Source organism: Rhodanobacter geophilus (assembly GCF_040812275.1).
GTDB lineage: Bacteria > Pseudomonadota > Gammaproteobacteria > Xanthomonadales > Rhodanobacteraceae > Rhodanobacter_A > Rhodanobacter_A geophilus.
Map to the genome: position 1 here is coordinate 57,672 of NZ_JBFOHL010000013.1, position 57,166 is coordinate 114,837.

Genomic DNA, 57,166 nt, shown 5'->3' on the forward strand with positions numbered 1-57,166 from the left:
CGCGACGCCGATGGCGAGACCGGCATCCGGTTCAAGGCGGCTGCACCGATCTTGCGCATCTACTCGCGCGACAAGGCTCGCGAGTTTTACCTGGACTATCTCGGTTTCCACCTGGATTGGGCCGATGCACCGCTCACGGCTGATGCCGGCCCCGCGACGCTGTATACGCAGATCTCGCGCGACAGGCTGGTGATCCACCTGTCCGAGCATCACGGTGATGGCAGTCCCGGCACTGCCTGCTGGATCACCATGAAGGGCATCGACGCGTTCCATGCCGAACTTGCCGCGAAGGAGTACCCCAACATGCGTCCCGGGATCGAACCGATGCCGCCGCGGTTGCGCGTGATGGAGGTGATCGATCCGTTCGGCAACCGGCTGCGTTTTGGCGAATTCACCAGCCGGCCGATCAGGGAGGACGGCAGCCCGGTCTGAGGCATCGCGCGAGCGCCGCAGGTGCGGCAGTCGTGCCGTTCAACGCACCGCCAGCGCCAGCACGATGCCGATCCACATTGCCAGCCCCCACCAGTTGTTGTGGCGGAACGCGGCGAAGCAGGCGCCGCGTTCGCGCTTGCGGATCATCCACAGCTGGTACGCGAACAGGCCGGTGGCCGCGAGCAGCGCCAGCCAGTACGGCCAGCCGAGATGGGCGCGCTGGCCCACGAAGACCATCGCCAGCAGCAGGGTGGCCATCAGGATGCCGAGGATGGGCAGGTCGGCATCGCCGAACAGGATCGCGGTGGACTTCGCGCCGGCCGCGAGGTCGTCCTCGCGGTCCACCATCGCGTACTCGGTGTCGTACACCACCGACCACAGGATGTTGGCGATGAACAGCAGCCAGCCCAGCGGCGGCACCGTGCCCGCCACCGCGGCGAACGCCATCGGGATGGACCAGCCGAACGCCGCGCCCAGCACCACCTGCGGCAGGTAGGTCCAGCGCTTGGTGAACGGGTAGAGCGCGGCCAGCGCCGCGCCGGCGAAGGAGAGCTTGATCGTCAGCGCGTTGGTGAACAGCACCAGCACGAAGGCGAACGCCAGCAGCGCGCCGAACACGATCAGCGCCTCGCGCGGCGTCACCCGCCCGCTGGCGATCGGTCGGCCCGCGGTGCGCTCCACCTGCGGGTCCAGCTTGCGGTCGGCAAAGTCGTTGATCGCGCAACCCGCCGCGCGCATCGCGAACACGCCGAGGGTAAAGATCGCGAGCGGCTTGAATGGCGGCCAGTCGCCCGCCGCCAGCCACAGTGCCCACCAGGTCGGCCACAGCAGCAGCAGGGCGCCGATCGGGCGGTCCATGCGGGTCAGCACCAGGTAGTCGTGGGCCTTCTCGCGATGGCGCGGCGGCAGCCGTCGCAGCAGCCAGTCCAGCACGCGCGCGGCGCGGGTGGAGCTGTCGGCGGGGCGCACCGGTGGCGACGCGCGGCCGGTCGCGGCGGCGGGTCGCGGGCGCGCGGCGGGGGATGGCGGTGAAGTGCGGCGCTGGCGTTTGCGGGAGGTCGGAGCCATCCGCCGAGTTTAGCGTGGCGACCCGACCCCGGTACCGTGACCGGGGCGGCCAATCGTGGCGCAAGTCCCGGCGTGGCGTACGCTATGCGCCAGCTTCCATCCCACCTGCTCCGGGAATCGTGCCATGCCCAAGTCGATCAGCCATATCGCATTGATCGTCTGCGATCCCGCGCGCACCGCGGAACTGTTCGCCAGTGTGTTCGGCGCACGCGTGGTGAGCGACGCGGACGACGACGGCCACCGCCAGTCGCTGGCCAAGTTCGGCGGCGTCTGGTTCGTGCTGCGCCAGGGCGAAGGGCCGTCCGCCCGCAACGGCGACCACATCGCCTTCGAGGTCGGCAAGGCCGAGTTGCCGGGCTATGCCGAGAAGCTGGCCAAATCCGGCGTGGAATATTTCATGGCGCGCGAGGACTCCGCGCTGTACTTCACCGACTACGACAACCACGTGTTCGAGCTGGACGGCGGCGGCTCGATGGACGAGGCGCTGGAAAACCGGGGACAGGGTACCGCTGCATAGCGGGTGAGGCGTCGACCCGCTTTCGTGCACCATGGCGTTGCCGTGGAAGACGGGGATGGGTTCGGACCCGTCCGCGGTCTTCAGGCGGCCACGCGCAGGAGATGGGAGTCGCGCTGGCATTGGCGAACCCCCGATCGCCTGCCGTACCATGGCGCGGCTCGCTGGGTGTGCCATCTGCCTCATCGTTCCGGAAGAAGCCGACGTGGAGGGCGAGGGGAAACTTCGGTACGTCGCATTCGATGCGGTCGAGATCGATCTCGACGGCAGGCGCGTGAGCGTGGGCGGCCGCGACGTCGCGCTGGAGCCCAAGGCATTCGACGTGCTCGCGCTGCTGGTGCAGGCGCCGGGCAAGGCGTTTTCGCGTGACGAGATCCTCGATGCGGTCTGGGGGCATCGTTGCGTCACGCCCGGTGTGCTCAATCGCGTCGTCACCATGGTTCGCCGCGCACTCGGCGAGACCGCGAACCACACGCGCTACATCCACACCTTGCACGGCGTCGGCTACCGCTTCGATGGTGCCGTGCGGCGTTTCGCACAGCGGGTTGCGCCGCCGGAAAACCCTGCCGCGGTGGACGGTGAGATCGGTGCGGCGCCGGCGCAGGCGCTGCCGGTGTCGAAGCCCGACGATCCGCCCACGGCGCGGCCGCCTGCAGACGGCGCGCGGGGGCGGGCGGTGGGGGCATCGCCCGCGATCGTGCCTGCGGCGCCGGTAACGCGGCGCCCCGCGTGGGCGTCGCCAAGGCTACGGCTGCTTGCCGCAACCCTGCTTGTCGCCGTCGCCGGCACCCTGCTTTGGTGGCGAACGAATCCCGCGAAGCCGGCCGTTGCGTCGCCGCCGACCCTCGTGGTGCTGCCGCTGCGCGTCATCGGCGACGAAGGGGGCGAGCACGTCTTCGCCGACGGCCTGAGCGAGGAACTGGCCACGCAGCTCGCGCGCGTCGACGGCCTGCGCCTGATCGCCAGCGTCTCGGCCGCGCGTGCGCGCGAGCAGGGGCTCGATGCGGCGCAGCTGGCCGAGCGCCTGCATGTCACCCACGCGATCGAGGGCAGCCTGCGCGAATCCGGCGCTGCGTTGCGCATCGACCTGCGCCTGATCGAGACGCCGTCGGGGCGCACGGTGTGGGCGCAGAGCTACGATCGCCGGATGAAGGACGTCTTCGGCGTGCAGCAGGACATCGCGCAGGCTGTGGCGTCGGCCCTGGCGCTGCACCTGCCGCTGGACCGCGTCGCGGTCCGTCCGCCCGACCCCGCGGTATTCAGCGAATACCTGCGGCTGCGCCACATCTTCCTCGCGCACCCCGACGACGCGGACTACGGCAAGGCGGAGCTCGCATTGAATGCACTGGCTGCGCATGCGCCCGATTTCGCGCCGGTGCACGGGCTGCTCGCGCTCAACCTCGCCACCCACTTCGAGCCGGGGCGCGAACAGCAGGCGCTGCCGGAAGCCAGCCGCGCGCTGCGGATCGATCCCGACAACGTGTACGCGCATGCCGCACTCGGCGAGCTGGCCTGCATGCGCGACGAATGGAACGACTGCATGAAGGAACTGCGCGCGGCGCTGGCGCGCAATCCCACCGATCCGATCATGAACTCGCTGGTGGGCATGCACCTGGCGCGGCTCGGCTACGGCGAGGAGGCGCTGCGCCTGTTCCAGGCCGGATATGCGATGGATCCGCTCAGCTACTGGGCGGTCGCCAATCTCGGCACCCAGCTCGACACCCTGGGTCGCCACGCGGAGGCGCGACCCTATCTCGACGCCTTGCCGGGCCTGGCCGGCAAGCCCGACGCCTTGACCGACGAAATGCGCTGGCGCAACGCCGTCTGGCGCAACGACCTCGCCGGCGCGCACGCGATCGCCGCGCACATGCCCGACAACTATGCGCGCAAGCCGTTGTACGCCGCCTTCAGCGCGGCGCTCGCCGATCCGGTGCTGTGGCCGCAGGCACTGGCGAAACTGCATGCGGCGCAGCAGGCCAGCGCCGCGCCGCTGGTGCTGCAGCTGCAGGCGCCGCAACCCGACCAGACGATGGCGTTGCGCTTTTTCGAGCAGCCCTGGATGTTCGAGGGCAAGCTGTTGTGGGTGCGCGAGTACGCGGCGATCCGGCAGGGCCCGGCGTTCTCCGGCTTCCTGCACCGCACGAAGACACTGGCCTACTGGAACGCGTACGGCTGGCCGCCGCAATGCAGGCCCGACGGCGACGGCGCGCGCTGCGACTGATCGTGTTGCGTTCCATCCCGGTCCTCCCCTGCCCGCAGGCAGGAGAGGCGAAGGGGGCACCGTCATGTCGTGGGCAGGGGCTGCATGGCGCAGGTCACGTCCGTGTTCCAGTCCGCAAAGCTGCCCTTGGGGTTGTCCTGCCAGGCCCACACGTGCAGGTAGTAGGCCTCCGGCAGGCCGAAGCGGTTCGGCACCTGCAACAGGTTCATCAGGTTGCCGGCCACCTCGGGCGGCGGGCCGTCCGGGTAGCGTGCCGCCCAGTCGGCCGCGACCTCGATGAACTCCACGCCCACCAGGCGCATCGAGCCGTCCGGCATCGGTTCGTAGATGAGCGCTTCCGGCGCGCTCGGGTCGAGCACGCCATCCGCGATGCGCGACGGGTTCACCACATGGACGCCCATGGCGCCGGTATCCGGCCCGCTCACGCACGGCGTGGCGACCACCCAGCCGGTTTCCTTGTGCAGGGCCACGTTGATGTCCTTGTATTTTGCGGTCGCGCTGCGGATTTCCTGCACCAGGGGCGAATTGCCGTTGACGCCCGTGCCCTGGTGCATGTCCATGGGCGCCGCGTCGCCCGGCGTCGCCGCGCAGGCGAGCGGAAGCGCCAACGCGAGCGTGGAAATGGCGATGAAGAGTGTGTGGCGTGACATGATCCCCTCCGGTCGGTTCGGCAACGATGGAATGGTCGGCGGCAGGCCTTGCCGCCCATCCAGCCTGCCCCCGACGCCGCCCGGAAGCTTGAGGACGGACTTGGGCAATCGTGAGGAAATCGCTTGGAAAGCTTGGGGAGCGGCACGCGGCCGCCGTTTCCAGTCATCCGGGCCGGCAGGACGCAACGGCCCGTTCCGCGGGAATGGACGGGGAAGGCTGGAACTCATTGTCCGGAGGCGGACCATGTTGGCGACAATCTCCGGAATCGTGGTGCTGCTGGTTGCCCTGCTCCACGGATATTTCCTGGTGCTGGAAATGTTCCTCTGGGACAAGCCGGCCGGCAGGAAGGCGTTCGGCATGTCGAAAGAGCAGGCGGCCGCCACGAAGGTGCTGGCGGCGAACCAGGGCCTGTACAACGGCTTCATCGCCGCCGGCTTGCTGTGGGGCGTGATCCGGGGCGCGGCGGGTTGCGAATTCAAGCTCTTCTTCCTGCTGTGCGTGGTCGTCGCGGGTGTCTATGGCGCCGCGACGGCGAGCCACAGGATCCTTTACGTGCAGGCGCTTCCCGGCCTGCTGGCGCTGTTGCTGGTGCTGCTTTCATGCTGGGCTCCGGCGGCATGAAACCCGATTCGACCCAGGCCCGAGGTTCCCGCACGCATGGCTACCGACAGTGATTACATCGATTACGTGAGCGAACAGGCCGCGCTCGGCGACCGGCTCACGTACAAGAAGATGTTCGGCGAGTACGCGCTGTACGTGGACGGCAAGGTGGTGGCCTTCGCCTGCGACAACAGCCTGTTCGTGAAGCCCTCCGCGGCGGCGGCGACGCTGGCGCCCGGGCTGCCGCAGCGTCCGCCGTATCCCGGCGCGAAGGATTACCCGGTGGCCGACGAGTTGCTGGACGACTCGGACGCGCTCCGTCGTCTGCTGCTCGAGACGGCGGCGCGGATGCCGGTGCCGAAGCCACGGAAGCCCGTGGCGGCCAAGCGCGGCAAGTAGCCGGTGCGACGCCTCTTGCGTTGAATCCGGCGCAGGCTCCTGCAGTACTGGCGTGGCCGCGGGGTGCGCCGCCGTCCGGCCCGTGATTCAGGCCTTGTCGCCTGCAACAAGCCTGCGCCGGCTTCCGCAAGACAGCCGTCGTCGTGGCTGGCGGTGCCACCCGGCGGAACCGGATCGCGGTGCGCACGGTGCGACGCGCCACCTCGACCCGCGGCAATCGCGACGGGGTTGTACGCCAACTGTCGTCGATACCGTGCCGGGCTACGCACCGCGAGTACATGCGTTGCGGGACGCGTGGCGTAGGATCGCCAGGACGAACGGTGGGGACGACGCATCTGCGGGTCGGACCAGGAGCGGTGCCGAAGAGTCGATGCCCGGCCTGCTGGCGCAGGCCGGGCGTCGAAAGCCGGGTGGCTGCCGCGATCAGGCGGTCGTTTCGCCGGCACGCGTCAAGCCCAGCCGTCCCAGATCGCGCACCGCACCGTTCGCTGCATTCGAAGCCAGTGCCGCGTAAGCCTGCAATGCAACGGAGACCGGTCGCGTGCGATCGACGGGCTTCCACGCCGCCCGCCCACGCGCCTGCATCGCGGCACGGCGCGCGGCGATGGTTTCTTCCGGCAGGTCGAGGCGGATGCTGCGGTGGGGGATGTCGATCGCGATGGGGTCGCCGTCCTCGACCAGGGCGATCAGGCCGCCTTCGGCGGCTTCCGGCGAGACGTGGCCGATGGACAGGCCCGAGGTGCCGCCGGAGAAGCGGCCGTCGGTGATCAGGGCGCAGGCCTTGCCCAGGCCCTTCGACTTCAGGTAGCTGGTGGGGTAGAGCATCTCCTGCATGCCGGGGCCGCCGCGCGGGCCTTCGTAGCGGATCACCACCACGTCGCCGGGCTTCACCTTGTTGCCGAGGATGCCGCTCACCGCGGCCTCCTGGCTTTCGTACACCCTGGCGGTGCCGTGGAAGACGAGGATGGACTCGTCCACGCCCGCGGTCTTCACGATGCAGCCTTCCGGCGCGAGGTTGCCGAACAGCACGGCGAGGCCGCCGTCCTTGCTGAAGGGGTGTGCGGCGGAGCGGATCACGCCGCGCTCGCGGTCGGTGTCCAGCGTTTCCCAGCGCGCGGACTGGCTGAAGGCGACCTGGGTGGGCACGTTGCCGGGGGCGGCGCGGTAGAAGTGGTGGGTGGCTTCGTCGTGGCTGCGCCGCACGTCCCATCGCGCCAGCGCGTCGGCCAGCGTGGGCGCGTGCACGGTGGGGCGCGTGGCGTCGATCAGGCCCGCACGGTCGAGTTCGCCGAGGATGCCCATGATGCCGCCGGCGCGGTGCACGTCCTCCATGTGCACGTCGCTCTTCGCGGGCGCCACCTTGCACAGGCAGGGCACGCGGCGCGAGAGGCGGTCGATGTCGGCCATGCCGAAGTCCACGCCGCCTTCGCGCGCGGCCGCCAGCAGGTGCAGCACGGTGTTGGTGGAGCCGCCCATCGCGATGTCCAGGCTCATCGCGTTCTCGAACGCGGCGCGGTCGGCGATGCTGCGCGGCAGCGCGCTGGCGTCGTCCTGCTCGTACCAGCGGCGCGCCAGCGCCACGATCTGGCGGCCGGCGCGGCGGAACAACTGCTCGCGGTCGGCGTGCGTGGCCAGCACCGAGCCGTTGCCGGGCAGCGCCAGGCCCAGCGCCTCGGTGAGGCAGTTCATCGAGTTCGCGGTGAACATGCCCGAGCAGGAGCCGCAGGTGGGGCAGGCCGAGCGTTCCATCGTCGCCACCTCGGCGTCGCTGTAGCTGTCGTCGGCGGCGGCCACCATGGCGTCGATCAGATCCAGCGCCTTCTTCGCGCCCTTCACCAGCGCCTTGCCGGATTCCATCGGGCCGCCGGAGACGAACACCGCGGGGATGTTCAGCCGCATCGCGGCCATCAGCATGCCGGGGGTGATCTTGTCGCAGTTGGAGATGCACACCAGCGCGTCGGCGCAGTGCGCATTGACCATGTACTCCACGCTGTCGGCGATCAGCTCGCGCGAGGGCAGCGAATACAGCATGCCGCCGTGGCCCATGGCGATGCCGTCGTCCACCGCGATGGTGTTGAACTCCTTGGCCACGCCGCCGGCCGCCTCGATCTCGCGCGCCACCAGCTGGCCGAGATCCTTCAGGTGCACGTGGCCGGGCACGAACTGCGTGAAGCTGTTCGCGACCGCGATGATGGGCTTGCCGAAGTCGCCGTCCTTCATGCCGGTGGCGCGCCACAGGCTGCGCGCGCCGGCCATGTTGCGGCCATGGGTAGTGGTGCGGGAACGGTAGGCAGGCATGGACGTTGGTGCTCCGGGGATCGATAGGGGGTGTCGTCAGCTGCGCAGCAGCAGGCGGTAGGCGGCGTTGTCGCTTTCGTCGCAGTGCGGGTAGCCGAGTGATGCGAGGAAGCGCTGCAGCGCGGCCTGCTCGTCGGCCGGCGCCTGGATGCCGACCAGGATGCGGCCCTGGTCGGCGCCGTGGTTGCGGTAGTGGAACAGGCTGATGTTCCAGTCCGGGTGCAGCTGCGCGAGGAAGTCGGGCAGCGCGCCGGGGCGCTCGGGGAAGTCGAAGCGGTACAGGCGTTCGTCCTGCGCCAGCGGCGAGCGGCCGCCCACCATGTGGCGCAGGTGCAGCTTGGCCAGTTCGTCGTCGCTCAAGTCGAGCACGGCGAAGCCCTGCGCGCGGAACGCGGCCACCACGGCGGCGCGTTCGTCGCGGCTGGCGGTCTGCACGCCCACGAAGATGTGCGCCTGCCGCGCGTCGCCGATGCGGTAGTTGAACTCGGTGATGCTGCGCCGGCCCAGCGCGTCGCAGAAGCGACGGAAGCTGCCGCGCTCCTCGGGGATCGTCACCGCGAACAGCGCCTCGCGCTGCTCGCCGGCCTCGGCGCGCTCGGCGACGAAGCGCAGCCGCTCGAAATTCATGTTGGCGCCGGAGACGATGGCCACCAGGGTGGCGTCGCGCAGCCCGTGCGTGGCGGCGTACTGCTTGAGTCCCGCCAGTGCCAGCGCGCCGGAGGGTTCCGGCACGCTGCGGGTTTCCTGGTAGACGTCGCGGATCGCGGCGCAGATCGCGTCGCCGTCCACGCGCAGCATCGCGTCCACGTGGCGGCGGCAGAGTTCGAAGGTGAGCGCGCCCACCTGCTTCACCGCGGTGCCGTCGGCGAACAGGCCCACCTCGGCGAGTGCGACGCGCGAGCCGGTTTCCAGCGAGCGCGCCATCGCGTCGGAATCCGCGGCCTGCACGCCGATCACCTTGGTCTGCGGCGACAGCGCCTTGATGTAGCCGGCGATGCCGGCGAGCAGGCCGCCGCCGCCCACCGGCACGAACACCGCTTCGGGCGGCGCGGGCAACTGGCGCAGCAGCTCCATGCCCACGGTGGCCTGGCCGGCGATCACGTCGATGTCGTCGAAGGGATGCACGAACACCAGGCCGCGCTCGGCCTCGATGCGCGCGGCGGCGGCCTGCGCGTCGCTGTAGGAGTCGCCGGTGAGCAGCACCTCCACGAACTCGCCGCCGAAGCGGCGCACGGCGTCCACCTTCACCCGTGGCGCGGTCACCGGCATCACGATCACCGCGCGGATGCCCAGCTTCGCCGCCGCCAGCGCTACGCCCTGCGCGTGGTTGCCGGCGGAGGCGGCGATCACGCCGTTCGCGCGTTCGGCAGCGTCCAGCGCGGCCATCCTGTTGTACGCGCCGCGCAGCTTGAACGAGAACACCGGCTGCAGGTCCTCGCGTTTCAGCAGCACGCGGTCGCCCAGGCGCGCGGACAGCAGCGTGGCGGGTTCCAGCGGCGTCTCGCGCGCCACGTCGTAGACCCGCGCGGCCAGCGTGCGGCGCAGCAGGTCGAGGTCGGCGGGCGCGTCGCCGGATGGCCGTTCGCGCGTGGCGAAGCGCAGGCTCATGCGGGCGTGGCGGTCAACCGGCTGCCGTCGCGGCTGCCCACCAGCGACAGGCTGTTCGCGTCCAGCACGTCCACCAGCTTGCGCAGCTGGCGCAGGATCTGCTGCAGCGTGCCTTCGTCGCCGTGCAACACCAGGGTCAGCTGCGACACCGCCGGATCGTGCGTGGCCGCCACCGTGAGCGCGTCGATGTTGACATGGCGCGCCGCGAACAGGCCAGCCACGCGCACCAGCGCACCGGATTCGTTCTGCAGCAGGATGGACAGGGTGTGTTTCATGGCAGTGCTCCGCATGGCAACAACGCGAACCTCATGGGTGGAATCCCTCTCCCTTCGGGAGGGGGTGCCGACAGGCGGGTGAGGGTTCGGGCGGAGCGAGGCGCCCCGCTTCGGCCGAACCCTCATCCGGCCCTGCGGGCCACCTTCCCCCGGAGGGGGAAGGGGAAAGCCTCAGAACATCGATGTCGATGGAACCTCATTTATCTCGACCGGTGCGGCGTGGCGCGAAGCAATGAAATCCCCGGTGATCATCTGCGCGTAGGTCGCGCCCGGGCCCACCATCGGATACACGCCGGCGTCGGGGTCGATCACCACCTCGAGGAAGGCGGCCCCGTCGAACGCGAGGAAGTCGGCGATGGTGGATTCCAGCCGTGCCTTGTCGTCGAGGCGGCGCGCCCACGCGAAGCCATCGGCCTGCGCGGCGAGCACGAAGTTCTTCTTGTGCAGGCTCTTGTCGGAGGCGGAGAAGCGGCTCTTGAAGAACAGCTTCTGCCACTGCCGCACCATGCCGTCGCCGCTGTTGTTGAGCACCACCACCTTCAGCGGCAGGCCGTAGGTGGTGACGGTTTCCATCTCGCCGAGGTTCATGCGGATGCTGGCGTCGCCGTCGATGTCGATCACCAGCGCGTCGGGCCGCGCGAACTGCGCGCCGATCGCCGCGGGCAGGCCGAAGCCCATCGTGCCCATCGAGCCTGAGGTGAGCCAGTGGCGCGGCTCCTTGAAGTCGAAGTACTGCGCGGCCCACATCTGGTGCTGGCCCACGCCGGTGCTGACGATGGCGCGGCCCTGCGTGATGCGGTTGATCGCCTCGATCACCGCGTAGGGCTGGATCAGCGCGCTGGCGCGGTCGTAGTTCATCGCGTGGTCGCGCTTCAGCGCGGCGACGTGCGCATGCCATTCCGCGAGCTGCGGCCGCAGGCCGCGGGCGCGGCCGTAGGTGGTGAGGCGTTCCAGCGCGGGCGCCAGCTGGCCCATGTGGTGCCAGTCCACCGCCTTCACCTTGGCGATCTCGGCGGGGTCGATGTCGATCTGCGCGATGAACTTCGCCCGCGGCGCGAACTTGTCGGGCACGCCGGCGACGCGGTCGTCGAAGCGCGCGCCCAGCGTGAACACGAAGTCGCAGTCCTCCACCGCGTAGTTGGCGTAGGCGGTGCCGTGCATGCCCAGCATGTGCAGGGCCAGCGGCGCGGTGCTGTCGCAGGCGCCCAGGCCCATCAGGGTGGTGGTGACGGGCAGGCCGAAGGCGTCGGCGAATTCGCGCAGCGCCGCCGATGCCTCGGCCGCAATGACGCCGCCGCCGGCGTAGATCAGCGGACGCCTGGCCTGCATCAGCGCGTCGAAGAAGGCGGCGCAGGCATCGTCGTCCAGCCGCGCGTTCTCGACCGTGCGCAGGCGCGCACGGTAGCCGGGGATGGGCAGGCGGCTGGCGCCGTCGAAGCGCAGCGCGGCGTTCTGCACGTCCTTCGGCACGTCCACCACCACCGGGCCGGGGCGGCCGCTGCGCGCGATCTCGAACGCGGTGCGCAGCGTGGCTTCCAGTTGCGCGGCCTCGGTGACCAGGAACACGTGCTTGGCGCAGGCGCCCATGATGTTGCTCACCGGCGCCTCCTGGAACGCGTCGGTGCCCAGCGCGGGCGTGGCCACCTGGCCGCAGACCACCACCATCGGCGTGGAATCGGCCATCGCGTCGCGCACCGGCGTCACCGTGTTGGTGGCGCCGGGGCCGGAGGTGACGATGGCCACGCCCACCTTGCCGGAGGCGCGCGCGTAGCCGGCCGCCATGAAGCCCGCGCCCTGCTCGTTGGCCGGCACGATCAGCGGCATCGGCTCGCGGCCATCCGCCGTGGCGTGCCCGGCGTTGTAGCGGAACACCGCGTCGTACACCGGCAGGATCGCGCCGCCGGAATAGCCGAACAGCACGCCCGCGCCTTCGTCGGCCAGTACCTGCACGATCGCCTCCGCGCCGGTCATGGCGTGGCCGGCGAGCGGGTGCTGGTCGATTTCGGTGGCGGCGATGGCTGTCTGCGTTGGGCTGGTCACTATGGGTTCCTGTGGGTGGGTGGGGCGATGGCGTCCGGTCTTTCTCTGGTCGTCATTCCGGCGAAAGCCGGAGGCGCTTCACAGCAGCGAAGCTGGTCATCCAGTGGCCGCTTGGCTTGAACGGGCGTTATCGCTACTGGACCCCGGCCTGCGCCGGGGTGACGGGCTGCCGCCCGTCAGTTGCGGATCAGGTCGCGTTCGACGGCCGGGTGCACCGGCACGCCGAAGGTGGCGATGATCTGCAGGTCCTGCTCCAGCGTGGAGAAGCGCTCCCACGGGATGCCGTTCACGTCGGTGGCGCTGCTGAAGCCCTGCGCGGTGTCGTCCTCGAAGCCGAGCTGGCAGATCTGGCCGGCTTTCTCGGGCTGCTGGCGGATCGAGAAGTTGAGGCTGTCGGTACGCCACATCGCATAGATGCCGTACACCAGGGCCTGCGGCGGCTGGCCCAGGCGCTTGCTGTAGTCGGCGACGGAGGCGTCCAGGTCGGCGACGGCCAGGGCGATATGGAAGCGTTTCATGGCATACCTCGTGTTCGTTCGTGTGCAGAAAGCGGGCCGCGCGATGCGCGCGCGGCCCGGTGCCGGCCTCAGCCGACCTTCTTCAGCGGTTCGGCGGCCGGCTTCGGCGCATTGGCCTGCAGCCACGGCATGCGGGCGCGCAGCTTCGCGCCCACCTGCTCGATCGGATGCTCCAGGTCGGCCTGCTTGAACTTCTTGTAGTTCGGCAGGCCGGCGTTGTACTCGGCGGTCCAGTTGCGCGCGAAGGTGCCGTCCTGGATGTCCTTCAGCACACCCTTCATGCGTTCCTTCACGCCGGCGTCGATCACGCGCGGGCCGCTGACGTAGTCGCCGTACTGCGCGGTCTCGGAGACGAACTCCAGCATCCGGGTGATGCCGCCCTCGTAGAACAGGTCGACGATCAGCTTCAGCTCGTGCAGCACCTCGTAGTAGGCGATCTCCGGCTGGTAGCCGGCCTCGACCAGGGTCTCGAAGCCGGCCTGCACCAGCGAGCTGGCGCCGCCGCACAGCACCGCCTGCTCGCCGAACAGGTCGGTCTCGGTCTCTTCCTTGAAGTCGGTCTTGATCAGCATGGCGCGGCCGCCGCCGATGCCGTCGGCGTAGGCGTGCGCCTTCGCCTCGGCCTGGCCGGACACGTCCTGGTGCACCGCCCAGATGCAGGGCACGCCGCGGCCGCGTTCGTATTCGGTGCGCACCAGCGCGCCGGGGCCCTTCGGCGCCACCAGGATCACGTCGATGTCCTTGCGCGGATCGATCTGCTGGAAGTGCACGTTGAAGCCGTGCGCGAACAGCAGCGCCGCGCCGGGCCTGATGTTCGGCTCGATGCTCTCCCTGTACAGCCTGGGCTGCACCATGTCGGGGGTGAGCACGGCGACCAGGTCGGCGCCCTTCACCGCCTCGCCCGGCTCGGCCACGGCGAAGCCTTCGGCGCGCGCCTTCTCCCACGAGGGGCCGCCCTTGCGCAGGCCGACCACGACATCGAGGCCGGAGTCGCGCAGGTTGAGGGCGTGGGCGCGGCCCTGGCTGCCGTAGCCGAGGACGGCGATGCGGGCCTTGGCCAGCGTGTCATTGGTGCTGCTGCTCATGCGGTGACTCCTTCGTTGGCGGTGACGTGGATGCGTGGGGCGGTGGTGCGGCGCGGTCGCGCGCGGCGACGGTGGATTGCCTCCCCTGCGCACGCCGTGGCGTCTGACAGGGGGCGGCGACGGAAGCACGCTGGGGAGTGGACGTTCGTCGCCGATGGCGCCGCGGACGGCGCGCAGGGGAGGGCAAGGGTGGCGAAGGCGCGTGCGCCTCCGCCGTGGCGGTGCGGGTGCGTGCTCAGCCGCATGAGCGTGCGCCGCCGAAGAAGGCGTGCTCGGTGCCGGCGCGGTCCGCCAGCGCCGCCAGCACGGCGTCGCGCACGTCGGCGGTGCCGGCGTGGCCGCCGAGGTCGCGGCTGCGCGGGCCGTGCTGCAGCACGTGGTCCACGGCCGCCTCCACCGCCAGCGCCTCGGCCTCCAGTTGCAGCGAGTGCCGCAGCAGCAGTGCGGTGGAGAGAATGGCGCCGACCGGGTTGGCGACGCCCTTGCCCGCGATGTCGGGTGCCGAGCCGTGGATCGGCTCGTACAGCCCGGTGCGGCCCTCGCCAATCGAAGCCGAGGGCAGCAGGCCCAGCGAACCGGCCAGCGCGGCGGCCTCGTCGGTGAGGATGTCGCCGAACAGGTTTTCGGTGACCACCACGTCGTAGCTGCCGGGACGCGTCAGCAGCAGCATGGCCATCGAGTCGACCAGCTGGTGTTCCAGCGTCACGTCCGGGTAGTCGGCGGCCACGTGGGCGACGGTGCGCCGCCACAGGCGCGAGGTTTCCAGCACGTTGGCCTTGTCCACCGAGGTGACATGGCGGCGGCGCGCGCGGGCCAGCTCGAAGGCGCGGCGCGCCACGCGTTCGACTTCGGCCTCGGTGTACCTGCATTCGTCGGTGGCGTAGTCGGCGCCCCTGGTCTTCGCGCCGAAGTAGGCGCCGCCGGTCAGCTCGCGCACGAACAGCACGTCGACGTCCTTCAGCTTCTCGTCCTTCAGCGGCGACAGCGTGGCCAGCGCGGGATGCACGGTGAGCGGGCGCAGGTTGGCGTAGACGCCCAGGCCCGCACGCAGGGCCAGCAGGCCCTGCTCGGGACGCACCTTCGCGTTCGGATCGGACCACTTCGGGCCGCCCACCGCGCCCAGCAGCACGGCGTCGGACGCCTTGCAGGCTTGCAGCGCGCCGGCAGGCAGCGGTTCGCCGGTGGCGTCGATGGCGGCGCCGCCGATCAGGTGTTCGTCGAACGCGAACTCGTGCCCGTAGTGCGTAGCCACCGCTTCGAGCACGGCGACCGCCGCGGCGGTGACTTCGGGGCCGACGCCGTCGCCGGGCAGGGTGACGATGCGTGCTTTCATGCGGCTTGCTCCTGTTGTTCGTAGTGGGCGATCAACTTTTCGTTCTGCAGCAGGTAGCCCAGCTGATCCACGCCATGCAGCAGGCAGTGGCGCGCGAACGGTTCCAGCACGAAGCTGATGCGCCCGCCGTCGGGCAGGGCGATGTACTGGCCCTGCACGTCGATGGTCAGCTCGATGCCCGGATTGGCCAGCAGCCACTGCTGTTCGGCGGCGGAAACCACGATCGCGAGCAGGCCGTTCTTCAGTGCGTTGTTGCGGAAGATGTCCGCGATCTCGCTGCACAGCACCGCCTGGATGCCGTAGTCCAGCAGCGCCCACGGCGCGTGCTCGCGCGAGGAGCCGCAGCCGAAGTTGCGGCCGGCCACCACGATGGCGCAGCCCTTCGCTGCCGGCTGGTTGAGCGGGAAGGCGGGGTTGTCGCTGCCGTCCGGCAGGTAGCGCCAGTCGTGGAAGCACAGCTTGCCCAGGCCCGTGCGCGTGGTGGTGGTGAGGAAGCGCGCGGGGATGATGCGGTCGGTGTCGATGTTCTCGTCCGGCAGCACGGCGGTGCGCGAGTGGATGCGGGTGACGGGGCGCATTAAAAAATCTCCGAAGGACAAATTCCCTTCTCCCCGCCGGGGAGAAGGTGCCCCGAAGGGGCGGATGAGGGGCGGGTGCCTGCCATGGGCAGGCTGGTTGCGTTCGCCTCCTCTCCCCTTTGGGGAGAGGATTGAGGTGAGGGGCGGGTGCTCGCCGTGGCGCTGATCGAAGCGCGCTTCGATGCGGCAGTCAGGCCAGCGTGGCCCCTCACCCCGGCCCTCTCCTCGCTCCTCAAAGCCGGCGCCATCCCTGGCGCCTCCCCGCGTGCCCCGGAGGGGAGGGGGAGAAAAGCGGCGGCGGCGTTCATGCGGCTTGCCCCTGCGTCACGTACTCGCGTGGATCGGCAATCGCGCCCGCGACGGCAGACGCCGCGGCGGTGGCCGGGCTGGCCAGCACGGTGCGCGCGCCCTTGCCCTGGCGGCCCTCGAAGTTGCGGTTGGAGGTGGAGACGACGAGCTGGCCCGGCTGCGCCAGGTCGCCGTTCATCGCGATGCACATCGAGCAGCCGGGGATGCGCCATTCCGCGCCGGCGGCACGGAACACCTCGTGCAGGCCTTCGGCCTCGGCGTCGCGGCGCACGGCTTCGGAGCCGGGCACCACCAGCATGCGCACGCCGTCGGCGACGCGGCGGCCGCGCAGCACGCTGGCCGCTTCGCGCAGGTCGGACAGGCGCGAGTTGGTGCAGCTGCCGACGAACACCACGTCCACCTTGGAACCCTGCATCGGCTGGCCGGCGCGGCTCTGCATGTAGTCCAGCGCGCGCCGTTCCATCGCATTGCGCGCGGCGGGCACCGGCGCGTCCATCGCGATCGCCATGCCGGGGTGGGTGCCGTAGGTGACGGTGGGTTTCACCGTGCCGGCGTCGATGCGCACTTCGCGGTCGTAGCGGGCGCCGTCGTCGGTCTTCAGCGTGCGCCAGTGCGCCACGGCGCGCTCCCACGCCTCGCCCTGCGGCGCGCGCGGGCGGCCCTTCAGCCAGGCGAACGTGGTTTCGTCCGGCGCGATCAGGCCCGCGCGCGCGCCGGCCTCGATCGACATGTTGCACACCGTCATGCGCTCTTCCATCGACAGTTTCCCGATGGCCGCGCCGCGGTACTCGATGACGTGGCCGGTGCCGCCGTCCACGCCGATCTGGCCGATGATGTGCAGGATCAGGTCCTTCGCGCCCACGCCCTTCGGCAGCTCGCCGTCGACGTGGATCGCCAGCGTCTTCGGCTTGCGCTGCAGCAGGCATTGCGTGGCCATCACGTGGCCGACCTCGGTGGTGCCGATGCCGAAGGCCAGCGCGCCGAACGCGCCGTGCGTGGAGGTGTGGCTGTCGCCGCAGACGATGGTGTGGCCCGGCTGGGTGGCGCCCAGCTCGGGGCCGATCACGTGGACGATGCCGCGGTCGCCGCTGTCCCAGCCGTGCAGTTCGACGCCGAACTCGCGGCAGTTGGTTTCCAGTTGCGCCACCTGCGCCCTGGCCTCGGCGTTGGCGTAGGGGCGCTCGCCGTCGGCGCCGGCGGGCAGGGTGGGCGTGGAGTGGTCCAGCGTGGCCAGCGTGCGATCCGGGCGGCGCAGCCGGAGGCCGCGCGAGCGCAGTTCGTCGAAGGCCTGCGGCGAGGTGACTTCGTGCACCAGGTGCAGGTCGATGTAGAGGATCGCCGGGGTGTCGGCGGTTTCGGGGGCCACGACGTGGGCGTCCCAGATCTTTTCAAACAGAGTGCGAACAGCCGTCATGCCGAAATCTCCATCGAAGCGTGTTTTTCTTGAAGAGCGCGGGCATGGATGCCCGCTTCTTGACCTTCGTGGCCAGGGATGACCACGGGGGCAACTCCATGGATGGCCGCTTTCTGACTTTCGCGGTGAGGGACGGCCGCACTAACTGTGTCCAGCCAGCCCCACTTGTCGTGCGTGCGGCCGTCGAACAACCCGAAGAACGCCTCGCGCAGCGCGCGCGTCACTGCGCCGGGCTTGCCGTTGCCCACCGGCTTGCGATCCACCGAGCGCACCGGGGTGATCTCGGCGGCGGTGCCGGTCATGAACATCTCGTCGGCGGTGTACAGCGCCTCGCGCGGCAGTTCGCGCTCTTCCGCCTCGATGCCCAGTTCGGCGGCCAGCGTGAGCACGCTGTCGCGGGTGATGCCGGCGAGGATGCCGGCGCTGGACGGCGGCGTGACCAGCTTGCCGCGCTTCACCAGGAACAGGTTCTCGCCCGCGCCCTCGCTGAGCAGGCCGTTGTGGCCCAGCGCGATGCCTTCGTCGTAGCCGCCGCGGCGCGCTTCCAGCCCGATCAGCTGGCTGCTGAGGTAATTGCCGCCGGCCTTGGCCCAGCTCGGGATGGTGTTCGGCGCGGGGCGGTGCCACGAGGACACGCACACGTCCGCGCCGCGTTCGGCGGCGTCGCCCAGGTAGGCGCCCCATGCCATCGCCATGATCGCCACGTCCACCGGCGCGCCGTCGCGCGGCAGCACGCCCAGGCCGCCCGCGCCGCGGAACACGATGGGGCGCACGTAGGCGGACTGCATGCCGTTGGCGCGGATCACCTCGTGGCAGGCCGCGTCGATCTCGGCCTCGGTGTAGCCCACGTCGATCTCGTACACCTTGGCCGACTCGAACAGGCGGCGCGTGTGGTCGGCGAGGCGGAAATAGGCCGGGCCGTTCGGCGTGGCGTACACGCGCTCGCCCTCGAACACCGAGGAGCCGTAATGCAGCGCGTGCGTGCTGACGTGGACGTTGGCCTCGGCCCAGGGCTTGATGCGGCCGTTGTGCCAGAGGAAGGCGGTGTGGCTCATGGAGATTTCCCGTGCTTACAGATGGGCGACGACGACCGGCGTGGACGCCGGCGCCTGTCGTTCGATGCGGTTGACGATGGCCAGCGCGGCCTGCGCGGTGGCCTCCACGATGTCGGTGCTCATGCCGTGGCCGCGCCAGTCGCGCGCGCCATGGCGGGCGGTGAGCTTGGCCTGGCCTTGCGCGTCGCCGCCCGCGCTCACCGCGCGCACCTGGAATTCGGTGACGTCCAGCGTGCTGCCGGTGACGAGCTCGATGGCGCGCAGCACCGCGTCCACCGGGCCGTCGCCGATCGCCGACTCGCCGGCTTCGCGGCCGTCGGCGTGGCGCAGCTTCACCGTGGCCGAGGCGCTGCCGCCCAGGTGGGTGCTGGTGCTCAGCTGCACCAGCTGCCACGGGCCCAGCGCGTCGGGATCCTGGCCCAGCGCGAGGGCTTCCAGATCCTCGTCGTGGATCTCGCGCTTCCGGTCGGCCAGCGACTTGAAGCGCGCGAAGATGTCGTCCATCGCCGCCTCGTCCGGCGCGTGGCCCAGCGCCTGCAGGCGCTGGCGCAGCGCGGCGCGGCCCGAGTGCTTGCCCAGCACCAGCTTCGTCTCGGCGATGCCCACGTCCTGCGGCCGCATGATTTCGTAGGTGCCGCGGTGCTTGAGCATGCCGTGCTGGTGGATGCCCGACTCGTGCGCGAACGCGTTGGCGCCCACGATGGCCTTGTTGCGCTGCACGTTCTGCCCGGTCAGTTCGCTGAGCAGGCGCGAGGCGGGGTAGAGCTTCCTGGTGTCGATGCGCGTGTCGGTGCCGAACCACGCGCCGCGCACCTTCATCGCCATCACGATTTCTTCCAGCGCCGCGTTGCCCGCACGCTCGCCGATGCCGTTGATGGTGCATTCCACCTGGCGCGCCCCCGCGCTGACGGCGGCGAGGCTGTTGGCCACGCCCAGGCCCAGGTCGTTGTGGCAGTGGCTGGAGAACACCACGTGCCTGCCGCGCTTGACGTTGGCGATCAGGTAGGCGAAGCGCTCGGCGATTTCCGGCGGCGTCATGTAGCCCACGGTGTCCGGCGCGTTCAGCGTGGTGGCGCCCGCGGCGGCGGCGGCGTCGAACACCTCGACCAGGAATTCCGGCTCGGTGCGCATCGCATCCTCGGCGGAGAACTCCACCTCGTGCGCCAGCTGCATGGCGCGCTCGACCGCGGCGACGGCGGCGTCCAGCACCTGCTGCCTGCTCATGTTGAGCTTGTGCTCGCGGTGCAGCGGGCTGGTGGAGAGGAACACGTGGATGCGCGAGCGCCGGGCCGATTCCAGTGCGCGGCCCGCGCTGTCGATGTCGCCCGGCACGCAGCGCGCCAGCGCACAGGCGGTGGTTTGCGTGAGCATGCCGGCGATCTGTGCGACCGCAGCAAAATCATCCGGCGAAGCCTGCGGGAAACCCGCTTCGAGCACGTCCACGCCCAGTGCTTCGAGCATCTGCGCCATGCGCAGCTTGGCGCGCCGGTCCATCGAGAAGCCGGGCGTCTGCTCGCCGTCGCGCAGGGTGGTGTCGAAGATGCGCACGTGCCCGGCGGCTACGTCGCCGGCCTCGCCGTGTTCGCTGTGCTGCTGGGTTTTCATCGCTGGCTCCGCTGTGGAAACGCGGTGCCGAGGGCAACAAAAAACCCCGCGCCATTTCTGGTGCGGGGTTCTTCGGGTGTTTTCAGGTTCGTTTTCTAGCTACCTGGACACATGCCCTCAGCCCGCACCTCCGTTGGTAATAAGGAGTACGAGTACAAGGGCAAGAAGGAGCGTGCCGCGAAGCCGCAGCAGGCCGGCGACCGTCGCGAGACGGGTCGTTTCGGCAATGCGGCGGTGGCTGTTGCGCTGCGACATGCCACCGACCCTACGACAGGCTTTTCGGCTTGTCAAACATTTTCTCATGACAATTTCTCAGGTGCGGTCAGGGATCGCATTCCGGACGTATGGACGGCTGGCCGTCCATACGTCCGCGCCGGATGTTGTTCCGCGCCGGTGCGCCGCCGTGCCGGCGTGGCCGCCGCCGGCCAGGCGAGGACGGACGGCATGAAAGCGTTTCCCGGAAAACCACTGCTTTTCGCGTTTCGTGCCAGTGGGGACGGCGGCTTCCTGCCGATCAGGTCATGGTCGATGTTGCGACGCGAAAGGCCATGTTCCAGCCTTCCATGCTTCATTTCCGGTGATTCATGCACCTTGTGGCTGCAGTGGCAGGATCAATTGCCGTATCGCAGCAAAGACAGCGGCGGAAGCCACTTTACAAACTTTCATGAAAACGTTTACGTTGAATGCGATCGCGTCGGGGCGGGCGCAACGGAGGAGGGCGGGCGGATGGCGGTAACCATCAAGGACGTGGCGCGCGAAGCCAGGGTCTCGGTGGCCTCGGTATCGCGCGCCCTGAACGGAGCGGGCGGCGTGACGCCCGTGACCGAGCAGCGCGTCCGCGAGGCGGCTGCGCGCCTGCGCTACGTGCCGCATGGCGCCGCCCGCAGCCTGATCACCCGGCGCACGCATACCGTGGGCGCGCTGATGCCCGACCTGCATGGCGAGTTCTTCTCGGAGCTGATCCGCGGCATCGACCTGGAGGCGCGCTCGCACGGCCTGCACCTGCTGGTTTCCAGCTCGCACGACGGCGCGGACGATGCGGCGGCGGCGCTGCGCGCGATGCAGGGCCGTGTGGACGGCATCGTGATCCTGTCCTCGCCGGGCGTGGACGCGGCCTTCCTCAAGGCCAACCTGCCGGAAGGCCTGCCCACCGTGTTGCTCAACAGCGACGTGAAAAGCGGCGCCGCCGCCGTGCTGAACATCGACAACTTCGCCGGCACCTACGCCATGGTGCGCCACCTGGTCGGGCTCGGGCACACGCGCATCGCCTTCGTCAGCGGGCCGAAGGACAACTTCGATGCCCACCAGCGCGAGGCGGGTTTCCGCGCGGCGATGGCCAAGCTGGCCCCGGATGCGCCGCTGTGCATCGTGGCCGGCAATTTCGGCGAGTCGTCCGGCTACCTGGCCGCGCGCGAGCTGCTGGCAGCGAAGACGCGGCCGCAGGCCGTGTTCGCCGCCAACGACATGATGGCCGTGGGCTGCCTGCAGGCCTTCAAGGAAGCCGGCCTCGACGTGCCGGGCGATATCGCCCTGGCCGGCTTCGACGACATCCCGATTGCGCGCTACGTCACGCCGCCGCTCAGCACGGTACGCGTGCGCATCGCGGAACTGGGCAAGAACGCCATGGATCTGCTGGCCGACCTGATGGATTGCCCCGGGTTGTCGGCCGCATCGGTGCACACGCTCGGCTGCGACATCGTCGTGCGCGAATCCTGCGGGGCACATCGGGGTGGGACCTCAACCATTGCAGCCAAGAAAATCCATCGCTCATCGGGTCGATGACGAAATTGGAGGGGAGTTCATGAGCAGTCACAAGACATTCAAGAAGCGTTTGTTGCCGGCTGCCGTCGTCGCGGCGATGGTGGTTGCGGCTCCCGCCATCGTGATGGCGCAGACATCCGACGCCACCTTGCGCGGCAGCGCCGCGCCCGACACCACCATCACCGCCAGGAACGTCGCCACTGGCGCGGTGCGCGTCACGCGGTCGAGCAAGGATGGCAGCTTCGCCCTGGTGGGCCTGCCGCCGGGCACCTACCAGGTGGATGCGGGCGCGGGCATGCAGAAGACGGTCACGCTCTCGGTGGCCTCGATCGGCACGATCGACCTGAGGGCCGCCGCGCCGGAGGCGGCGGCACCGGCCGGCACCAAGACGCTGGGCGGCGTGACGGTATCCGCCGTGACCCTGCCGGAAGTGACCACCTCCGAGGTCGGCAACATCGTCTCGCTGCGCGACATCGCGGCCCTGCCGGCGGCTTCGCGCAACTTCCTGGAGTTCGCGGACATCGTGCCTGGCATGGTGTTCACCCGCGACGCCAACGGCAACACCAGCCTGCGTTCGGGCGCCCAGGCCAGCAGCAACATCAACGTGTACATCGACGGCGTGGGCCAGAAGAACTACGTGCTGCCGGGCGGCCTCACCGGCCAGAACGCCAGCCAGGGCAATCCCTTCCCGCAGCTGGCGATCGGCGAGTACAAGGTCATCACCTCCAACTACAAGGCGGAGTACGACCAGATCTCCAGCGCCGCGGTGACCGCCGAAACCAAGTCCGGCACCAACGAGTTCCACGGCGACGTGTTCGGCAGCTTCACCAATACCCGCCTGCGCGCGATGACGCCGGCGGAACAGGCAGCCCACGACAAGACCCAGTCGCACGAGAAGGACTACGGCTTCGACCTCGGCGGCCCGATCGTGAAGGACATGGCGCACTTCTTCATCGCCTATGAAGGCAAGGAATTCGACAGCCCGACCACCGTCGTGCCCGGGGTCACCGGCTACACCAGCTATCTGCCCGCCAGCGTGCAGTCGCAGCTGGGGCCGGCGAGCCTGCCGTTCAAGGAAAACGACTGGTTCGGCAAGCTCGACTTCGAGCCCACCGACCGCGACCGCTTCGAGCTGAGCGGCAAGTACCGCCACGAAACTTCCATCAGCGGCCTCGGCGGCGTGAGCACCGCCACGGCGGGACTCAACACGCTCAACACCGACAAGCGCTTCGACCTCCGCTGGGATCACAGCGCCTACAGCTGGTTCAACCGCCTGCAGTTCACCTACGAGGACGCGTTCTTCACGCCCACGCCGATCCTCCTTGGCGATGGCAATGCGTACACGCTCACCGGCGCGCAACTGCACACCACCATCCTGCAGACCGGCAACTCGCCGCTGGCCCAGCAGAACAAGGGACAGAAGGGGCCAGCGATCCAGGACGACCTGACCTTCAACGACCTGGAGTGGAACGGCGACCACGTCGTCAAGATGGGCTTCAAGTACAAGGCGGTGAAGCTCACCGCGCAGGACGCGGGCGATTCCAACGCGCTGTTCAACTACGCGGTGACGACTGCCGGCACGGAAGCGATCCCCTACCAGGTGCAGTTCGGCTCGCCCACGCCCGGCATCAGCCCGGTGGCCACCAGTTCGGACAAGCAGCTGGGCCTCTACATCCAGGACGACTGGACGGTGGACGATCACCTGACGCTGAACCTCGGCGTGCGCTGGGACTACGAGAAGACGCCTTCCTACCTCAACTACGTGACCCCCGCGAACGTGGTGGCGGCGTTCGGCATGCAGGATCCGAAGGCACCGGCCGGGCAGACCTACGCGCAGACCCTGGCGCTGGGCGGGGTGAACATCAACGACTACATCAGCACCGGCCACAACCGCCACCCCAAGACGAACGAGTGGCAGCCGCGCTTCGGCTTCTCCTACGACATCAACGGCGACCAGCGGCACGTGGTCTTCGGCGGCGTCGGCCGTTCCTACGACCGCGACCTGTACGAATCGCTGCAGGTGGAGCAGACCAAGCAGTCGCTGTCGCAGCCCACGCTGCTCTTCAACACCCCCGCCGTGCCCTGCACCGTCGACCATAACGCGAGCCCTCCCTGCTACACATGGGATCCGTCATATCTGAACATTCCGACCCTGCAGGGCCTGGTGGCCGGCAGCAATGCCGGCAAGGAAGTCGACCTGGTCAACAACAACCTCAAGGCGCCGTATTCCGACCAGTTCAGCATCGGCATGCGCAACCAGGTGGGCGACTGGAACACCAGCGCGACGCTGGCCTACATCAGCAGCCACGACGGCCTGGTGTACACGCTGGGCAACCGCTATCCGGACGGCAGCTTCTGGCAGGGCGGCAGCCAGCCCTGGGGCAACGGCATCCCCGGCTTCGGCAGCCTGATCATCGGCAACAACGGGCTGGAGACGCACACCAAGCAGTTCCTGCTCTCGGCCGACAAGCCGTACACCAAGGAATCGCACTGGGGCGCGACGATCGCCTATACCTACTCGGACACGGAGCAGAACAACGACAACGCCGATCCCACCGACCAGTACGCGTTCGACTACGAGTGGATCGGCAACTACCCGTTCACCTCGTCCGGCGTGGCCAAGCACCGCCTGGTGATGACCGGCACGATGGACGGCCCGTGGGGCTTCGTGCTCGGCGCCAAGCTGACCCTGTCCACGCCGATCCCCGACCTCAACCTCGCCTGCTACGGGGCGACGGCCACCAACGTGGACAGCGGCGGCGTGGCCGGCAGCGGTTGCCGCTCGGCGGCGGTCGCGCCGCCGGGCAGCGGACGTTTCATCATCGGCGGCAAGATCTTCGGCTACCGCGACCTGGACTTCCAGGCCACGAAGAACTTCAAGATCTACGGCAACCTGAACGCCTACGTGCGCTTCGACCTGATCAACGCGTTCAACTGGAACAACTACGTCGATTACCTGGAGACCTGGGGATCGAACGGCGTGATGAACCGCCAGCCGGTGGTCTACAACCCCACCGGCGACATCACGGGTTATCCGCGCACGGTGAAGCTCTCGATGGGCATAAGCTTCTGACGGCCCCGGCCGGGGTGCCCCGCGTACCCCGGCCGCTTCGCTGGATTGCCATCGGTCGTCGAGGCGTTTCATGAGCGACATGCGCATCAGGCAGATCGTCATCGCCGGCGGCGGTACCGCCGGCTGGATGGCGGCGGCCGCGTTCTCCAAGGTGCTGGGCAACGAGTGCGCGATCCGGCTGGTGGAGTCCGAGGAAATCGGCACCGTCGGCGTCGGCGAAGGCACGGTGCCGCACCTCAAGCTGTTCAACAACCTGCTCGGGGTGGACGACGTCGAGTTCGTGCGCAACACCCAGGGCACGTTCAAGCTCGGCGTGCAGTTCAACGACTGGGCGCGGCTGGGCGACAGCTACGTGCACGGCTTCGGCGAGATCGGCCACGACATCAGCCTGCTGCCGTTCCACCAGTTCTGGATCAAGGCCAGGCAGCGCGGCCTGGCCACGGACATCGGCGCCTATTCGCTCAACACGGTGGCGGCGCCGCGCGGACGCTTCATGCCTTCCGCGACCGACGTGCCGGCCAACTCGCCGCTGGCGAACGTCGCCTACGCCTACCATTTCGACGCCGGCCTGTACGCTCGCTTCCTGCGCCGCTACGCCGAACAGCGTGGCGTGCGCCGCACCGAGGGCAGGATCGCCAGCGTCGAACTGCGGCCGCACGACGGCTTCGTCTCGGCGCTGGTGATGGAAAGCGGCGAACGCATCGAGGGCGAGCTGTTCATCGACTGCTCCGGCTTCCGCGGCCTGCTGATCGAGCAGGCGCTGCACACCGGCTACCACGATTTCTCGCACTGGCTGCCCTGCGACCGCGCGGTGGCGGTGGGCTGCGAGCGGGTGGGGCCGCCCACGCCGTACACGCGCTCGACCGCGCGGCCGGCCGGCTGGCAGTGGCGCATTCCGCTGCAGCACCGCACCGGCAACGGCCACGTGTACTGCAGCAAGTACATGAGCGACGACGAGGCCGCCGCCGAGCTGCTGGCCAACCTGGACGGCGCGCCGCTGGGCGAGCCGCGCCTGCTGCGCTTCACCACCGGCGCGCGCAAGCAGGCGTGGAACCGCAACGTGGTCGCGCTGGGGCTGGCCGGCGGTTTCCTGGAGCCGCTGGAATCCACCAGCATCTACATGATCCAGTCCGGCATCGCGCGCCTGCTCGACATGTTCCCGCAACGCGATTTCAGCCCGGTGCTGACCGACCGCTACAACGCGCGCGCACGCTTCGAGTACGAGCGCATCCGCGATTTCCTGATACTGCACTACCACGCCACCGAGCGCGACGACACGCCGTTCTGGAACTACTGCCGCACGATGCCGGTGCCCGGGCAGCTCGACGAGTACATCCGCCTGTTCCGCGACAGCGGCCGCTTCTACCGCGACGGCGAGGAGATGTTCGCGACGCCGAGCTGGGTGCAGGTGATGCTGGGCCAGCGCATCATGCCGCGCGGCTACCATCCGCTGGTGGACCAGATGCCGGAGCAGGATCTCGCCGGCTTCATGGCCAGCGTGAGCCAGGTGGTGAATGCCTGCGTGGAGGCGATGCCCATGCACCAGGCCTTCATCGACAAGGTCTGCCCGGCGCCGGCGATGGAGGCCGCCTGATCGAAACCGCTCGCGTTGAGCGCAGCGGAACGTTTTGTTCTCCTCCGAACATCTGATTTTTCGACTGCGCGCCTTCGGCGCTACGCTCGGGGCGAACGGGTTTCGGAAACGTTCCCCTGATCTTGTTTACCGATACGAGGTTTGAATGCTTTCACCCAGATGGCGCCACCTGCACGTCTTCGCGGCCGCCGCCCTGGCGGTGCTCGTCGCCGGCGCGCCGGTGCGCGCGACGCAGCCGGTCGCGCCCCCGCAGCCCGACACCCTGACGTATCAGAAACTCGCGCCCGACCAGAAGGCCTTCGTCGACGACCTGGAGCACCGCACCTTCGACTGGTTCTGGCAGAGTGCCGACCCGTACACGGGCCTGGTGCCGGACTCGTGGCCCAACCACACCTTCTCCTCCATCGCCGCCGTCGGCTTCGGCCTGACGGCCTACGGCATCGGTGCCGAGCGCGGCTACATCACGCGCGGGCAGGCGGCACAGCGCACGCTGGCCACGCTGCGTTTCCTCGCCGCCGCGCCACAGAACGACAGCGAGGACGACACCGCCGGCTACCGCGGTTTCTTCTACCACTTCCTCGACATGCAGACGGGCCTGCGCTACGCGCGCCACGTCGAGCTGTCCAGCGTGGACACCACGCTGATGATGGGCGGCGTGCTGTTCGCCGAGAGCTACTACGACCGCGACACACCGCAGGAGCGGGAAATCCGCCAACTCGCCGACCGGCTCTACCGCGCCATCGACTGGCCGTGGATGCAGGCGCGCAAGCCGCTCATCAGCATGGGCTGGACGCCGGGCGGCAAGTTCATTCCCGCCGACTGGCAAGGCTACGACGAGGGCAAGCTGGTCTACATCCTGGCGCTGGGCTCGCCCACGCATCCGGTGGGCACGGACGCGTGGGCCGCGTGGTGCTTCACCTATCCGCGGGACTGGGGCACGTTCCAGGGTTACACCTTCCTCAACTTCGGCCCGCTGTTCGGCCACCAGTACACCGAGGCGTGGGTGGACTTCCGCGGCATCCGCGATGCGTGGGGGCGCGCGCACAACCTGGATTACGCGCAGAACGGCCGGCTGGCGACCTGGGCGCAGCGCACCTACGCCATCGCCAATCCCGGCCACTGGACGGACTACGGCCCCGACGTGTGGGGACTGACCGCCAGCGACGGCCCGGGCGACGTGACCGTGAGCTCGCCGCAGGGCGTGCGCCGCTTCAGCGCCTACATGGCGCGCGGCGCCGGGCTCGACGACATCACCGACGACGGCACCATCGCACCCACCGCGGCCGGCGGCTCCATCGCGTTCGCGCCGTCCATCGTGGTGCCCGCGCTGATGGCGATGAAGCAGCGCTACGGCAAGTACATCTACAACCGCTACGGTTTCGTCGATGCCTTCAATCCCAGCTTCCACGGCATGCCGGCGGATGGCCACAGCTATCCCGGCTTCGGCTGGGCCGACAACCAGCAACTGGGCATCGACCAGGGCCCGATCCTGCTGATGATCGAGAATTGGCGCAGCGGCATGGTGTGGAGGGTGATGAGGAAGAACCCGTACATCCGCCGCGGCCTGCAACGTGCCGGCTTCACCGGCGGCTGGCTGGAGCGCGCCGGCCCCGGGCCGGCCGCCGCCGCGTCGCCCTGAGGGGGAAACATGCATCGCCTGTTGACCGCCGCCGCCATCACCATCGCCTGCGCCGTCGCGTTGCCCTTGCCGGCGCGGACGGCCGCGCCGCAGGTCGTGCGTGTCGACGCCACGGCCAGGGCCACGCCGTTCCCGCACTTCTGGGAACGGATGTTCGGCTCCGGCCGCGCCGCGCTCAGCCTGCGCGAGGATTACCGCGACGACCTGCGCGCGGTGAAGCGCGTCACCGATTTCCGCTACGTGCGCTTCCACGGCATCCTCGACGACGAAGACGGCGTGTACACGGAGGACGAGCACGGCGAACCGGTCTACAACTTCACCCTGGTGGATCGCATCTACGACGGCCTGTTGCGCAACGGCGTGCGGCCGGTGGTGGAGATCGGCTTCATGCCGAAGAAGCTGGCGGCCAATCCCGACGCCCTGCACGCGTTCTGGTACAAGCCCAACGTGTCGCCGCCGAAGGATTACGGCCGCTGGGACGGCCTGATCCGCGCCCTCGCGCGGCATCTGGTGCGGCGCTACGGCATCGACGAAGTCGCGACGTGGTACTTCGAGGTGTGGAACGAGCCGAACATCGACTTCTGGGGCGGCGTGCCGCGGCAGGCCTCGTACTTCGAGCTGTACGACCACACCGCACGCGCGCTGAAGTCGGTCAGCCCGCGCCTGCGCGTGGGCGGCCCGGCCACCGCGGCGGCCGCGTGGGTCGGCGACTTCCTTGCGCATGCGGCGAAGGCCCACGTGCCGGTGGATTTCGTCTCCTCGCACGGTTACGCGGACGACACGGTGGAGAACCTGTTCCACAGCGACGCGCCGGTGCCGGAAGACGACCGCGTGTGCCGCGCCATCGGCAAGGTGCGCGGCCAGATCGCCGCATCGCCGCTGCCGCACCTGCCCCTGTTCTGGACCGAGTGGAATGTCCCCGGACGCGACAATCTGCGCGACACCACGTACGTGGGGCCCGCGCTGGCAAACACGGTGCGCGAATGCGACGGGCTGGTGGACATGATGTCGTTCTGGACCTTCTCCGACGTGTTCGAGGAAGACGGCCCCAGCCCCGAGCCGTTCGACGGCCAGTTCGGCCTGCGCGCCAGCGGCGGCATCGACAAGCCCAGCTACTACGATTTTGCGCTGCTGCACCAGCTGGGCGACGAGCGGCTGGCGAACCGCGCCAGCGACGTGATCGTCACGCGGCGCAAGGATGGCAGCCTGGCCATCGCGGCCTGGAACCTGGTCGATCCCGGGCAGCACGGCGCCACGCGCACGCTGCGCCTGGAGTTCGACCACGTGCCCGCGGACGCCGGCGTGACGGTGCAGCGCGTGGACGACGAGCACGGCAACGTGTTGCCGGTCTACGCCAGGATGGGCAGCCCGCGTTACCCGACGATGGCGCAGGTGGCGCAGATGAACGCGGCCACCGCCTTGCCGCCGCCTGCGCACGATCATCTCGTTCAAGGCGGATTGACACTGACGATGGAGCCCGGCGCGCTGCTGCTGGTGACGGTGGCGGGCAACTGAGCATGATGCGTCGTGGGCCTGCCGTCGTGCGATGCGCCCGCCTTCATGGGCGCATCGCTCCGGCCGCCCGCGGCGACGGGGAAAGGGCATGAACGCAGGGCGTGGCGGATGGCGGCGGGGGATGCGCGTGGCGATGGCGTTCGCCGCGCTCTGCCTCGCCGGCTGCTCGCATGGGCACGACGACACGCTGGTGTTCTGGACGTTCGGCCCGGAAGGCGAAGCCGTCGCCAGGCTGCTGCCGGATTTCGAGCGCGCGCATCCGGACATCCGCGTCGAGGTGCAGCAACTGCCGCTGAGCGCGGCGCACCAGAAGCTGCTCACGGCGATCGCCGGCGGCACCACGCCGGACATGGCGCAGCTCGGCAACACCTGGCTGCCCGAGATGGTGGCGCTGCATGCGCTGGCGCCGCTGCAGCAGCGCGTCGCCGCTTCGACCACGGTGGCGCCGTCGGATTACTTCGCCAGCATCTGGGCCACCAACGTCGACGCCGGACAGCTGTACGGCATCCCGTGGTACGTGGACACGCGCCTGCTGTTCTATCGCAGCGACCTGCTGAAGCGGGCCGGCTTCGACGCGCCGCCGCACGACTGGGCCGAATGGCGGCGCATGCTGGCCGCGCTCAGCCACCCCGCACGCAAGGTCTACGGCATCCTGCTGCCGACCAACGAGTACGAGCAGCTGTTGTCGCTGGCCCTGCAGCAGCCCGACCCCCTGCTGCGCGACGACGACAGCCGCGGCAATTTCGAGAGCGCCGGCTTCCGGCGCGCGCTGGCGTTCTACGTGGATACCTTCCGCCTGCGGCAGGCGCCGGTGGTCACCAACGTGGAAGTGGGCAATCCGTGGGAGGAGTTCGGCAAGGGCGTGTACGCGTTCTATTTGTCGGGGCCGTGGAACGTCGGCGAGTTCCGCAAGCGCCTGCCGGCGAACGAGCAGGACGATTGGGCCACTGCGCCGCTGCCCGGGCCGGACGGCCCCGGTGCGGGCCTCGCGGGCGGCGCCAGCCTGGTGGTGTTCCGCGCATCGAGGCACCCGCGCGCGGCGTGGACGCTGATCGAATACCTGTCGCAAGCGCAGGTGCAGCAGTGTTTCTACCGGCTCACCGGCGACATGCCGCCGCGGCGCAGCAGCTGGGACAGCCCGCTGTTGCAGAATGACGCGGCCATGCACGCCTTCCGCGACCAGCTTGAACGCGTGAAGCCCACGCCGGCGGTGCCCGAGTGGGAGCGCATCGCGGTGATGATGCAGCAGGTCGCCGCGCGCGCCGTGGCCGGCGAGCTGACGGTGGACCAGGCGACGGCGGAGATGGATCGCCAGGCCGACGGCATCCTGGCCAAGCGGCGCTGGCTGCTCAGGCAGGCGGAGGCGCGGCGATGAAGCCCTCGCGCGCGGCGTGGCTGTTCCTCGCGCCGGCGCTGCTGGTGCTGGCCGTGTTCTTCCTGCTGCCGGTGCTCGGCGCGCTGGCGCTCAGCTTCACCGACTACGACCTCTACGCGCTGGCCGACCTGCACAACCTGCGCTTCGTGGCGCTGGGCAACTACTGGCTGCTGCTGCACCGGCCGCAGTTCTGGGCCGCGCTGGGACACACGTTCTACTTCGTCGCGGTGGGCGTGCCGCTGTCGCTGGCCGCCTCGCTGGGGGCGGCGCTGCTGCTGCATTCGCCGCTGGCGCGCTGCAAGGCGTTCTTCCGCACCGCGCTGTTCGCGCCGGTGGTGACCACGGCGGTGGCGACGGCGGTGGTGTGGCGCTACCTGTTCAACACCAAGTACGGCTGGGCCAACCACCTGCTGGCCATGCTCGGCGTCCACCCGGTGGACTGGCTGGGCGATCCGCGCTGGGCGATGCCCACCATCATCCTGTTCGCGGTGTGGAAGAACTTCGGCTACAACATGATCATCCTGCTCGCCGGCCTGCAGGCGGTGCCCGCCGAGTTGTACGAGGCGGCGCGCATCGATGGTGCCTCGGCCTGGCGGCAGTTCCGCCACATCACCCTGCCGGCGCTGGGGCCGACCCTGCTGATGGTGGCCATCCTCACCGTGTCGGGCTACTTCCAGCTGTTCGCCGAGCCCTACGTGATGACCGAGGGCGGCCCGCTGGAAAGCACCACCAGCGTGCTGTACCTGATGTACGAGGACGGCTTCCAGTGGTGGAACCTGGGCGTCGCCACGGCGGAGGCCTTCGTGCTGTTCCTGGTGATGTTCGCGGTGACCGCGGCGATGCTGCGGCTGTCGCGCAAGGCGGCGGCATGAACCCGCGGCTGGCGAAGGCGCTCATCAACGGCCTGCTGCTGGGTGGCGCGGCGGTGGCGCTGTTCCCCTTGCTGTGGATGCTCGCGGTGTCGTTCATGCCGGCCGGCACGTCCAACGCGCTGCCGCCGCCGCTGTGGCCGGCGCATCCCGTGCTGGACAACTACCGGCAACTGTTCCGGCACGCCGGCATGGGCCGCTACCTGTTCAACAGCCTGCTGATCTCCGGTGCGATCACGCTGTTGTCGCTGCTGTTCAACCTGCTGGCGGGCTATGCCTTCGCCAAGCTGCGCTTCGCGGGACGCGAGCGCTTGTTCCGCATGCTGCTGGCCCTGCTGGTGGTGCCGGCGCAGGTGGCGATGCTGCCGCTGTTCCTGATGTTCAAGTACGCCGGCCTGGTGGATACCTACGTGGGCGTGGTGCTGCCGGGCCTGGCCTCGGTGCTGGGCATCTTCCTGGTGCGCCAGTACGCGCGCGGCCTGCCCGACGAGCTGCTGGAGGCGGCGCGCATCGATGGCGCCAGCGAACTGCACATCTTCGTGCGCATCGTGCTGCCGCTGTTGCGCCCGGTGGTGGCGACGCTGGCGATCCTCACCTTCCTCACCGCGTGGAACGATTTCATGTGGCCACTGATCGAGCTGACCGGGCAAGGCCATTACACGTTGCCGCTGGGGCTGGCCACGCTGGCGCGCGAGCACACGGAGGGCACCGAGCAGATGATGGCCGGGTCGGTGCTCACCGTGCTGCCGGTGCTGGCGCTGTTTCTTTCCATGCAGCGGCATTACCTGGATGGGTTGTTGCTGGGGAGTGTGAAGGGGTGAGGGGCGGCATGCGCCGCGGCTTGCAAATCTTTCTTCGCCTCCTTGCGGGCACGTGGGGAGGCGCCATGGATGGGGCCGCCTTTCCCCGCTCCCCAGAGCCGAACATATCCGTGTGCTCTCCCCGCGTGGAGGAGCAAGGAGAGGGAGCGGGGAGAGGGGCTTTTGCTTCTGCTTGTACGCAAGTTTCAGAGCGGTTTCGACCGCCTTCCGGCGGCCGAGCTACTTTCTCTTTGCGTGCTCAAAGAGAAAGTAGCCAAAGAGAAAGAGCACCCCGCGGCGGCGCTTTCCGCCCATCCATGGGCGGAAAGTCCGTGAGGCGTGGCCGGGCTTTTCGGCCGGGCTCCTGCCCGGTCGAAAAGGCATCGCCCTCCATGGCGATGCCCACTGCGTGGCCTGATCGTCCACGCCTCACCGCCGCCGAGGGGGCCCGGGAAAAGCAGGCGCGCATCGTGCGCGCCAGAAGCAACAGCAACAACAGCGGAGCGCCGCAAGCTTGCAGCTCGCTGTCTCCCTCCCCTGCGTGCAGGGGAGGGTTGGGGTGGGGTGCTCCTGCTTCTGCGCGCCGGGAGCGCGCTGCTCTACCCGGGGCCCCTATGGCGCGGCGGGTGGGCGAAGGGAAGTCCGCAGGATGGCTCGCAGGGATGCGAGCCAGTTTTTCGCCAGCACAGGATGTGCTGTCGAAAACCCCCGCAGCCCACCCGCGCACCCGCAGGGCAGGATGCCCGGAGGGCGCGCCATCGGGGTGTCGTTTCCTCTTGGTTACTTCTCCTTGATTCCGGGCATCCTGCCCCCCACCCTCGCGGGCCAGCTTCGCTGTTCGCCGCCGCCCCTGCGGCGGCGTGGACAAGCAAAGGAGAAGTAACTCGGGCGCCGGCAGGCGCTCGAAACCGCTTTGTTCCTTGCGAGATGGCGAGGCAAAGAACTTCTTCCGCGAGCAGCGAGCAAAAGAATCAGCCGATACGCGTTCCATCACGCGGATCGAAGAAATGCAGCCGCTGCACAGCGGTGCCCAGCCGCACCATTTCACCCGGCACGCAGGCGACACCCGGCGGCGTCCGCGCGACCAGCGCAGAATCCCCGTGGCGCAGGTTGAGGAAGACCTCGTTGCCCACCGGCTCCAGCACCTCCAGCCGCGCCTCCAGCGCCGCGGAAGGATCGTCGGCGGCGAGCGGCCGCAAGTCTTCCGGACGCAGGCCGAGGATCACCTCGCGCTCGTGCCAGTCCGCGAGGGCGTCCACCTGCGGCGACGTGCCGAGCCGTACCGTGCCGCCTGCCGTGGCCAACGCGAGGCCATCACCCGCATGCAGGATGCCGCGCAGCAGGTTCATCGCGGGGCTGCCGAGGAAGCCGGCCACGAACAGGTTGGCGGGGCGCTCGTAGAGCTTCATCGGCGTGTCGATCTGCTGGATCGCGCCGCGGTCGAACACCACGATGCGCTGGCCCAGCGTCATCGCCTCGATCTGGTCGTGCGTGACGTAGACCGTGGTGGTGCCGAAGCGGCGGTGCAGCCGCGCGATCTCCACGCGCATCGACAGGCGCAGCCGCGCGTCGAGGTTGGACAGCGGTTCGTCGAGCAGGAACACCGCGGGCTGGCGCACCATCGCGCGGCCCAGCGCCACGCGCTGGCGCTGGCCGCCGGACAGCGCAGCCGGGCGCGCATCCAGCTGCTGCCCCAGTTCCAGCAGGCGTGCCACATCGTCCACGCGCCGTGCGATTTCCGCGCGCGGCATGCCGCGCAGGCGCAGGCCGAAGCCGAGGTTTTCGGCCACCGTCATGTGCGGGTAGAGCGCGTAGTTCTGGAACACCATCGCGATGTCGCGATCCTTCGGCGCCACCTCGTTCACCACGCGGCCACCGATGCGCAGCGTGCCGGCGCTGACGGTTTCCAGCCCCGCGATCATGCGAAGCAGGGTGGTCTTGCCGCAGCCGGAGGGGCCGACCAGCACCAGCAGATCGCCGTCGGCGATGTCGAAGCTGGCGCCGGCGACGGCGACGTGGCCGTTGGGATAGACCTTGCGCACGTTGTCGAGACTGACGGTGGCCATCGGCGTTGCGTGCTCTCTGCGGATTGTCGCGGCGCGGTGATCGATGTCGCGGAAAAGGGCGTGCATCCCGGGACGGCGTTCGGCTATTCTCGGGATGTAATCGATTACATCAAGCCGCAGTGCGGCATTCGAGAGTTGCGGAATCCATGACCCGACCCTACCGCTTTCCGGACGGCTTCCTCTGGGGCGCGGCCACCTCCGCCTACCAGATCGAGGGTTCGCCGCTGGCGGACGGCGCCGGCCCCAGCATCTGGCAACGCTACGCGCACACGCCGGGGATGATGGCGAACGGCGACCACGGCGACGTGGCCTGCGACCATTACCGCCGCTACAAGGACGACGTGCAGCTGATGCGCGCGCTGGGCCTCAAGAGCTACCGCTTCAGCGTGAACTGGGCGCGCGTGCTGCCCGAGGGCACCGGGCGGGTCAATGCCAAGGGGCTGGACTTCTATTCTCGGCTGGTCGACGAGCTGCTGGAAAACGGCATCGTGCCGAACGCCACGCTGTTCCACTGGGACCTGCCCGCGGCGCTGGACGATCGCGGCGGCTGGCTCAACCGCGACAGCGCGCACTGGTTCGCCGAGTACGCCGCAATCATGTTCTCGGCGCTGGACGACCGCGTGCCGTACTGGTCCACGCTCAACGAGCCGTGGGTGGTGGTGGATGGCGGCTACCTGCGCGGCGCGCTGGCGCCGGGCCACCGCAACCTGTACGAGGCGCCGATCGTGGCGCACAACCTGATGCGCGCCAGCGGCGCCGGCATCCAGGCCTACCGCGCGCACGGCCGGCACGCGATCGGCGTGGTGTTCAACATCGAGCCCAAGTACCCGGCTTCCGGCAGCGCGGAAGACCTTGCCGCCACGCGGCGCGCGGACGCCTACATGAACCTGCAGTTCGCCGATCCGGCGCTGCTCGGCAGCTACCCGCCCGAACTGCGCGATGTGTACGGCGAGGCGTGGCCGGATTTCCCCGCGGACGATTTCCGGCTCACCAGGCAGCCGGTCGACTTCGTCGGGCTCAACTACTACACGCGCGCGGTGGTGCGGCACGATGCGGATGCGTTGCCGCTGCGCGCGGTGCCGGTGCACCAGCCCCATCGCACCCACACCGAAACCGGCTGGGAAGTGTACGAGCAGGGCCTCACCGACATGCTGACCGGTTTCCGTCGGCGCTACGGCGACATCCCGCTGTACATCACCGAGAACGGCGCGGCCTTCTACGATCCGCCGACGGTCGAGGGTGCGCTGTTGCAGGACCCGCTGCGCACGGACTACCTGCGCCGGCACCTCGAAGCCGCGCATCGCGCCATCGAGGCCGGCGTCGACCTGCGCGGCTATTACGCCTGGTCGCTGCTGGACAACCTGGAGTGGTCGCTGGGCTATGCCAAGCGCTTCGGCCTCTATCACGTGGACTTCGCCACCCAGCAACGCACGCCCAAGGCCAGCGCGCAGCTCTACCAGCGGGTGATCGAGAGCCACGGCGAAGTCCTGGGCGAGCCATGAACCATCGAACGATGCGCACGGAGGAGAGCAGCCGATGAAAACGAAACCGAAGCCGTGGCGGGTCGTGCTGGGCCTGCTGGCCGCATGCCTGTTCGTTCCCGGCGCCGCGCAGGCGATGCCAGCCGGCGATACCGTGCAGATCCGCGTCGACGCCAGGGCGAAGGGCACGCCGTTCCCGCACTTCTGGGAGCAGATGTTCGGCTCGGGCCGTGCATCGCTGGCGCTGCGCGACGACTACCGCAAGGATCTGGTCGCGGTGAAGCAGGCCACCGGCTTCGGCTACGTGCGTTTCCACGGCATCCTAGACGAGGACGTGGGCCTGTTCCATCTCGGCAGGAACGGCCAGCCGTTCTACAACGCCGCCGACAAGTCGGGCAAGGCCGGCCAGCCGGTCTACAACTTCTCCTACGTGGACCAGATCTACGACGGCCTGCTGGAACGCGGCGTGCGCCCCTTCGTGGAGCTGGGCTTCATGCCGGACGACATGAGCTCCGATCCCAGGGCGATCCAGGATTTCTGGTACCACCCCAACGTCGCGCCGCCGAAGGACTACGCGCTGTGGGACGGCATGATCCGCGCCTTCGCGCAGCACCTGGTCGCGCGCTACGGCATCGATGAAGTGTCGCAGTGGTACTTCGAGGTGTGGAACGAGCCGAACATCGGCTTCTGGGCCGGCAACCCCAAGATGCCGACGTATTTCACCCTGTACGACCACACCGCGCGCGCGCTGAAGTCGGTGAGCCCGCGCCTGCGCGTGGGCGGCCCGGCCACGGCGCAGGCCGCGGAAGTCGGCGACTTCCTCAGGCACGTGCACGCGGCGAACGTGCCGGTGGATTTCGTCAGCACCCACGTCTACGGCGACGACACCGCGGACAACGTGTTCCACACCCGCGAGAACATCCCGCGCAAGGACATGGTGTGCCGCGCGGTGGACAAGGTGCACCAGGAGGTACTGGCCTCGCCGTATCCGAAGCTGCCGTTCATCATGAGCGAGTTCAACGCCTCCTACGCCAACCTGCCCAACGTCACCGACACGGTATACATGGGGCCGTGGATGGCCAACACCATCCGCGCCTGCGCCGGCAAGGTGGACATGATGAGCTACTGGTCGTTCTCCGACGTGTTCGAGGAAGGCGGGGTGGTGCGCACGCCGTTCTACGGCGGCTTCGGCCTGATCGCCGAGGACCGCATCCCCAAGCCGGCCTACAACGCCTTCGCGATGCTGCACAAGCTGGGCGACATGCGGCTGCCGTCGTCCTCCGACTCCGCGCTGGTCACCCGTCGCGCCGACGGTACGCTGGTGCTGGCCTTGTGGAACTACGCGCCGCCGGTGGGCGACACCGCCAGCTACACCATCGGCAAGCCGAAGGGTGAAGTGCGGCACTTCGAGGTCGAGCTGTCGTCGCTGCCGGCGAATGCCGGAGCGAAGGTGTGGCGGCTGGACGAGACGCACGGCAACGTCATCGCCACCTTCGACCGGATGGGGCGCCCGGCCTTCCCTTCGCGCGAGCAGATCAGGCAGTTGCGCGCGGCCGGCCAGATGTCCGCACCCGAGCAGGTCGCACTGCACGGCGGCAGGCTCAGCCTCGACATCCCGCCGCAGGGCCTGGCGGTAATCGAAGTGCGCTGAGCGCCCGCGGTGGAGCCGCTGGATCGCCCGGTCTGGGCCAGCCTGACCAGCCTGCATGCCGGGCTGGCGCAGGGTGGCGCACTGGCGAAGCGCTATCTGCCGGAGATCAATCGCTTCGCCTCGGCGCGTGACGACAGCGACGAGGCGCTCGCGGCGCTGGCCGCGCTGGTGCGGCCGGGCGAACCGGTGTTCGTCGCGCAGGTACCGGAGATATCCATCCCGCCCGGACTCGTGGCGCGCAAGCTTGCGAAGTGCGTGCAGATGATCGCCGTCGCGCCGGTCATTGCGGAAGCCGGTGCGGACGAAGTGCTCCCGCTGGGCGAGGCGGACGCGGCGGAGATGCTGGCGCTGGCCACGCTCACCGAACCCGGACCGTTCCTGCGGCACACCCACCGCATGGGTCGCTTCGTCGGCATCCGCATCGATGGCCGGCTCGCCGCGATGGCGGGCGAACGCTTCCGCTTTCCCGGCCATGCCGAGGTCAGCGGCGTGTGCACGCATCCGGACTTCCGCGGCCGCGGGCTGGCCCGACGCCTGTCCCGGCACGTCGCCGCCGGCATCGCGGCGCGCGGCGACACGGCCTTCCTGCATGCGTGGAAAACCAACACGGCGGCGATCCGTCTCTACGAAACGCTGGGCTTCCGCCTGCGCTGCGAGGTGAATGTGGCCGTGCTGGACGCGATGCCCGGGTGATCCTGGGCCGGTGGCGTAGCCGCCATCGGACCGATCCCGTCTTCGGCTGGACATGCCATGCGCCGCCCCGGCCTTTGCGGCCCCGCAAGTCGTTCCCGGACGACATGGGCTGTAGGCCTGTGCCGAGGGCTGCCGAAGGGAAAGGGCGATTTCACACCGATTTACGTCCTGCTGGTTCACAATATGCTAACGTCTAGGTCACAGATTCAGGGGGATGACCATGAAGCACTTCATCGTGCTCGTTGTGTTGCTGCTGGCTCTTGTAGTAAGCGGCTGCGCGGCAGTGACGCCATCGACCCAGCCGCCGAAAGTCAATGCCGACGCCATGGCAGTCAGCGACTACCGCATCGGCGTGGACGACCAGTTGCAGGTATCCGTGTGGCACAACCCCGATCTCAGCGTGTCCGTGCCGGTGCGGCCGGACGGCAGGATCACCGTGCCGCTGATCGGCGACGTGCAGGCCGGCGGGCAGACGCCCGAGGAAGTGGCCGCCGTCATCCGCGACAAGCTCAAGGCCTACGTGCGCGATCCGCAGGTGGCGGTGATCCTGACCCAGCTGCGCAGCCACGAGTACCTTGCCCGCGTGCGCGTCACCGGTGCCGTGCGCACGCCCGTCTCGCTGCCTTACCGCCCGGGCATGACCGTGCTCGACGTGGTGCTGGCCGCCGGCGGCGTCACCGAGTTCGCCTCGCCGGACCGCACCGAGCTCTACCGCCACGCCGGCAAGGGGGACAGCCAGGCCTACGCCGTGCGGCTGGGCAAGATCCTCAACGACGGCGACCTGGCCACCAACTATCCGCTGCAGCCAGGTGACGTGATCACGGTGCCGCAGCGCACTTTCTGAAGAAGACGCCCAAGGGGGGCCTCAGGAAGAGGCGAGCGCCATGAACGAACAACCGATTTCACTGCAGGCCCTGCTGCCCGTGCTGCTGGAGGAGGGCCGCCGCCGGCGCGTCGCGCTGGGGCTGATTTTCGCCGCGATCACGCTGGCGGCGCTGGTCATCGGCGTGCTGTGGCCGAAGAAATACGAGGCTTCCACCACCATCCTGGTGCAGGAGAGCAACATCATCGCGCCGCTGATGAAGGGCGCCGCCACTCCCACCGCCAACACCAATCGCGCCGACATCGCGCGCGCGGTGATCCTGAGCCGCGAGGTGCTGGACAAGGTGCTCGCCGGCGGCGGCTGGCTGGACGGCCATCCCAGTCCGGTAGAGCTGGATCGCATCACCAACGGCATCAAGTCGCGCACCGTGGTGAAGTTCTCGCGCGACAACCTGCTGACCATCAGCTATCACGACTCCGACCCGGCGCGCACCTACAAGGTCACGCGGTTGTTCGGCCAGCTGTTCATCAGCGAGAGCCTGGCCTCCAAGCAGCGCGAGAGCCGCGACGCGTTCGATTTCATCAACAGCCAGGTCGAGGCCTACAAGCGCAAGCTCACCAGCGCCGAAGACAAGCTCAAGGCCTATCGCGAGAGCAATGCCGATGCCCGCCCGGGCAGCGACGCCGCCACCGCCGCACGCATCAACGATCTGCGCGCGCAAGTGGAAAACGCGCACATGGACCTGATGGAGAAGCGCTCGCAGGAAGCCTCGCTGGTGGCGCAGCTGTCCGGCGAATCGGAAGTCTCCGCGGTGCAGACCACGGCGGGGCTGTACCAGGCCCAGCTGGCCGACCTGCAGGCGCAACTGGACAAGCTGCTGCTCACCTACACCGACGACTATCCCGACGTGGTGCGCGTGCGCCACCAGATGCAGGACCTGCGGCAGCAACTGGCGCAGGCCGGCCGGAACCGGCAGAACCCGAACGGCAAGCCGGCGTCGCTGGAAGGCAATGCGCAGTTCAATCCGCTGTACCAGCAGATCAAGAGCCAGCTGACCGATCTGCGCGGCCAGATCGCCGCGACCACGGCGCGGATGAATGCGAGCCAGGTGATGCTGGACGCCGAACTCGACCGCAGCAAGCGCATCGCCGGCTCGGAGAACGCCACCGCCGAACTCACCCGCGACTACGACGTCAACCGCGACGTCTACCAGGATCTGCTGAAGCGCCGCGAGAACGCGCGCGTATCGATGGACCTGGACGCCACCCAGCAGGGCCTGACCTTCGTCGTGCAGAACCCGGCGATCATGCCGCTGATCCCCACCGGCCTGCGCTTCATGCACTTCGCCGTGGCCGGTCTCGCGCTGGGCCTGGTGCTGCCGCTGGGCCTGCTGTTCGGCATCGCGCGCCTCGACCCGCGCGTGCGTTCGGCCGAGCAGCTGGAACGGCTCACCGGCCTGCCGGTACTGGCCACGGTGCCGTACTACGCCACACCGCAGGACCGGCGCCGCGGACAGCTGCAGAACCTGGTGCTGGCGCTGATCCTGGTGGCGGTGGTGGTGTCCTACCTCACGCTGTTCGTGCTCAAGCTCAAGGGGGCGGCATGAAGCCCGACGAATCGATTTCCGGCACCGTGCTGCGGGTCGCCCAGGCCGAGGCGGGCCATGCCGATCGCCTGCCGCAACAGGCGTCCGAGCATTCCATCGCCCTCATGGCCGAGCCGCGCGCCCTGGCCCCGCGGCAGCTGGAGGAGCGCCGGCTGATCCATCGCGAGGCCTCGTCGCGGGCGGAATCGGACACCTTTCGCGAGATCCGCACGCGCCTGCTCGGCATGGCCGGCAGCAGCAACTTCATCACCCTGGTGGTCGCGGTCAGCCCGCGCTCGGGGGCCAGCTTCGTGGCGCGCAACCTGGCCGCCGCGTTCGCCTTCGACGAGGCCCGCACCAGCCTGCTGATCGACTGCAACCTGCACTATCCGGAGCAGCACCGCGCGCTCGGCGTCGATCCCGCCAACGGCGGCCTGATCGATTTCCTCGAGCACCCCGCGCAAGGCATCGCGTCGAAGATCTACGCCACCGGCGTGCCGCGCCTGCGCCTGATCCCGGTGGGCGAGGCCCGCGAGGGCAGCGGCGAGTACTTCTCCTCGTTCCGGATGAACGCACTGCTCGACTCGATGCGCCATCGCTACCCGGATCGCTACCTGTTCCTGGACGGCCCCACCATCAAGGGCTCGCCGGATGCGCGCATCCTTTCCGACCTCGCGGATTTCGTGGTGGTGGTGGCCGGCTACGGTCGCGACACGCCCGCCACGATCAGCCAGGCGGTGGCCCATTTCGAGCCGGAGAAGCTGGCCGGCGTGGTGTTCAACCAGGCGCCTTGAGGCTCGCGGTGACCCGCCGTCCGGACAAGGGCGGCGGCCGGGTGTCGTCACCGCACCATCCATCGCAGGAGGCATCCATGCCCTCGTCCACCCGACTCGCCCGCACCATCGCGCTGGCCCTGGCGCTCGCTGCCGGCCCGGCGCTCGCCGGCCAGCTCGACTACTCGTTGTACGGCGGCGTAGAGCACAGCGACAACATCAACCTCAGCAACACGGCGCCGGCAAGCCAGTGGCTGCTGATTCCCGGCTTCGGCTTCGACTACGCCCAGCAGGGCGCCACGCTGCAGGCGCACGTGACCGGCGGGGCGGAATACCGCGACTACCTGGGCGGGAGCTACGCGAACCAGAAGTTCGGCGAACTGGCCGGCCTGGTGAACTGGAGCATGCTGCCGCAGCGGCTGGATTTCGTGGCGCAGGACTACGCCAGCGTGCAACCGATCTCCACGCTGGCCAGCAACGGGCCGGGCAACCAGCAGCAGACCAACGTGCTCACGGTGGGCCCGACCCTGCACTTCAACCTGGGCAGCGCGATGCGCGGCCAGGTTGAGCTGCGCTACATCAACAGCCGCGCCTCGCGTACCACCGAGTTCGACTCCTCGCGCGGCGACGCCGCGCTGCGGCTGATCCGCGACATCTCGCCGACCAGCCAGCTCTCGCTCAACCTGGAGACCCAGCGCGTCGATTTCGACGACACCGGCGAGGTGAACTACAGCCGCGACGGGGCTTTTGTCCGTTACGTGGACAGGCTGGCGCATACGGACCTGGATGTGGCGGCGGGCTGGTCGCACATCCGCCTGGATGGCGGCTACGGTACGGCCACCACGCCGATGGTGAACGCCGGCATCAATTGGCATGCGAGCGCCCGCAACAGCTTCGGGGCCTCCTACACGCGCAATTATTCGGATGCCGCGCAGGATCTCATCAACCTGGCCGAGCCGACGGACACCGCCGCGCCAAGCAGCCCGCCGCTGAGCATCCAGACCGGCGGCGCGGTGATCGGCAGCGGGGTCTATCTGGAACAGCGCCTGGAAGGCCACTACGACTACGCCGGCGACCGCCTCACCGTCAGCCTGTCGCCGTGGTACCGCAAGCTGCATTACGTGGAAGGCTTCCAGCCTGACGAGACCGGACGCGGCGGCGAATTTGGCGTGGATTACCGCCTCAACCCGCGGCTGACGCTGTCGGGCTTCGCCAATTACGAGCGGGAGGACTACACGACGCTGGCGCGCCGCGACACCACGACCAATGTCGGCGTCGCCCTGCGCCAGCTCGTGAACAGCCACTGGTGCTGGCGCCTGTCGGTGGTCGATCAACATCGCACCAGCACCGCCCCGGGCGAGGGCTACCGGGAGACGGAAGTCTACGTCGGGGTCGTCTACCAGCGATGACGCCGGCATCCGAGCCCTGCCAGTTCGGCCGCGACGGAACGCTGATGGGGATGTACCACGGCGTCGCCGGCCACGCGCCGGTGGGCATGCTGCTGTGCCCGCCGCTGGGCCAGGCGCTGATGCGCACCCACCGGATCTACCGCCAGCTGGCCACCGGCCTGGCGGCGCGCGGCATTTGCGCGCTGCGCTTCGATTACCGCGGCAGCGGCGACTCGGCCGGCGACAGCCTGGCGCTGGACTGGCAGCACTGCCTGGCCGACATCCGCAGCGCGGCGGCCGAATTGCGCGTGCGCAGCGGTTGCGCCACGGTGATCGGTTTCGGCGCGCAGCTGGGCGGCAGCCTGGCGCTGGCGGCGGCACCGGCGGTGGGTTTCACGCGGCTGATCCTGTGGGACCCGGTGCTGGACGGCGCACGACACGTGGCCGAGCTCGACGCCTGGCAGGAAGAGCTGCGCAACGATCCGCTGCACTACGCCCGTCCGCGCAGCGCAGCGGACGCGGACGGGCAGTGGCTGGGTTTCCCGGTCAGTCCGCACTGGCGCGCGCAGCTGTCCGCCTGGCGTGCCGAGCCGGCGCGGATACCTGTCCTGATCGTCGATTCGCTGCCCGAAGCGATGGCCGGCGGCTGGTCGCCACTGGTCGAGGCCGGCGCGCAGGTGGCCACCATGCGGCCGGGCACGCACTGGGGCGACCTGCATCGGCTGGAGCATGCCATCCTCGCCCCCGACCTGCTGCGCCTGGTAGGCGAGGCCGTGGAGCAGGCTGCATGATGGCCGAGCGCGCCTTCCGCTTCGGCCGTGCCCGGCATCTGGTGGGCATCGCCGGCCTGCCGCCCGTCGCGCACGGCGCGGTCGGCGTGATCATGCTCAACACCGGCCTGATGCATCGCGTCGGGCCGTTCCGCCTGCACGTGGATCTGACCCGGCGGCTCAATGCGCTCGGCTATCCCACCCTGCGCTTCGACCTGTCCACCATGGGCGACAGCGGCGCCAGCGCGGAAGCCGATTCGCGCGAACAGCAGATCCGCGCCGACGTGGCCGACGCCATGGCGTTGCTCGGGAGCCAGGCCGGCTGCACGCGTTTCGTGCTCATCGGCCTTTGCCGCGGCGCGCAGAGCGCGCACATCGCCGCCTGCACCGAGCCGGGCGTGGCCGGCGCGATCTTCCTGGATGGCTACATCTACCGCACCGCCGGCTTCAAGCTGCGCCACTATCTGCCGCGGCTGCTCAGTCCCGCGCGCTGGCGCGGCTTCTTCGCGCGCAAGCTGCGCCAGGTGGTGGCGCCGGAGGAGACCTCCTTCGGCAGCGTCTATCCGCCGCGGGGACAGGTGCGCGGCGAACTGGCCGCGATGCTCGCGCGCGGACTGAAGCTCTACTTCGTCTACAGCGGCGGCATCGGCGAGCAGTTGAACCATGCGCGCCAGTTCCGCGAATGCTACGGCCACGGCGTGGCCGGTCACCCGGCGCTGCGCATGGACCTGCTCGACGGCACCGACCACACCTACACCCTGGTCTGCGACCGCGAGCGCCTGTTCGATCATGTCGAAGGCTGGTTGCGGCAACAATTCCCGCCGCCGAAGACAGCGCCGGCAGGTTGAGCTACTCCACCGGCGGGCGGGCGGCCGCTGTCGACACGCTGCGCAAACGGTGCGGCGGTGGCGGCAGCTCGAAGTCGCGCCAGTCGCCGGGGTTGCCGCTGCGGCCTGCTTCGGCGGCCTTGATGATGTTGTACATCTCGCGCGCGGTGACGTAGTGCAGCACGTGGTTCGTGCCGTCGTTGTACGTGCGCTCCAGGTGCGCGTGCATGCGCTCGGCCGCCTCGCCCAGCAGGGTGTCCATGTCGCGTTCCTGGGTGCCGTGGGTGTGCACCTTGACGAAGATCCATTCGGGCCGGCCCTCGACGTGGATGCCGGTGCGCACCCAGTGGTCCACGCGCGCCGGGGTGGGCGGGCAGCCGCGGCGCACGTCGGCGTTCTCGATGCGCGGTACCACGCCCAGCCGCCGCTCGCGCCAGTTCAGGCCCAGCGGCCCCTGCACGATCATCAGGTCGCCCGAGGGTTGCCCACCCACGCGCACCGGCACGCCGCTGTCGTGCGACTTCGGCCGCAGCGGATCGTCGGTGGCGTAGTAGATGCTGTTGACCATGCGCGTCTGCGTGTCGCTGGGTGCGGAGGGCAGGGTGAAGTCCGCGTAGCAGCCCAGTTCGCGCAGCAGGATCAGCTCGTTGTTGAGGCCGCACCAGCGGCCGTCGGCGCGCGAATTGTCCAGGCACCAGTTGCCGTGGATGAAGCCGAAGCGCAGCTGGCCGGTTTTCGGGTCGCGCGGCAACGCGCCGTGGCGTTCGTGCAGCAGCTCGTTGAAGCGGGCGATGGTGGCAGTGAAGTTTTCCGGGGTGTCGTTGTCGTGGTGCAGGTGGATCTCGATCTCGCCGTAGCCGTCGGCGCAGAGCGCGGCGAGCTTGTCCAGGTGCTCCTCGACGTATTCCTCCTCCGGGTAGAAGAAGCTGTGCTGCGGCGGGCGGTCGTCGGCGTCGCGGTGGCGGTCGGCCAGCGCGCGGTAGTCGCGGCACCAGCGCTCGACGCGGGCGCGCTGGGTGGCGAGGTCGACCCGGCCCCAGTTCGGCTCGAAGTGGTCGACGAAGCAGAACATCACGTGCACCGGGCCACTGGCCGGGCGCGGCGGCGGGCGCCGGCGCAGGTAGCTGCCCAGCCAGATCTGCATGTTGCGCGAGCGGATCGCCAGCGCCACGGCCGCGACGGCGAGCAGCACCAGCACGGCAAGGATGACGGGCACGACGATCATGGCCGCGTCTCCGGCAGCAGGCCGAGCAACTGCTCGGCGTTGTTGCGCCACTGCCGCTCGCGCACGATGTATTCGCGCGCGGCCGCGCCGACGCGTTGCCGCTCCGCGGGCTGCGCGGCCAGCTCCAGCACGCGCTGCACGCAGGCCTGCAGCTGGCGCTGCGGGAACAGCCAGCCGGTGCGGCCATCGCTGACCACTTCCGCCACCGGCGCATAGTCGGGCGCGACCATGGCGACGCCCATCGCCATGAACTCGAACAGCTTCACCGGCGAGCCGTAGTGGTTGGAGTCGGGCAGCACCGCGTAGTCCATGCAGGCGATCCAGGCGGGGATCTCGTGGTGCGGCACGCGTCCGGGCAGCAGGATGCGGCCGGCCAGGCCGCGGGCCTGCACCAGTGCGCGCACCTCGGGCAGGCTGCGGCCGTCGCCGACCAGCAGCAGCACCAGCTCGGGCGCCTCGTCCAGCCGTGCGGCGACTGCCTCCACGAAACCGTTGACGCCGTGCCAGTGCACGAACGCGCCGACATAGCCGCACACCACCCGACCTGCCACCCCGCGTTCGGCGCGCAGGCGTTCGCGGTCATGCCGTGCCGGATCGAAGCGGGCGAGGTCGGCCGCATTCGGCGAGACCACTGCAGGGGCGATGTCGCCGTAGGCCGCCTCGGCCTGCTGCCTGAAGTAGCTGGAAATGAACACCAGCCCGGTGGCGCGGCGCAGGCACCAGCGCTCGATGCGCCGCGCCAGCGACTTCAGCCACAGCGGGCGCACCCGCTCGACCAGCGCCGAGTCGTTGATCTCCAGGACCACGGGTATGCCGCGCCGCCGCGCCAGCCACACCGTGGCGAACAGGAACAGCGAATAGCGCTCGTAGACCAGCTGCGGCCTGGATCGCGCGAACGCGCGGCGCATGCGCACCAGGGTGACCAGGTTGTAGCCCAGCTCCAGCGCCTCGAACAGCACGCCCGGCATGCGCGAGACCAGGGCGCCGAGGTGGCCGTGTCCCTTGGATCGCACCGCCCTGCCGTGGACCTGTTCCTGCTCCGGATCGGCGCCGGGGAAGGACATCACGCTGACCTCGTGGCCCAGCTCGCGCAAGGCGCCGACCACGCCGCGGATGTGCACGCCCTCGACGTCGCGCCCGCGCGTGCGGTGGTGGTAGAGGATCCTCATGTCGCCACCGCCGGCAGCGCATGCAGGCGGCGCCCCTCTGATTGCCACGCGGGCAGCATGCGCGCGAGGATCTGCGCCGCACGGTCGCTGTCGTCGTGCATCAGCAGCACGTCGCCGTCGGCCGGCGGCCGCTGTTCCAGTCGCGCGGCCAGCTCCGCGGGCGGCTGCGGCTGGTAGTCCAGGCTGTCGTAGGACCAGTAGGCCAGGTTGCGCCCGCGCCGCGCGAAGGCCAGCAGCAGCGGCAGCGACACCACGCCGCGCGGCGGCCGGAAGCGGTACGGGCCGGTGTGATCGAAACCTGCCAGCAGGCGGTCGGTGCGTTCCACTTCGTCCAGCTGCTCGCGCAGGCCGAGTCGGTGGAACAGCGGGTGGCTGTATGAGTGATTGCCCAGGGCGTGGCCCTCCGCCACGATGCGCTCGACCAGCGCGGGGTGCTGTTCGACCCGCTGGCCGACCAGGAAGAAGCTCGCCCGCGCGTCGTGCCTGGCCAGCAGGTCCAGCAGGCGGGGCGTGTGTTGCGGATGCGGGCCGTCGTCGAAAGTGAGATAGAGCGCGCCCGGCTCGCGTGGGCCGCGCACCAGCACCAGGCGTTCGGGCAGCAGGGCCAGCAGCTGCTGGCGCGTGGGCCGGATCCTCATCGCAGCGCCTCCGCCGCGGCACCGCGGCGTGCCGCCTGCTGCAGGATGGCGTCGAGCCGGTCGACATTGGTTTCCCAGCTGAAGCTGCGCGCGTGGTCCGCGATCGCGGCGTGGTCCCAGGCCTGCATCGTCGCTCCGGCCAGCGCTTCGGCCAGCGCGGCGCGGTCGCCGAGCGGCACCAGCCGGCCGGCGTGCGCGGGCACCACCTCGGGAATGCCGCCCACCCGCGTGGCCACCACCGGCGTGCCGCAGGCCATCGCTTCCAGCACCACGTTGGGCACGCCTTCGTTGTGGCTGGGCAGGCACAGCAGGTCGGCGGCGCGGAACCAGTCGGGCAGCGCCTCGTGCGGCATCGCGCCGGCCAGGCGCACCTGCGCCTCGATACCCAGCGTGCGTGCGTGTGCGAGCAACGCGCCGCGGCATGCGCCTTCACCCACGTAGACCAGGCGCGCCTGCGGCTGCGTCGCCGCCATCGCCGCGAAGGCCTCCAGCAGATCGAGGCAGCCCTTGCTCTCCTTCAGGTTGCCGACGTAGAGCAGCAGCGGTCCGCCGCCGTCCTCCAGGCCGAGCCGCGTGCGCGCCGCGGTCCTGTCGCCGGGAGCGAACCGTGTGCCGTCGACGCCGTTGTAGAGCGCATGCACGCGCGCCGCGTCGGCGCCCAGCGCCACCGCCTTGCCGGCCAGCGCGCGGCTCACCGCCACCACCGCGGCGGCGTTGCGCAGGCTCGCGGCGATCTGCGGCCGGCGCAGGGCATGCGTGGCCTGCACGTTGAGGTCGCTGCCGTGCACCTTCACCACGTACGGAATGCCGAGCAGGCGCGCCAGCCAGCCGGCGGCGACCGCATCGGGATAGGCCCAGCTGGCCAGGATGCAGTCGTAGCCGGCCGCGCGCAGCCGCCGGCCGCGCTGCGGCAGCAGCGACAGCAGCCAGCACGCCGCATGCAGTGCGCGGCCCAGCCGCGGCGGACAGACGAACACGAAATGGTCGGTGGCCAGCCCCGGCACCTGCACGTCGCCGCGGCGGCCGTGCAGGCGTTCGCGGAAATCCACCGCGGTCAGCACATGCAGCTCGTGGCGCCGGCCCAGCCGCTCGAACTGCTGGCGGTTGAACGCGCCGCGCAGCGGATCCCAGGGCGTGGGGAACAGGTTGGTCAGCACCAGCACCTTCATGCGGCCGGCCTCCGCGGCTCGTAGAGCGCGGCATAGCGCACCGCCATCGCCTCGAGCGAGCCGCTGGCCTCCATCATCGCGCGGGCGGCGGCTCCGAGACGGGTGGCGTGCTCCGGGTTGCGCAACAGGCCGAGGATCGCCTGCGTCATCGCCTCGACGTCGCGGTCCGGCACGATGGAGCCGGTGACGCCGTGCCGCACGATCTCGCGGTTGCCGCCGACGTCGGTGGCGACGATCGGCAGCGCGGTGGCGGAGGCTTCCAGCAGCGCCATCGAATAGCCTTCGCTCACCGAGGACAGCGCGAACACGTCCAGCCCCTGCAGCAAGTCGCGCACATCGTTGCGGTCGCCGAGGAAATGCACCGCTCCGGCCACGCCTTCGTCGCGCGCGCGGGCTTCCAGTTCCTGCCGCAGGCCGCCGTCGCCGATCAGCAGCAGCGCGCTGCCCGGCAGTTGCGCGTGCACGTGGCGGAAGGCACGGATCAGGCTGGCCTGGTCCTTGGCCCAGTTGAGCCGTCCCACCGTGCCGACCAGGCGCGTCTGCGGCGACAGCCCCAGCGCCTGGCGCAGGCGCTCGCGCGCGGCCGGGGAGGTGACGGTGAAGTCCTGCACGCGCAGGCCGTTCGGCACCACCCGCAGCTTGCGGCGCGGCACCAGGCCATGCTCGATGGCGCCGTTGCAGGCCGCTTCGCAGACCATCGCCACCGCATCGGTGCGGACCAGGCTGGCGCGATAGAGCATTTCGGCGCGGTTCCAGCGTTGCATGCCGCCCATGCCGTGGCGCGTGTTGATGATCCTGCCCACGCCCAGCCCGGGGCTGGCCAGCACCGCCAGGTAGTGCGCCACCGCATTGTGGCTGTGCAGCACCTCGGTGCGGTGGGCACGGATCAGCTGGCGCACGCGCGACAGTGCCTTGAAATCGAAGCCCCTGCGCTTGTCGCAGGCATGCACCGGGATGCCGGCGGCATCCAGCTCGTGCGCCAGCGTGCCGCGCTCGAACAGGCATACCACCTGGCAGCGGTGGCCTTGCTGCTGCTGCAGCCTGACCAGGTCGAGCACGACGCGTTCCAGTCCTCCGCGGTTGAGGTTTTCCACGACATGGGTGATGTTCATCGGTGCATTCAGGCGGGGACGGTGAGGGCGGAGACGGTGACGCGCAGCTTGCCGCTGGGCGTCAGGGGGATGTCGTCGACGATGCGGCAGTCGAGCGCGACGCTGTCGCCGACCACCTTCGCCAGCTCGCGGCGGATGTATGCCATCGAGGCGTCGTCGAAGCGCTCGTCGCAGACCAGCGCCAGCTCGAGCCGGTCGAGCCGGCGCTGCACGAGCTGGAAGCGGCGCAGGCCCGGCACGTCCTTGAGCATGTGCGGGAAGAACTCGCCGGGCAGCAGGTGACCGTCGGGCGTGCGGATCGCGTCCAGCTTGCGGCCGTCCACGTGCGCCAGCAGCGGCAGGCCGCGCCCGCACGGGCAGGTCTCGGCGCCGGCGGTGGCCAGGTCGCCGTTGGCGTAGCGCAGCAGCGGCATGCCGTAGTTGGACAGGTCGGTGAGCAGCACCTCGCCGCTGGCGCCGGTCGTCGCCGCGCCGTGCAGTTCCACCACTAGGTGGTCGGCATTGACGTGCAGGCCGTGCCGTTGCCCGCACTCGGACGCGATCAGCATGACCTCGCGGCAGCCGTAGGTGTTGTAGGCCGGGCAGCCGAACGCGCGCTCGATCAGCTCGCGCTGGAAGTCGTGCAGCGCCTCGGCCGCGCCGAGCACCGACGCCGGCTGCGCCACCTTGCGGCGGTTGTCCAGCAGCCACTGCGCGAGGCGCACCAGCGGCCCCACGTAGCCCACGATCACCTCCGGCCGGTACGCGTCGATGGCGTCGGCGTACTCGCCGAGGTTGGCGTCGGTCATGTGGAAGCTGTTGAGCATCCGGCGCGCGAACGCGGCGTGGTAGAGCCGTTCCTTCAGCTGCTGCAGCGGGCGCGGCTGGCCCACCGCGCCGCCCCACACGAACAGCGTGCGCCGGCCCATGCGCGCGCCGGCCCAGTCGTAGCCGCGCCACATCACGGCGGTGCGCCGCTCGTTGCTCTCGCGGGTGTAGCCGAAGCGCATCGGCTGGCCGGTGGAGCCGCCGGTGGCCTTGTACAGCAGCCGGTCGTGCCAGCCGTCGGCCTTGAACTCGTCGAAGTGCGCGCGGATCTCGTCCTTGCCCAGCACCGGCAGGCGCGCGTAGTCGTCCAGGCTGCGGATGTCCGCCGCCGTGACGCCCAGCTCGCGCCAGCGCCGGCGATACCAGGGCACGTGCTGCTCGCAGTGCCGCAGCAGGCGCTGCAACCGTTCCCACTGCAGGGCGCGGACCTGGTCGGGCGCCAGCCACTGGTCGCGCTCGTAGTCGGCGAGCCAGGCCAGCGTGCGGCGCCGGCGCAGGCCGGTTTCGTAGGCCGGGTAGAGCACCCGGCGGAACACGTGTTCGTAGGCGCTCATGGCGGCTGCCCCGCACGCGCGACCGACCAGTCCAGCAGTCGCCCCAGCAGCAGCGGCCGTCCCGCCGCGAAGCGCAGGTGCAGCCCCTGCAGCTGCTCGATGTCCGCGCGGCTCCAGCAGCGCAGCCACAGCGTGAGCGGCAGGTAGGCCGCGCCCAGCAGCGGTCCGCCCAGCAGCAGGGTCGCCAGCGGCGGCAGGCGCAGCGGCAGCACCAGCGAAGCGACCGCGCCGGCCAGCACGGCGGCCAGCGCGATGCGCGCGAGCCGGCGCCATTCCAGCGGCAGGCCGCCGACGCGCATGCCCAGCAGCAGGTAGGCCGAGGAGCTGACCAGCGCCGCGACAACGATCGCCGCCATCGCCCCGTGCAACCCGAAGTGGCGGATCAGGGTCACGTCCATGGCGATCTTGAACACGCCGAACAGCAGGGTCAGGGCCAGGATCACGTGCTGGCGGTCGGCGCTCACCAGCAGGCTGGTCGCGCCCTGCGCCGAGGTGTTCAGCGCGCTGGCCAGCATGCACAGCGCGAACACCGGCGCGGCGGCGGCGTAGGCCGCGCCGTACAGCAAGCCGATCACCGCGGCGGCGAAGCAGGCGCCGAACACCACCACCGGCGCGCCGAGCAGGGCCAGGTACGAGGTCACCGCCACGAAGCGGCGGCCGCCCTCGGCGCGTCCCTCGCTCAGCGCCTTCGCCATCATCGGCAGCAGCACCGCGCTGAACACGCCCGGCACCAGCAGCATGATGCCGCTGGCCAGCTGGTACGCCACCTTGAAATAGCCCGCCGCGGCGGCGCTGGCGAACATGTTGAGGAACAGGATCTCCACGTCGCTGGCGATCAGGAAGCTCACGATGATGGTCAGCGAGACGATGCGCAGGTGCCGGCGGATGCGTAGCAGCAGCTCCGCCGGCAGGCTGCCGATGCGCGGCAGCGGCGCCAGCAGCCGGTGCACCTGGTACTGCGAGGCGAGCAGGAACACCGCGCTGGAGATCGCGTACATCACCACGAACCACAGGATGTCGCCATGCAGCAGCATCGCGCTGACCACCAGCACCAGGTTGGTCGGCGCGGCCACCAGGGTGATCCGGGCGGTCGCGTCGAAGGCCTCGAAACCCTTGGCGATCGCCACGTTGAACATGTACGGCGCGCGCATGCCCACCGCGGCCGCGAGCAGCACGAATTCCGGCGTGCCAAGCTCGGCGGCATAGCGGTGCCCGAGCAGCGCGAACAGGACCAGGCCGATGCCCAGCACCACCAACAGGTGCCAGCGCTGCACCCCACGCATGTAGGCGAGCATCGGCCGGATCATTTCCGGTTGCCGGCTGCCGCGCAGCTCGGCGACGAACTTGATCACGCCGGTGGTGATGCCCGAATTGGTCACCACGATGCCGATCGCCGCGAACCAGATGAACAGCCCGTAGATGCCGTAGTGGCGGGGTCCCAAGTGGCGCGCGATGAGCACCGCGCAGACCATGCCGAGGAAGTACTCGACATAGATCCCCAGCGAGGAGAACAGCGTGTTGCGCAGGGCGAGCGAGCGTGGGTTCATGACATTCGCAGCAGCACGGCCACCAGCACGTAGAGCGCCGCCACGACCACCAGCGCGATCGGTGGCCAGCGCCAGCCGCTGACCGAGAGGGTGAAACGCGGCAGCGCATCGTGGCGTTTGCGCATGCTGGCGTAGTGGCCCGCCACGATCGCGGCCAGCGTGTAGAGCATGATGTTGTAGCTGCGGCTGAGGAAGAACGCGGCCGTGAAGAAGCCGCACAGCGCGCAGAACAGGGTCAGCGACAAGGCCTGCTCGGCCCGGGCCTGGCGATCCGCCGCCGCCTCCGCCGGGTTCGCCGCAGTCCCCGAACCGCCGGTCGCGGCAGCCTGTCGGCGCACCGCGACGGGCCGGCGCTCAGCCACGCCGGCACCGGCGGGCAGCGCCAGCGCCAGGCGCGCCTGCGGACGCACCACCGCCACCGCGCGCACCGTGGCCTGCGCCGCCTTCGCCAGGCCGGACTGCAGGCGCAGCAGCCGCCACATCATCCAGAAGCAGTAGCCGACGAAGGCCAGCCAGGCCATGAAGCCCAGGAAACCCGTCTCGGCCAGCACCAGCACGAAGGAGTTGTGCGCGGTCAGCGGGTTGTAGTCGGTGAAGTTGCCGAAGCCCACGCCGAGCAGCGGATGCGTCTTGAACATGTCCAGCCCCTCGTACCACGCATCCACGCGGCCGAAGGCGGACTCCTCGTCCGGGTCCAGGTCGTTCATGCGCGTGGACGGCATCAGCATCAGTCCGACCAGGCCGACGAAGCCCAGCGACCCGGCGGTCAGCAGGCCACGCTTCTGCCACAGCCAGACCCCGCCCATCATCAGCACCGCCAGCTGGGTGCCGCGCGACTTGGTCAGGTAGACGCCGACCAGCAGCAGCAGCGCGCCGAGGCGCCAGAACCAGCGGCCGAGGAAACCGGCGCGCGAGGCGAGGCAGAGCACCATCGGCAGCGCCATCACGAACAGCAGGCCGAGGTCGTTGGGATCGTTGAAGATGCCCACGTAGCGGATGCGCCCGTCCTCGCCCAGGGTCATCCCGGTCCAGCCCACGCCGTGCTCGGCCTGCTGCACGCTGTGCAGGGCCAGCACCATCGCGCACGCCCCGATCACGGCGAACGTGGTGGCAGTGCGGCGCGGGTCGTCGACGGCGCTGGCCAGCACGAAGAACACGATCAGCGAGGGCCCCATCTGTTCGAGCACGTAGGCCGTGCCGCCGGTCCAGCCACTGGCCACCTCCGAGGCCATCGCGATCAGCACGAACACCGGCAGCAGCAGGAACTGCGGCGAGCCGGGCGTGCGCGCACCGCGCAGCAGCCAGCCGACGAAGGCCAGCAACAGGGTGACCGACATCACCGGCAGGGCCGCCATGCCCGGCAGGAAGTCCTGCGGACGGACGATCGCGAAGCCCAGATAGACGAGGATCAGCAGGAACATGCAAGCCACCTGCGGGATGCCCCTGCCTCCGGGCCGCGGCCCGCTGTCGCCGGATCGATCCGGCTGCATCGAATGCTCACCACAGGTGCAGCCTCCGGTTGCGCGCGAACGCCAGCAGCGCCTGCGCGGCGAACAGGTTGAGATAGCAGAAGGCCGTCAGCAGCCGTATCGGCAGGCGCCCGCCCAGCGCCGGCAGCAGGCGTCCCGCCACCACCGCGGCCAGCGCCGCGGCCAGCGCCAGCGCGGTCATCGCGAACAGTACATGATGCGCCGCCAGCAATGCCGTCGAGAGCGCGAGCGCCAGCAGCAGCCACGGCGCCAGCAGGCGCAGCAGCTTGTGGCTGACGAAGCGGAACCACAGCGGATTGCGCCAGGGCAGCAGCAGCCATGGCGCCAGCTGGACCAGCTGGTAGTTGCCGGCCAGCGTGCGGATCTTGCGGCGCTGCTCCTCGCGCGGCTGCTGGGAGGTGCCGTCCCAGGCCACTGCCATCGGCTCGTACACCACGCGCCATCCGGCCGCGGCCACCTGCATCGGCACCAGCACGTCGTCCAGCACGGTGCCCGGCGGCAGCGGACGGAACAGTTCGCGCCGCATCGCGTAGAGCGCGCCGCTCACACCCACCGCGGAGCCCGAACGGCTCTCGCTGGTGCGGACCAGGGTCTCGTAGCGCCAATACGCGTCGATGCCGTGGGCAAAGCCGGTCTGCGCGTCGAACAGGCGCAGCTGGCCACCCGCCGCGCCCACGCCCGGATCGCCAAGATCGGCGACCAGCCGGCGCAGCGCGTCCGGTTCCAGCCGCTGGCGCACGTCGGTCATCAGCAGCACCTCGCCGCGCGCCTGCGCCACCGCGTCGTTGAGGCAGGCGGCCTTGCCGCGCCGCTCGGCGAACTCCAGCACGCGGACGTGCGCATCGCCCGGCTGCCGGCAGCGCGCCGCGCTGTCGTCGCGGCAGCCGTCGCAGGCCACCACGATGTCGAGCAGCGCGGGGGGGTAGTCCAGCGCGAGCAGGTTGGCCAGCTTGGCCTGCACGTGCGCGGCGCCATCGTGCACGGCGAGCACCACGGTGACATGTGGCGTCCACACGCGCCGCTGCACCGGGCGCGGCCGCCAGCGCGCCAGCGCGAGCATCCACAATGGGTAGCCCACGAAGACGTGCACGAGGCCCAGCGCCGACACGGCAAAGACCAGCACGGCCAGCCCGGTCATCGTCGCGCTCCCGCGTCGATCGCCATGCGCGACATCAGGCCCACCCCAGGCGCCGGCGCAGCCGCTGCAGCAGCGAGTCCGGCGCATCGGTCGTGGACGGCGGTTCCGGTAATTCGCAGGCGAGCATCGCCAGCGTGCCGGAAGCCACGTCGAGCAGATGCAGCCGCACCGAGGTTTCCCGCTGCACGCGCGCCACCATCTCCACCGCCAGCAGCGAGTGGCCGCCCACGTCGAAGAAGGTGTCGTCGGCGCCCACCTGCGCCACGCCGATCAGTTCGCGCCAGATCGCGGCCAGGTAGGCCAGGCGCGGATCGGCCAGCTCGCCCGCCGATGCCCGCATGCCGTGCGACGCGGCCATGCGCGGTCGCGGCAAGGCCTTGCGGTCGATCTTGCCGTTCGGGGTCTTGGGCAGGACGTCCAGTTGCTCGATGTGCTGCGGCTGCATGTAGATCGGCAACTGCCGGTGCAGGCGCGCACGCAGGCGTTCGGGCAGTCCGTCGTCCGTCGTCGCGGTCACGTACAGCACCAGGCGCACGTCGTTGTCACCGAAGCTGCGTGCCACCGCGACGCACTCGCGTACTCCCGGTTCGGCGGCCGCCGCCGCCTCGATGTCGCCCGGCTCGATGCGGTAGCCGCGGATCTTGATCTGATCGTCCGCGCGGCCGCTGAAATACAGCTGGCCGTTGCGCCAGTAGCCGCGGTCGCCGGTGCGGTACATGCGGCCGCCGGCGAAGGGATCGTCCACGAAGCGTTCGGCGGTGAGGTCGGGACGGTGCAGGTAGCCGTCCGCCACGCCGTCGCCGGCGATCCAGATCTCGCCGACCACGCCCGGCGGCACCGGCTGGCCGCGCTCGTCCAGCACGTAGATGCGGGTGTTGGCGATCGGCTGGCCAAGCGGGATCGGTTCCGTGCCCGGTTCGATGCGCGCCACCGAGGACCAGATCGTGGTCTCGGTGGGGCCATAGAGGTTCCACAACTCGCGGCAGTGCCCGGCCAGCGAGCGCGCCAGCGACAACGGCATCGCCTCGCCGCCCACGAACAGGCGCAGCTCGCGCACCACGTCCTCGCGGCCGATGCCCTGCAGCAGGCGCAGCAGCGAGGGCGTGGTCTGCAGCACCGTGCAGCCGCTCTTCGCCATCAGTTCGTACAGCACGGGCGGATCGCCATGCTCGGCGGCGGTGGCGATCACCATGCGACCGCCGCTGACGAGCGGCAGGTACAGTTCCAGCCCGGCGATGTCGAACGACAGCGTGGTGACCACGCACAGCGTGTCGCCGGTGCCGTAGCCCGGCCGCTCGCGCATGCTCTCGAGGAAGTTGACCAGGTTGCGGTGCAGGATGCGCACGCCCTTGGGCTGGCCGGTGGAGCCGGAGGTGAACAGCACATAGGCCAGGTCGTCGCCGCGCACGGGCGGCAGCGTCGCTTCGTCCGATGCCTCGGCGGCCAGCTCGCCGACCACGAGGCACTCGCGCCCGGTGGTCAGCACTGGCGGCGGTTGCAGGGCGGCCGTGACCAGCAGGTGGCGCAAGCCGGCATGTTCGGCCATGTAGCCGAGCCGCTCCTGCGGGAACTCCGGGTCCAGCGGCACGTAGGCGGCGCCGCTGCGCAGGATGCCCAGCACCGCGACCAGC

The 57,166-nt window shown here is 69.7% G+C and carries 46 protein-coding genes (2 of these 46 only partly in view); 22 read left to right on the top strand and 24 right to left on the bottom strand.

Features of this window, described 5'->3' with window-relative positions; translation table 11 throughout:
• Positions 1-432, top strand: the 3' portion of a protein-coding gene (locus tag ABQJ56_RS14175; RefSeq protein WP_367845665.1) for a glyoxalase superfamily protein. Its footprint begins 165 nt before the window's first position; the window shows 432 of its 597 coding nt (coding positions 166-597); the start codon falls outside the window, past its left edge; its stop codon occupies positions 430-432.
• A 39-nt stretch (positions 433-471) separates the two neighbouring features.
• Here ABQJ56_RS14175 and ubiA read toward each other — a convergent pair whose 3' ends face one another.
• Positions 472-1,401, bottom strand: a complete 930-nt coding sequence (ubiA, locus tag ABQJ56_RS14180) for a 4-hydroxybenzoate octaprenyltransferase (RefSeq protein ID WP_367845666.1) — start codon at positions 1,399-1,401, stop codon at positions 472-474.
• Positions 1,402-1,624: 223 nt separating this feature from the next.
• Between ubiA and ABQJ56_RS14185 the strand changes: the two genes are divergently transcribed.
• Together ABQJ56_RS14185 and ABQJ56_RS14190 are read left to right on the top strand one after the other, a co-directional pair.
• Entirely contained in the window at positions 1,625-2,017 is a 393-nt protein-coding gene (locus ABQJ56_RS14185) for a VOC family protein (RefSeq protein WP_367845667.1), read from the top strand.
• Positions 2,018-2,219: 202 nt separating this feature from the next.
• The gene (locus tag ABQJ56_RS14190) at positions 2,220-4,235 is read left to right on the top strand and encodes a winged helix-turn-helix domain-containing tetratricopeptide repeat protein (RefSeq protein WP_367845668.1); all 2,016 of its coding nucleotides are present in this window, start codon (positions 2,220-2,222) and stop codon (positions 4,233-4,235) included.
• 62 nt (positions 4,236-4,297) lie between these two features.
• Here ABQJ56_RS14190 and ABQJ56_RS14195 read toward each other — a convergent pair whose 3' ends face one another.
• A complete protein-coding gene (locus ABQJ56_RS14195) occupies positions 4,298-4,885 on the bottom strand; it encodes a hypothetical protein (protein WP_367845669.1) in 588 nt (195 codons plus the stop codon).
• A gap of 244 nt (positions 4,886-5,129) precedes the next feature.
• On the opposite strand from ABQJ56_RS14195, the gene ABQJ56_RS14200 reads away from it, so the two are divergent.
• Together ABQJ56_RS14200 and ABQJ56_RS14205 are read left to right on the top strand one after the other, a co-directional pair.
• Positions 5,130-5,507, top strand: a complete 378-nt coding sequence (locus tag ABQJ56_RS14200; protein ID WP_437343433.1) for a DUF1304 domain-containing protein — start codon at positions 5,130-5,132, stop codon at positions 5,505-5,507.
• Positions 5,508-5,543: 36 nt separating this feature from the next.
• Positions 5,544-5,885, top strand: a complete 342-nt coding sequence (locus tag ABQJ56_RS14205) for a TfoX/Sxy family protein (RefSeq protein ID WP_367845670.1) — start codon at positions 5,544-5,546, stop codon at positions 5,883-5,885.
• Positions 5,886-6,308: 423 nt separating this feature from the next.
• Here ABQJ56_RS14205 and ilvD read toward each other — a convergent pair whose 3' ends face one another.
• The 11 genes from ilvD to ABQJ56_RS14260 form a co-directional block, all read right to left on the bottom strand.
• Positions 6,309-8,183, bottom strand: a complete 1,875-nt coding sequence (gene ilvD, locus ABQJ56_RS14210) for a dihydroxy-acid dehydratase (protein WP_367845671.1) — start codon at positions 8,181-8,183, stop codon at positions 6,309-6,311.
• A gap of 36 nt (positions 8,184-8,219) precedes the next feature.
• Complete coding sequence (gene ilvA / locus ABQJ56_RS14215; protein WP_367845672.1) at positions 8,220-9,791, bottom strand: threonine ammonia-lyase, biosynthetic; 1,572 nt, start codon at positions 9,789-9,791, stop codon at positions 8,220-8,222.
• The gene (gene ilvN, locus ABQJ56_RS14220; RefSeq protein WP_367845673.1) at positions 9,788-10,066 is read right to left on the bottom strand and encodes an acetolactate synthase small subunit; all 279 of its coding nucleotides are present in this window, start codon (positions 10,064-10,066) and stop codon (positions 9,788-9,790) included. The genes ilvA and ilvN overlap by 4 nt, the downstream gene beginning before the upstream one ends.
• Positions 10,067-10,237: 171 nt before the next feature.
• A complete protein-coding gene (gene ilvB / locus ABQJ56_RS14225; RefSeq protein WP_367845711.1) occupies positions 10,238-12,037 on the bottom strand; it encodes a biosynthetic-type acetolactate synthase large subunit in 1,800 nt (599 codons plus the stop codon).
• 245 nt (positions 12,038-12,282) lie between these two features.
• A complete protein-coding gene (locus ABQJ56_RS14230; protein WP_367845674.1) occupies positions 12,283-12,624 on the bottom strand; it encodes a VOC family protein in 342 nt (113 codons plus the stop codon).
• Positions 12,625-12,692: 68 nt separating this feature from the next.
• Positions 12,693-13,709 (bottom strand): ketol-acid reductoisomerase, encoded by a 1,017-nt coding sequence (gene ilvC / locus ABQJ56_RS14235; RefSeq protein WP_367845675.1) that lies wholly within the window; start codon positions 13,707-13,709, stop codon positions 12,693-12,695.
• Positions 13,710-13,944: 235 nt separating this feature from the next.
• The gene (gene leuB, locus ABQJ56_RS14240; RefSeq protein ID WP_367845676.1) at positions 13,945-15,042 is read right to left on the bottom strand and encodes a 3-isopropylmalate dehydrogenase; all 1,098 of its coding nucleotides are present in this window, start codon (positions 15,040-15,042) and stop codon (positions 13,945-13,947) included.
• Entirely contained in the window at positions 15,039-15,620 is a 582-nt protein-coding gene (leuD, locus tag ABQJ56_RS14245) for a 3-isopropylmalate dehydratase small subunit (protein ID WP_367845677.1), read from the bottom strand. The genes leuB and leuD overlap by 4 nt, the downstream gene beginning before the upstream one ends.
• A gap of 304 nt (positions 15,621-15,924) precedes the next feature.
• The gene (leuC, locus tag ABQJ56_RS14250) at positions 15,925-17,343 is read right to left on the bottom strand and encodes a 3-isopropylmalate dehydratase large subunit (protein ID WP_367845678.1); all 1,419 of its coding nucleotides are present in this window, start codon (positions 17,341-17,343) and stop codon (positions 15,925-15,927) included.
• Positions 17,340-18,398, bottom strand: a complete 1,059-nt coding sequence (locus ABQJ56_RS14255; protein WP_367845679.1) for a branched-chain amino acid transaminase — start codon at positions 18,396-18,398, stop codon at positions 17,340-17,342. The genes leuC and ABQJ56_RS14255 overlap by 4 nt, the downstream gene beginning before the upstream one ends.
• Positions 18,399-18,413: 15 nt before the next feature.
• A complete protein-coding gene (locus ABQJ56_RS14260) occupies positions 18,414-20,003 on the bottom strand; it encodes a 2-isopropylmalate synthase (protein WP_367845680.1) in 1,590 nt (529 codons plus the stop codon).
• A 726-nt stretch (positions 20,004-20,729) separates the two neighbouring features.
• Between ABQJ56_RS14260 and ABQJ56_RS16895 the strand changes: the two genes are divergently transcribed.
• The 8 genes from ABQJ56_RS16895 (at position 20,730) to ABQJ56_RS14300 (ending at position 32,650) form a co-directional block, all read left to right on the top strand.
• Positions 20,730-21,785, top strand: a complete 1,056-nt coding sequence (locus ABQJ56_RS16895; RefSeq protein WP_437343434.1) for a LacI family DNA-binding transcriptional regulator — start codon at positions 20,730-20,732, stop codon at positions 21,783-21,785.
• A gap of 19 nt (positions 21,786-21,804) precedes the next feature.
• The gene (locus ABQJ56_RS14270; RefSeq protein ID WP_367845682.1) at positions 21,805-24,837 is read left to right on the top strand and encodes a TonB-dependent receptor; all 3,033 of its coding nucleotides are present in this window, start codon (positions 21,805-21,807) and stop codon (positions 24,835-24,837) included.
• 70 nt (positions 24,838-24,907) lie between these two features.
• Positions 24,908-26,431 carry a tryptophan halogenase family protein gene (locus ABQJ56_RS14275; RefSeq protein WP_367845683.1) on the top strand — a complete coding sequence of 508 codons (1,524 nt, stop codon included), beginning with the start codon at positions 24,908-24,910 and terminating at the stop codon, positions 26,429-26,431.
• 145 nt (positions 26,432-26,576) lie between these two features.
• A complete protein-coding gene (locus tag ABQJ56_RS14280; RefSeq protein ID WP_367845684.1) occupies positions 26,577-28,070 on the top strand; it encodes a glucoamylase family protein in 1,494 nt (497 codons plus the stop codon).
• Positions 28,071-28,079: 9 nt separating this feature from the next.
• The gene (locus ABQJ56_RS14285) at positions 28,080-29,585 is read left to right on the top strand and encodes a GH39 family glycosyl hydrolase (protein WP_367845685.1); all 1,506 of its coding nucleotides are present in this window, start codon (positions 28,080-28,082) and stop codon (positions 29,583-29,585) included.
• 88 nt (positions 29,586-29,673) lie between these two features.
• Positions 29,674-30,960, top strand: coding sequence for a sugar ABC transporter substrate-binding protein (locus tag ABQJ56_RS14290; protein WP_367845686.1), 1,287 nt, complete (start codon positions 29,674-29,676; stop codon positions 30,958-30,960).
• Positions 30,957-31,832, top strand: a complete 876-nt coding sequence (locus ABQJ56_RS14295) for a carbohydrate ABC transporter permease (RefSeq protein WP_367845687.1) — start codon at positions 30,957-30,959, stop codon at positions 31,830-31,832. The genes ABQJ56_RS14290 and ABQJ56_RS14295 overlap by 4 nt, the downstream gene beginning before the upstream one ends.
• Positions 31,829-32,650 carry a carbohydrate ABC transporter permease gene (locus ABQJ56_RS14300; RefSeq protein ID WP_367845688.1) on the top strand — a complete coding sequence of 274 codons (822 nt, stop codon included), beginning with the start codon at positions 31,829-31,831 and terminating at the stop codon, positions 32,648-32,650. The genes ABQJ56_RS14295 and ABQJ56_RS14300 overlap by 4 nt, the downstream gene beginning before the upstream one ends.
• A gap of 950 nt (positions 32,651-33,600) precedes the next feature.
• Here the strand turns inward: ABQJ56_RS14300 and ABQJ56_RS14305 are convergent.
• Positions 33,601-34,695, bottom strand: coding sequence for an ABC transporter ATP-binding protein (locus ABQJ56_RS14305; protein WP_367845689.1), 1,095 nt, complete (start codon positions 34,693-34,695; stop codon positions 33,601-33,603).
• 146 nt (positions 34,696-34,841) lie between these two features.
• On the opposite strand from ABQJ56_RS14305, the gene ABQJ56_RS14310 reads away from it, so the two are divergent.
• The 9 genes from ABQJ56_RS14310 (at position 34,842) to ABQJ56_RS14350 (ending at position 44,707) form a co-directional block, all read left to right on the top strand.
• Positions 34,842-36,197: a GH1 family beta-glucosidase gene (locus ABQJ56_RS14310; protein WP_367845690.1), complete on the top strand. Its 1,356-nt coding sequence runs from the start codon at positions 34,842-34,844 to the stop codon at positions 36,195-36,197.
• 34 nt (positions 36,198-36,231) lie between these two features.
• Positions 36,232-37,827 (top strand): GH39 family glycosyl hydrolase, encoded by a 1,596-nt coding sequence (locus tag ABQJ56_RS14315; RefSeq protein WP_367845691.1) that lies wholly within the window; start codon positions 36,232-36,234, stop codon positions 37,825-37,827.
• A gap of 9 nt (positions 37,828-37,836) precedes the next feature.
• Positions 37,837-38,520 carry a GNAT family N-acetyltransferase gene (locus ABQJ56_RS14320; RefSeq protein ID WP_367845692.1) on the top strand — a complete coding sequence of 228 codons (684 nt, stop codon included), beginning with the start codon at positions 37,837-37,839 and terminating at the stop codon, positions 38,518-38,520.
• Positions 38,521-38,740: 220 nt separating this feature from the next.
• On the top strand, positions 38,741-39,364 hold the full coding sequence (locus ABQJ56_RS14325) for an XrtA/PEP-CTERM system exopolysaccharide export protein (RefSeq protein ID WP_367845693.1): 624 nt from the start codon (positions 38,741-38,743) through the stop codon (positions 39,362-39,364).
• Between the two features lie 40 nt (positions 39,365-39,404).
• Positions 39,405-40,949, top strand: coding sequence for an XrtA system polysaccharide chain length determinant (locus tag ABQJ56_RS14330; RefSeq protein WP_367845694.1), 1,545 nt, complete (start codon positions 39,405-39,407; stop codon positions 40,947-40,949).
• Positions 40,946-41,722, top strand: a complete 777-nt coding sequence (locus tag ABQJ56_RS14335; protein ID WP_367845695.1) for a P-loop NTPase family protein — start codon at positions 40,946-40,948, stop codon at positions 41,720-41,722. Before ABQJ56_RS14330 ends, ABQJ56_RS14335 begins: the two co-directional genes overlap by 4 nt.
• A 77-nt stretch (positions 41,723-41,799) precedes the next feature.
• On the top strand, positions 41,800-43,110 hold the full coding sequence (locus ABQJ56_RS14340; protein ID WP_367845696.1) for a surface lipoprotein assembly modifier: 1,311 nt from the start codon (positions 41,800-41,802) through the stop codon (positions 43,108-43,110).
• Positions 43,111-43,154: 44 nt separating this feature from the next.
• The gene (locus ABQJ56_RS14345; protein WP_367845697.1) at positions 43,155-43,880 is read left to right on the top strand and encodes an alpha/beta fold hydrolase; all 726 of its coding nucleotides are present in this window, start codon (positions 43,155-43,157) and stop codon (positions 43,878-43,880) included.
• Complete coding sequence (locus ABQJ56_RS14350) at positions 43,877-44,707, top strand: alpha/beta fold hydrolase (protein WP_367845698.1); 831 nt, start codon at positions 43,877-43,879, stop codon at positions 44,705-44,707. The genes ABQJ56_RS14345 and ABQJ56_RS14350 overlap by 4 nt, the downstream gene beginning before the upstream one ends.
• A gap of 1 nt (position 44,708) precedes the next feature.
• On the opposite strand, the gene ABQJ56_RS14355 is transcribed toward ABQJ56_RS14350, so the two are convergent.
• The 10 genes from ABQJ56_RS14355 to ABQJ56_RS14400 form a co-directional block, all read right to left on the bottom strand.
• Complete coding sequence (locus ABQJ56_RS14355) at positions 44,709-45,911, bottom strand: hypothetical protein (RefSeq protein WP_367845699.1); 1,203 nt, start codon at positions 45,909-45,911, stop codon at positions 44,709-44,711.
• Entirely contained in the window at positions 45,908-47,080 is a 1,173-nt protein-coding gene (locus ABQJ56_RS14360) for a glycosyltransferase family 4 protein (RefSeq protein WP_367845700.1), read from the bottom strand. Before ABQJ56_RS14360 ends, ABQJ56_RS14355 begins: the two co-directional genes overlap by 4 nt.
• Complete coding sequence (locus ABQJ56_RS14365) at positions 47,077-47,718, bottom strand: polysaccharide deacetylase family protein (protein ID WP_367845701.1); 642 nt, start codon at positions 47,716-47,718, stop codon at positions 47,077-47,079. Before ABQJ56_RS14365 ends, ABQJ56_RS14360 begins: the two co-directional genes overlap by 4 nt.
• Entirely contained in the window at positions 47,715-48,887 is a 1,173-nt protein-coding gene (locus ABQJ56_RS14370) for a glycosyltransferase (RefSeq protein WP_367845702.1), read from the bottom strand. The genes ABQJ56_RS14365 and ABQJ56_RS14370 overlap by 4 nt, the downstream gene beginning before the upstream one ends.
• Entirely contained in the window at positions 48,884-49,999 is a 1,116-nt protein-coding gene (locus ABQJ56_RS14375; RefSeq protein ID WP_367845703.1) for a glycosyltransferase, read from the bottom strand. Before ABQJ56_RS14375 ends, ABQJ56_RS14370 begins: the two co-directional genes overlap by 4 nt.
• Before the next feature lie 8 nt (positions 50,000-50,007).
• Positions 50,008-51,360 carry a phenylacetate--CoA ligase family protein gene (locus tag ABQJ56_RS14380; RefSeq protein WP_367845704.1) on the bottom strand — a complete coding sequence of 451 codons (1,353 nt, stop codon included), beginning with the start codon at positions 51,358-51,360 and terminating at the stop codon, positions 50,008-50,010.
• A complete protein-coding gene (locus ABQJ56_RS14385; RefSeq protein ID WP_367845705.1) occupies positions 51,357-52,907 on the bottom strand; it encodes an oligosaccharide flippase family protein in 1,551 nt (516 codons plus the stop codon). The genes ABQJ56_RS14380 and ABQJ56_RS14385 overlap by 4 nt, the downstream gene beginning before the upstream one ends.
• Positions 52,904-54,328: an O-antigen ligase family protein gene (locus tag ABQJ56_RS14390; protein WP_367845706.1), complete on the bottom strand. Its 1,425-nt coding sequence runs from the start codon at positions 54,326-54,328 to the stop codon at positions 52,904-52,906. Before ABQJ56_RS14390 ends, ABQJ56_RS14385 begins: the two co-directional genes overlap by 4 nt.
• Positions 54,329-54,404: 76 nt before the next feature.
• Complete coding sequence (locus ABQJ56_RS14395) at positions 54,405-55,535, bottom strand: glycosyltransferase family 2 protein (RefSeq protein ID WP_367845707.1); 1,131 nt, start codon at positions 55,533-55,535, stop codon at positions 54,405-54,407.
• A gap of 34 nt (positions 55,536-55,569) precedes the next feature.
• Positions 55,570-57,166, bottom strand: partial view of a non-ribosomal peptide synthetase gene (locus tag ABQJ56_RS14400; RefSeq protein ID WP_367845708.1) — the 3' portion only. The gene runs 1,565 nt beyond the window's last position; 1,597 of the gene's 3,162 nt are visible here — the last part of the coding sequence; its start codon lies off the right edge, out of view; it ends in the stop codon at positions 55,570-55,572.

Excerpts from the sequence above, each read along its gene's own strand:
- ABQJ56_RS16895 (WP_437343434.1), top strand. The coding sequence starts at position 20,730 with ATGGCGGTAACCATCAAGGACGTGGCGCGCGAAGCCAGGGTCTCGGTG.
- ABQJ56_RS14185 (WP_367845667.1), top strand. The coding sequence starts at position 1,625 with ATGCCCAAGTCGATCAGCCATATCGCATTGATCGTCTGCGATCCCGCG.
- ABQJ56_RS14365 (WP_367845701.1), bottom strand. The coding sequence starts at position 47,718 with ATGAGGATCCGGCCCACGCGCCAGCAGCTGCTGGCCCTGCTGCCCGAA.
- ABQJ56_RS14285 (WP_367845685.1), top strand. The coding sequence starts at position 28,080 with ATGCATCGCCTGTTGACCGCCGCCGCCATCACCATCGCCTGCGCCGTC.
- ABQJ56_RS14395 (WP_367845707.1), bottom strand. The coding sequence starts at position 55,535 with ATGACCGGGCTGGCCGTGCTGGTCTTTGCCGTGTCGGCGCTGGGCCTC.
- ilvD (WP_367845671.1), bottom strand. The coding sequence starts at position 8,183 with ATGCCTGCCTACCGTTCCCGCACCACTACCCATGGCCGCAACATGGCC.
- ABQJ56_RS14290 (WP_367845686.1), top strand. The coding sequence starts at position 29,674 with ATGAACGCAGGGCGTGGCGGATGGCGGCGGGGGATGCGCGTGGCGATG.
- ABQJ56_RS14280 (WP_367845684.1), top strand. The coding sequence starts at position 26,577 with ATGCTTTCACCCAGATGGCGCCACCTGCACGTCTTCGCGGCCGCCGCC.
- ABQJ56_RS14260 (WP_367845680.1), bottom strand. The coding sequence starts at position 20,003 with ATGAAAACCCAGCAGCACAGCGAACACGGCGAGGCCGGCGACGTAGCC.
- ABQJ56_RS14230 (WP_367845674.1), bottom strand. The coding sequence starts at position 12,624 with ATGAAACGCTTCCATATCGCCCTGGCCGTCGCCGACCTGGACGCCTCC.
- ABQJ56_RS14305 (WP_367845689.1), bottom strand. The coding sequence starts at position 34,695 with ATGGCCACCGTCAGTCTCGACAACGTGCGCAAGGTCTATCCCAACGGC.
- ABQJ56_RS14300 (WP_367845688.1), top strand. The coding sequence starts at position 31,829 with ATGAACCCGCGGCTGGCGAAGGCGCTCATCAACGGCCTGCTGCTGGGT.
- ABQJ56_RS14195 (WP_367845669.1), bottom strand. The coding sequence starts at position 4,885 with ATGTCACGCCACACACTCTTCATCGCCATTTCCACGCTCGCGTTGGCG.
- ABQJ56_RS14360 (WP_367845700.1), bottom strand. The coding sequence starts at position 47,080 with ATGAGGATCCTCTACCACCACCGCACGCGCGGGCGCGACGTCGAGGGC.
- leuD (WP_367845677.1), bottom strand. The coding sequence starts at position 15,620 with ATGCGCCCCGTCACCCGCATCCACTCGCGCACCGCCGTGCTGCCGGAC.
- ABQJ56_RS14340 (WP_367845696.1), top strand. The coding sequence starts at position 41,800 with ATGCCCTCGTCCACCCGACTCGCCCGCACCATCGCGCTGGCCCTGGCG.
- ABQJ56_RS14295 (WP_367845687.1), top strand. The coding sequence starts at position 30,957 with ATGAAGCCCTCGCGCGCGGCGTGGCTGTTCCTCGCGCCGGCGCTGCTG.
- ABQJ56_RS14385 (WP_367845705.1), bottom strand. The coding sequence starts at position 52,907 with ATGAACCCACGCTCGCTCGCCCTGCGCAACACGCTGTTCTCCTCGCTG.
- ABQJ56_RS14325 (WP_367845693.1), top strand. The coding sequence starts at position 38,741 with ATGAAGCACTTCATCGTGCTCGTTGTGTTGCTGCTGGCTCTTGTAGTA.
- ABQJ56_RS14330 (WP_367845694.1), top strand. The coding sequence starts at position 39,405 with ATGAACGAACAACCGATTTCACTGCAGGCCCTGCTGCCCGTGCTGCTG.
- ABQJ56_RS14355 (WP_367845699.1), bottom strand. The coding sequence starts at position 45,911 with ATGATCGTCGTGCCCGTCATCCTTGCCGTGCTGGTGCTGCTCGCCGTC.
- ABQJ56_RS14345 (WP_367845697.1), top strand. The coding sequence starts at position 43,155 with ATGGGGATGTACCACGGCGTCGCCGGCCACGCGCCGGTGGGCATGCTG.
- ABQJ56_RS14255 (WP_367845679.1), bottom strand. The coding sequence starts at position 18,398 with ATGAGCCACACCGCCTTCCTCTGGCACAACGGCCGCATCAAGCCCTGG.
- ABQJ56_RS14310 (WP_367845690.1), top strand. The coding sequence starts at position 34,842 with ATGACCCGACCCTACCGCTTTCCGGACGGCTTCCTCTGGGGCGCGGCC.
- ilvN (WP_367845673.1), bottom strand. The coding sequence starts at position 10,066 with ATGAAACACACCCTGTCCATCCTGCTGCAGAACGAATCCGGTGCGCTG.
- ABQJ56_RS14375 (WP_367845703.1), bottom strand. The coding sequence starts at position 49,999 with ATGAACATCACCCATGTCGTGGAAAACCTCAACCGCGGAGGACTGGAA.
- ABQJ56_RS14205 (WP_367845670.1), top strand. The coding sequence starts at position 5,544 with ATGGCTACCGACAGTGATTACATCGATTACGTGAGCGAACAGGCCGCG.
- ABQJ56_RS14335 (WP_367845695.1), top strand. The coding sequence starts at position 40,946 with ATGAAGCCCGACGAATCGATTTCCGGCACCGTGCTGCGGGTCGCCCAG.
- ABQJ56_RS14315 (WP_367845691.1), top strand. The coding sequence starts at position 36,232 with ATGAAAACGAAACCGAAGCCGTGGCGGGTCGTGCTGGGCCTGCTGGCC.
- ABQJ56_RS14270 (WP_367845682.1), top strand. The coding sequence starts at position 21,805 with ATGAGCAGTCACAAGACATTCAAGAAGCGTTTGTTGCCGGCTGCCGTC.
- ilvB (WP_367845711.1), bottom strand. The coding sequence starts at position 12,037 with ATGACCGGCGCGGAGGCGATCGTGCAGGTACTGGCCGACGAAGGCGCG.
- ABQJ56_RS14350 (WP_367845698.1), top strand. The coding sequence starts at position 43,877 with ATGATGGCCGAGCGCGCCTTCCGCTTCGGCCGTGCCCGGCATCTGGTG.
- ilvA (WP_367845672.1), bottom strand. The coding sequence starts at position 9,791 with ATGAGCCTGCGCTTCGCCACGCGCGAACGGCCATCCGGCGACGCGCCC.
- ABQJ56_RS14390 (WP_367845706.1), bottom strand. The coding sequence starts at position 54,328 with ATGTTCCTGCTGATCCTCGTCTATCTGGGCTTCGCGATCGTCCGTCCG.
- ABQJ56_RS14200 (WP_437343433.1), top strand. The coding sequence starts at position 5,130 with ATGTTGGCGACAATCTCCGGAATCGTGGTGCTGCTGGTTGCCCTGCTC.
- leuC (WP_367845678.1), bottom strand. The coding sequence starts at position 17,343 with ATGACGGCTGTTCGCACTCTGTTTGAAAAGATCTGGGACGCCCACGTC.
- ABQJ56_RS14275 (WP_367845683.1), top strand. The coding sequence starts at position 24,908 with ATGAGCGACATGCGCATCAGGCAGATCGTCATCGCCGGCGGCGGTACC.
- ABQJ56_RS14380 (WP_367845704.1), bottom strand. The coding sequence starts at position 51,360 with ATGAGCGCCTACGAACACGTGTTCCGCCGGGTGCTCTACCCGGCCTAC.
- ilvC (WP_367845675.1), bottom strand. The coding sequence starts at position 13,709 with ATGAGCAGCAGCACCAATGACACGCTGGCCAAGGCCCGCATCGCCGTC.
- ABQJ56_RS14370 (WP_367845702.1), bottom strand. The coding sequence starts at position 48,887 with ATGAAGGTGCTGGTGCTGACCAACCTGTTCCCCACGCCCTGGGATCCG.
- leuB (WP_367845676.1), bottom strand. The coding sequence starts at position 15,042 with ATGAAAGCACGCATCGTCACCCTGCCCGGCGACGGCGTCGGCCCCGAA.